Raw genomic sequence first — 55,360 nt, forward strand, 5'->3', positions numbered from 1 at the left:
AAGTGATGAGTCGCATCGATACGTCGAAAGGCCTCAAACTGGCACAGCGACAGAACTCTCATACCGGCATGAGGCATACCTGAACGCCCACTGAGAACCCGTACGAAGTCGAAGGGGCCCGGACATCCCGTCCGGGCCCCTTCGCGTTGCCACCACCGCGCTCGATAACGGATGGGATTCGGCCAGTGGCCGAAACCTTGACGCCCGCATACCCGGAGGTAACTATTCCGCTTACCGGTTCGGCATTGCCGAACGCCGGTCGATCATTGCCGAGCAGGAAAGGGACGTCATGCGCGCCAGACGTACACGACGGACAGTCCGCCTCCTCACCGTCACCGCGGTGGCCGCCCTCTGCGCCCTCGGCCTCACGGCCCCCGCGGGCGCCGCCGGCACTCCGCCGCCCGGCGCCGACAACTGGTCGTGCAAGCCGGACTCGGCCCATCCGCAGCCCGTGGTCCTGGTCAACGGCACCTTCAAGACCTCGTACGAGAACTGGCTGACCCTCTCGCCCGCGCTGGTGAACGCCGGGTACTGCGTCTTCTCCTTCGACTACGGCGGCTTGGAGACCGCTCCGGTCCCGGACTCCGCGGCCGAACTGCGCGACTTCGTGAACGCTGTGCTCGGCGCGACCGGCGCCAAGAAGGTGGACGTCGTCGGCCACAGCCAGGGCGGCATGATGCCCCGCTACTACGTGAAGTTCCTCGGTGGCGCGACCAAGGTCGACGACCTCGTCGGCATCGTCCCCTCCAACCACGGCACGAGCAACCCGCTCGCCCTCGCGGCCGGCGCCACCGTGTGCCCCTCCTGCGTCGACCAGACCGCCGGCTCGGACTTCCTCCTGAAGCTCAACGCCGACCCGGAGACACCGGTCGGGCCCGACTACACGGCGATCGCCACCCAGCACGACGAGGTCGTGCTGCCGTACACCAGCGCCTTCCTCAACGGCCCCGCCTCCCACGTGACCAACGTGCTGCTCCAGGACCGCTGCCCGCTCGACACCACCGAGCACGACCAGGCGCCCAAGTCCCCGCTGGTCGAGCAGTGGGTGCTCAACGCCCTGGGGCGGAACGGACCGGCCGATCCCGCCTTCGAGCCGCGCTGCGTCAGCGCGGGCTGAACCCCGGGGAGCTGGGTAGATTGGTGCGCGACACCCGCCCTCAGCCGATCGTGCAGGGAGCCGCCATGCCGTTCAGCCGCCTGGCCGCCGCGACCACGCCCACCGCGCACCTCGGACTCGGTCTCGCCGCCGTCGGCCGTCCGGGCTACATCAACCTCGGCCGGGAGGAGGACCTCCCGGCCGAGCGCACCGTGGACGCCCTGCGCGAGCGTACCCACGAACTCCTCGACGCCGCCTACGCGCAGGGCGTCCGCTACCTGGACGTCGCGCGTTCCTACGGCCGCTCGGAGGAGTTCCTCGCCGACTGGCTGAACGCCCGCCCCGATGTGAACGACGTGGTCGTCGGCAGCAAGTGGGGCTACACCTACACGGCGGACTGGACGGCGGACGCCGAGACGCACGAGGTCAAGGACCACAGCCTGGCCACGTACGAGCGGCAGCGCGCCGAGACCGACGCGCTGCTCGGCGACCGGCTCGACCTCTACCAGATCCACTCGGTGACCCCGGACAGTCCGGCCCTCACCGACAAGGACCTGCACGCCCGGCTCGCCGAGGCCGCCGCCCAGGGCCTGACCGTCGGCTTCTCCACCAGCGGCCCCGCCCAGGCCGACGCCGTCCGCGCCGCCCTCGCCGTGACCGTCGACGGCGAGCCCCTCTTCCGTACCGTCCAGTCGACGTACAACGTGCTGGAGACATCGGCGGCACCCGCACTCGCCGAGGCCCACGACGCCGGGCTCACCGTGATCGTCAAGGAGGGCATGGCCAACGGCCGGCTGGCCGCGCCGCACGCACCGCAGGTGCTGAAGACCATCGCCGAGGAGGCCTCCCTCGGCTGCGACGCCGTGGCCCTCGCCTGGATCCTGCGCCAGCCCTGGGTGGGTGTCGTCCTCTCCGGCGCCGCGACCGTCACCCAGCTCGCCTCCAACCTGCACGCTCCCGCCGTCGACCTCGACGCGGACCGGCTGACGCGTCTCGCCACGCTCGCCGAGGACCCGCGCGCCTACTGGGAGCGGCGCGGAGAGCTGCCCTGGCACTGACGATCACCCGCTCTGACCAGCGGCTATGAGTCACTCATGCCTAATGTGAGACATGAATGTCTCATGTGGGCTATCCTTGTCTCATGGCCCTCGACCGTGACCAGGTGCTGCGCAGCGCCGCCGCCCTGCTGACCCGTAAATCCACCGCGACCATGGACGAGGTCGCCAAGGCCGCCGGGATCAGCCGGGCCACGCTGCACCGCCACTTCGCCGGGCGTGACGCGCTCGTCCGGGCGCTGGAGGCGCTCGGCATCGAGGAGTGCGAGGCGGCCCTGGACGCGGCCCGACTGGACGAAGGCCCGTCGGGGGAAGCCGTCCACCGGCTGATCCGCGCCATCGAGCCGTCGGCCGGCCTGCTGGCCTTCCTCTACACCGAGAACCAGCTCTTCGAGGGCGAGGAACAGAACCAGGGCTGGGCCCGCATCGACGAACGCCTCACGGCCCTGTTCCGGCGCGGGCAGGAGAGCGGCGAGTTCCGCATCGACCTCACCCCGGCCTGGCTCACCGAGGCGCTCTACGGCCTGCTGGCCTCCGGCGCCTGGGCGGTGGCGGAGGGCCGGGTGGCCGCCAAGGACTTCACCTACATGATCGTCGAGCTGCTGCTCGGCGGCGCACGACGTACCCACGCCCAACCAAGAGAGGAATCATGACCAGCACCCTGCAGCCGGCGAAGGCGACGGAGGCGGTGAAGCGTCCGGGCCGCTGGCTCGCGCTCTCCGTCCTCGTCCTGGCCGTGCTGCTGGTGGCCGTCGACGCCACCGTCCTCGGCCTGGCAACCCCGTACATCAGCGAGGACCTCAACCCCTCCGGCACCCAGCTCCTCTGGATCGGCGACGTCTACTCCTTCGTCATCGCCGGTCTGCTCGTCTCCATGGGCAGCCTCGGCGACCGCATCGGCCGCAAGCGGATCCTGCTCGGCGGTGCCACGGCGTTCGGCGCGCTGTCCGTCCTGAACGCCTATGCGACGACTCCCGAACTCATGATCCTGGCGCGGGCCCTGCTCGGTGTCGCGGGCGCGACGCTGATGCCCGCGACCCTCGCCCTGATCCGCAACATCTTCCACGACGCGCGCGAGCGCAGCCTCGCCGTGGGCATCTGGGGCGCGACCGCCTCCGCCGGTACGGCCGTCGGCCCGATCACCGGCGGTTTCCTCCTCGAACACTTCTGGTGGGGCTCGGTCTTCCTCATCAACCTGCCCGTGATGGCGGTCCTGGTCCTGGTCGGCATCCGCACCCTGCCCGAGTCCCGGAACCCGAACCCCGGTCCCTGGGACCTGAGCAGCGTCGTCCTGTCGCTGGTCGGCATGATCGGCATCGTGTACGCCGTCAAGGAGGCCGCGACCAGCGGCTTCACCTGGCCCACGCTCGCCGCCGGCCTGCTGGGCGCCGCCGCGCTCTACGGCTTCGTGCACCGCCAGCTCACCATGCCGGCCCCGCTGCTGGACATGCGCCTGTTCCGGCGCCGCGGCTTCAGCGGGGCGGTCCTCGCCGACCTGCTGACCGTGCTCGGCATGTCCGGTCTGGTGTTCTTCCTCTCCCAGTACCTGCAACTCGTCCAGGGCAGGCGCCCGTTCGAGGCGGGTCTGGCCGAGCTGCCCGCCGCCGTCGGCGCGGTGGCGGCCGGCCTGGTCGCGGGCCGCGCCGCCCGCCGCTTCTCGGTACGGGCGGTGGTCTCGGGCGGTCTGGCGGCCGTCGGCCTGGCCCTGGCAGCGCTGACGACGCTCGGTCAGTCCACCGGATACCCGGTCCTCGGCGCCGCCCTTCTGGTCGTCGGGATCGGCGCGGGCTTCTCCTTCACGGTCACCGCGGACGTCATCCTCTCCAGCGTCCCCAAGGACCAGGCGGGCGCGGCCTCGGCGGTCTCCGAGACGGCGTACGAACTGGGCGCGGCTCTCGGCATCGCCCTGCTGGGCTCCATCGTGACGGGCGTCTACCGCGGGTTCACCGGCCCCACGGGCGCCCCTGCCGCGGCCCACGAGTCGCTGGGCGCGGCGGTGGAGGCGTCGGCGCGCATGCCGGCCCACACGGCGACGGCCTTGCTGACGGCAGCACGCGAATCCTTCGTCCACGGCCTGACCCTGGCCTCAGGCGTGGGAGCAGTGGTCCTGCTGCTGACGTCGATCGCCGCGTGGTTCATGCTGAGGAACCAGAAACTGGAAAGCGCGGGGTGAGCGCGACCCGCCAGGGGCCTGCTCACCGTCGATAACCCAGCACCGTCATCATCCCGCTCTCCGAGTGGTACTGGTTGTGACAGTGCAGCATCCACAGCCCGGGATTGTCGGCGTCGAACTCGACGACCAGCTTGCGATGCGGCAGCACGATCGAGGTGTCCTTGCGGGCACCCACCGCGTCCAGTCCCGCGAGCGCGAACGTGTGGCCGTGCAGATGCACGGGGTGCCACATGTCGGTGGCGTTGACGAGGGTGAGCCGGACCCGCTCGCCGGCCCGGACGGGATGCCGCTGCCGTACGTCGTAGGGCTTGTGGTCGAACCCCCAGTCGTACCTCTCCATGCTGCCGGTGAGCCGGATGCGCATCTCGCGGTCGGGGTGGCGGTCGGGGAGGGCGACGGAGTCGGCCGGCTTCAGCCGGCGGGCGGGGACGACCTTGCCGTCGAGCTCATCCGGGCGGACGTCCGGCGCCGGAAGGTTTTTTCCCTTGTCGGTGCGCAGGACGGCGAGCGCCTTGCCCTTCTTGCCCTCGGGGAGGGCGACGAGGGGGAAGACGCCGTCCTTGGCGGTGATCAGGACGTCGTAGCGCTCCGCCATGCCGATGAGCAGGGCATCGGTCTCCTTGTGCTCCACGGGGTAGCCGTCGGTGTGGGTGACGGTCATCCTGTGGTCGCCGAGCGCGACCCGGAAGGCGGTTTCGGAGCCCGCGTTGATGAGCCGCAGCCGGACGCGGTCGCCGGGGCGGCAGCGGAAGACCGAGGGACTGCCGCCCAGGCGCCCGTTGGCCAGGTAGAGGGGGTAGGCGACGCTGCCGCCCTCGCCGTTCAGCATGCGGCTGTGGGAATCGCGCAGCACCCGGGAGGGGCCCGTCGCGCGCTTGCGGGGCGACGACGCGTGCCCGCCCGCCGCGGACCGCCTGGACGGCGTCGCGTGCGCGCTCGCCGATGTGCGGGGACTCGGGGTGCCGTGCCCGGGGCCCATGGCCATGCCCGCCATCGCGGAATCGCTCCCGCCGGGCTTGAGCTGGGCGAGGACCTGCTCCGGCGTGGAGCCGTCCACCCCGTCCACCCAGTCGTCCAGGACGACGACCCATTCCTTGTCGTAGGCGAGGGGCTCTTTGGGATCGTCGACGATGAAGGGCGCGTACAAGGCGCGGTCGGGTTGCAGGCCGACGTGCGAGTGGAACAGATAGGTGCCCGGGTGGGCGGCGACGAAGCGGTAGGCGAAGTCGGCCCGGGAGGCGATGGCGTTCTGGGTCAGGTCCGGAGTGCCGTCCATGTCGCAGCGCAGACGCACCCCGTGGGAGTGCAGCGTGGTCGTGACGGGAAGCCGGTTGGCGAGGGTGAGGTCGAGGACGTCACCGGCGGTGACGCGCACCAGAGGGCCCGGGAGTGCCTCGTTGTACGCCCAGCTCCGGACGGACCTCCCGCCCAGGTCCAGCGTCGACTCGGCGGCAGTGAACCTGAACGTGCGGACGGGGCCGGTCCCGCGCTTGCGCTCGGCGGCGAGAACCTCCGGATCCGACGGATTGACGTACCCCTTGGGCCCCGGTGGCACGAACCGTCCCGCCCCGCTCCCGTGTCGGGGGCGCGAGGGGGGTTCGGATCCGGAACCGGAGCAGGCCGCCAGGAGTGCCGCCCCGGCGGTGGCGATCGGAGCACGGAGCAGGGTACGCCGCGAAGGTTTCTGCATGTCTGAATAAGACATGTTGTGTGCTCATATGGCGGGTAAATGCGGCGGAATGGCTGAAGTGTCGGGGCAGATTCCACCGGCAGGCGGACGGAACCGACCCACCGGCCGGTCCATCGGAAGATCTAGGCGGCCTTCGCCTTCGTGGCGTACATGTCCACGTACTCCTGCCCGGACAGCCGCATGACCTCGGCCATCACGGAGTCGGTCACGGCCCGCAGCACATAGCGGTCCCGGTCCATCCCCTCGTACCGCGAGAACTCCATGGCCTCGCCGAACCGGACGGTGACCCGGCCGGGCCGCGGGATGCCCCGGCCGCCCGGCTGCAGCTTGTCCGTGCCGATCATCGCGAAGGGGACCACCGGTGCGCCGGTCATCAGGGTCAGCCGTGCGATCCCGGTGCGCCCCCGGTACAGCCGGCCGTCGGGCGAACGTGTGCCCTCGGGGTAGATCCCGAAGATCTTCCCCTCCTCCAGGATCCGCCGCCCGGTCATCAGCGCGGCCACGCCACCGCTCGCGCCGTCCCGGTCCACCGGGATCATGCCGACACCGGTGAAGAACCAGGCCATCAGGCGGCCCTTGACGCCCTTGCCGGTGACGTACTCGTCCTTGCCGATGAAGAACACCTGCCGCTTGGTGACCACCGGCAGCACGATCGAGTCGATGAACGTGAGGTGATTGCCGGCCAGAATGACCGGGCCGTCCCCCGGAATGTGCTCCACGCCCTCCACCTGTGGGCGGAACATCAGGCGCATGATCGGTCCGAGCACTGCCTTGATGAGCGCGAAGCGGGACAACGGGTCCTCCGATGCCGAGGGGTCGATATGAGTCTGTGCAGGTGAGGACATTACTCGCGGCCCCGGGGTGGGCGCACATCGGGTGCGCCCGGTTCACCGAGGTCTTACGAAGAGTTGACGCTGGTTTACCTGCGGTGACGCCCCGGGGACGGCCCGTAACCCTCCGGTGGTGGTGTGACGGAGATCGCGCGGGAGGCCGGTTCACCCGGCGACACGGTCCCCGGCGGCCATTCGGACGGCCCGTCACCCCACGCTTGCCCGCAGGACACCCGGCAACACCCGCGTGTTCGGACCCAGGACTCCATTCGGTCATGTCCACGCCCCTACGATCGGTCCGCACTCACGAGCGGATGGCAGGAGGGCGCTGATGGGCAGCGACCAGGCGAACGAGAAGACGCAGGGCACCGGACGGCGGGCGATCCTCGGCGCGGCGGTGTTCGGCGCGAGCGGAGCGGTCCTCGGGCTGCCGGGCGTGGCCGAGGCGGCCGGGGCCCGGACGGGCGGACACGGCGGCCGGGGGCTGAAGGGACTGCCGGTGCCCACCATCATCGGCCACCGAGGTGCGAGCGGCTACCGCCCCGAGCACACCTTCGGCTCCTACGAACTGGCCCTGGACCTGGGCGCCGACGTGGTCGAGGCGGGCGACCTGGTGCCCACCAGGGACGGCCACCTCGTCTGCCGGCACGAGCCGGAGATCGGCGGCACCACGGACGTCGCCGCGCACCCCGAGTTCGCCGGCCGCAAGACCACCAAGGTCCTCGACGGCGTCTCCACCACCGGCTGGTTCACCGAGGACTTCACGCTCGCCGAGCTGAAGACCCTGCGCGCGATCGAGCGCATCCCGGCCAACCGGCCGCACAACACCCTCTACAACGGGCGCTGGGAGATACCCACGTTCGAAGAGGTCCTGAAGTGGCAGGACGAACAGACCCGCAAGCGCGGCAAGCAGGTCTTCATCTACCCCGAGACCAAGCACCCCACGTACTTCCGGGGGCTCGGCCTGGGTCTGGAGGAGCGGGTCGCCAAGCTGCTGCACAAATACGGCAAGGCCGGCCGGAACTCGCCGGTCATCCTGCAGTCCTTCGAGCCCACCAGTATCCAGAAGCTCAACCGGCTCGTCGACAACCCGCTCGTCGTGCTGCTCTCCTCGGCCGACAGCCGCCCCTACGACTTCGTCGAGTCGGGTGACCCGCGCACGGTCGCCGACCTCATCACCCCCAAGGGTCTGCGGGAGATCGCCGGCTACGCGCAGGGCATCGGCCCGACCCTGGACCTGGTCATCCCCAAGAACGCGGACGGCACCCTGGGCAAACCGACCACCCTGGTCTCCGACGCGCACAAGGTGGGCCTGATCCTCCACCCCTACACCATGCGCAACGAGAACCCCTTCCTTCCGGCCGAGTACCGCAAGGGCGGCGCGGCCGACGCCTACGGCGACTCCTTCGGTGCGTTCAAGACGTACTTCGCGACCGGCATCGACGGCGTCTTCACCGACAACGCCGACACCGGCGTGCTCGCCCGCGCGGACTTCCTGGCGGGCTGACCGCGTCAACGACCGGCCCCCCGCCCCCCGTTCGGGGTGTCTGTGCGCCGCCCCGGAAACCTGCTCCCGGGGCGGCGCGTCGTTCCGCATATGACGTACGACTTGGTGGCCGCCCTGCACCCGCTGCTCACCGCCGAGGCCTCGGCCGAGGCATATGCGGCCGGGAGTGAGCCCGGCGACCTGGAACAGGCCGTCTGGCTCCGCCTGCTGGAGCGCCTGGAGACCGACGGTCCGCCGCCGGACCCGCAGGGCTGGCTGCGCAAAGCGGTGCGCGCCGAGGCCCGCCGCAGCCGCCGTACCAACCGCCGGGAACGTCCGTACGGCACCGAGCCGGCCGACGACGCCCGCGCCGACCCCGAGCAGCACGTCATCACCGCCGCCCGGCACCGCGCCCTGCGCGACGCGGTCCGCCGTCTGCCCGGCCGCTGCCCCCGGCTCATCGAGGCCCTGCTCTCCCCCAGGGACCTGACATACCGGGAGATCGCGGGGGAGTTGGGTATCTCACAGGGCAGCCTTGGCCCGGAACGCTCCAGATGTCTTGGTTGTCTGCGCCGATTGCTCACACCGGAGGTTGCTTCCGGCGAAGTGCGGGGATAGGAGTGAGGGACGACAGATGATCAGGTGAGCGGGAGGCATGCGCACATGGGCATGAGCGTGACCATCTCGGTGGCGACCGAGCAGGACGCGGAGCAGATCTTCAGGCTCCAGTACCTGTGCTTCCAGAGCGAGGCGGCGCTGTACGGCAACTACCGCATCGACCCGCTGGTCCAGACCCTGGACTCCGTCCGCCAGGAGGTCGTCTCCGACTGCGTCTTCGTCGCCCGGCTCGGCGAGGAGGTGGTCGGCTCGGTGCGCGGCAAGGTCACCGAGGACGGCACGGCCGCCATCGGCAATCTCTGCGTCCACCCCCGCCTCCAGGGCCACGGCATAGGCGCACGTCTGCTGCGCGCGGCTGAAGCGGCGCTGGTGGAGGAGCGGGGTGCCACCAGGTTCCGCCTCTTCACCGGCCATCGCAGTGAGGGCAACCTCCGCCTGTACCGCCGCTCGGGTTACGAAACGGTGGGCCGCTCCAAGGGCGCGGACGGCGTAGAGATGATCATCCTGGAGAAGCGGGCCGGGACGTACGTTCAAACGGCGTGAGCCGAAGCGCCCCGCACCCGCGCCCGTGCTTCAGGCCTCCCTTTGGGCGGGCGCCTTCCGCAGCCAGTACATCGCGGAGAGCGGCAGCAGAACGGGAATGAAGACGTAGCCCATCCCGTACTTCGACCACACGGTCGCGTCGGGGAACGCCGAAGGGTCCACGATCGTCCACGTACCGACGATCAGCACACCGGCGAGCTCGGCGGCGCAGCACACCAACGCCGCCCGCCGAGCGGTCTCCCCGCCCCGGATCAGCGTGTACGTGATGAACCCGTACACCACGCCCGCCACCGCCGACAGCGCATAGGCGAGCGGTGCCCGATCGAACTCCGTCGAGATCTGGAACGCGGAACGCGACACCGCGCCGACCACCATCACGCCGTAGAACCAGACGAGCAGCATGCCCGGCCCGCTGATCAACCGGGCCGGCTTCTCCTCCACCGCCGTCACCTCAGCCTCCCCAGATGTCATAGAGCCGCACCTCCAGCACGGCCAGCACCACACCGCCGGCCGCCACCGTCACCGAGCCCCAACGGGTCCGCTCGGCCAGTGACATGAATCCCGCAGCCGGAACGCACGCGAACGCGCCCAGCAGATACGCCACGAAGATCGTCGTACCCTGCTCCGGCTTCTCGCCCCGCGCCAGCTGCACGATCCCGACCACCAGCTGGACCACGGCCAGCAGCGACACCACGGCCATGCCGATGAAGTGCCAGTCCTTGGTCGGCTGGTCGCGATAGGCGGCCCAGCCGCACCAGGCGGCGAGAAGCAGCGCGGCGACGCCGGTCACCAGCGTCAGGGCATTGAGCATGCGGTGACCTTATTACGGCGGAAACGGGCGCCGGCCGCCGACCCCGCCCGTAGGCCATAGGGTCTAGACCACACCGTAGGGTCTGGGCATGACGATCCACGCGCACGCCCTCCTGTTCGACAACGACGGCACCCTTGTCTCCTCCCTCGACTCCGTCGAGCGCTGCTGGACCCGCTGGGCCCGGGAGTACGGGGTCACCGCCGAGGAGTTCGGGCGTGTGGCGCTGCACGGGCGGCCCGCCGCCGAGATAGTCGCCGACCTGCTGCCCGCCCCTCGGGTACCGGAGGCGGTCGCACGGGTCGAGCAGCTGGAGGTGGACGACGTACCCGACGGAGGGGTGCGGCTCCTGCCCGGGACGCGGGACTTCCTGGACTCCCTGCCGGCCGACCGGTGGGCCGTCGTGACCTCCGCCACCCGGCGGCTCGCCGAGGCCCGCCAGGACGCCGTCGGCATCCTGCCCAAGACGCTGGTCGCCGCCGACGACATCACGCGCGGCAAGCCCGACCCCGAGCCCTACCTGCTCGCCGCCCGGCAGCTCGGCGTCGACCCGGCCCACTGCGTGGTCTTCGAGGACGCCCCGGCCGGCCTCCAGGCGGGCCGTGCCGCCGGAATGACCACCGTGGCGTTGGCCACAACCCACCGCGCCGAGGAGCTGGACGCCGATCTGGTGGTGAAGGACCTGTCGGCGTTGTCGGCACTGGTCACCGACGGGGGTGTGGAGATCTCCGTCCGTCGCTGACCCCAAGGCACCGGCTGTCCGCCGCTGTCCACTATGCGGACGGCGGCGGCCGGTCAGGACCGTACGTCTGGTTTACTGATCGCATGACCACGACGAGCTGCCGCATCCTTGCGACCGAGGCGACCATGACGCCCGGTGCTCGTTGTATGTGTCGCCTGATGTGTCGAATGTGCGCCTGCTAGAGGGCCCCCGCATCAGCTGAGCCTCGCGCCCCGAAGCGAGAGCCGCGGCATGTCCGTGCGCCGCAGTCCGTACGAGACGCACATCCACTCCCCATGCCTGAACCGCATGTACCCGTGCCCGGGCACACCCACGCCCGCGCACTCGACAGTGACGGAAATCCTGTGATCACCACCTCGGGCCTCACCAAGGTCTACCGCTCCCGCGGCCGAGAGGTCACCGCCCTCGACGGCGTCGATCTGCACGTCCGCGAAGGCGAGGTCTACGGCGTCATCGGCCAGTCCGGCGCCGGCAAGTCCTCCCTCATCCGCTGCGTCAACCTGCTGGAGCGCCCCACCTCCGGCACCGTGACCGTCGCCGGGCAGGACCTGACCGCCCTCGCCGGACGCGGCCCGCGCGCCGGCAAGGAGCTGCGCCGGGCGCGCAGCCGCATCGGCATGGTCTTCCAGCACTTCAACCTGCTCTCCTCGCGGACCGTGCAGGACAACGTCGAGCTGCCGCTGGAGATCCTCGGCAGGTCCGGGAAGGAACGGTCCCGCAAGGCGCTGGAGCTGCTCGACCTGGTCGGCCTCGCCGACAAGGCCAAGGCCTACCCGGCCCAGCTCTCCGGCGGCCAGAAGCAGCGCGTGGGCATCGCCCGCGCCCTCGCCGGCGACCCCAAGGTGCTGCTCTCCGACGAGGCCACCAGCGCCCTGGACCCCGAGACCACCCGGTCCATCCTCCAGCTGCTGCGCGACCTGAACCGGCAGCTGGGCCTGACCGTCCTGCTCATCACCCACGAGATGGACGTCGTGAAGGCGGTCTGCGACTCCGCCGCCCTCATGGAGAGGGGCCGGATCGTGGAATCCGGCACGGTCAGCGAACTGCTGGCCACCCCCGGCTCCGAGCTGGCCGCCGCGCTGTTCCCGGTGAGCGGGGAGCGCACGGACGCCGACCGGACCGTCATCGACGTCACCTTCCACGGCGAGGCCGCCACCCAGCCGGTCATCTCCCAGCTCGCGCGCACCTACAACATCGACATCTCGATCCTCGGCGCCGCCATCGACACCGTCGGCGGCCTCCAGATCGGACGGATGCGCATCGAACTGCCCGGCCGCTACGAGGACAACGTGGTGCCGGTCGGGTTCCTGCGCGAACAGGGCCTGCAGATCGACGTGGTGGGCCAGGAGGCCCTGCTGGTGAAGGAGGGGGCCAAGTGACCTGGTCCGAGATGCAGCCGCTGCTGTCGCAGGCGTGTACCGAGACGTTCCAGATGGTGCTGTGGTCCACCCTGATCGCCGTCGCCGCCGGTCTCCCGCTCGGCCTCCTCCTCGTCCTCACGGACCGGGGCGGCCTGCTGCAGAACGTCCTCGCCAACAAGGTGATCGGCCAGATCGTGAACGTCGGCCGGTCCATGCCGTTCATCATCCTGATGGTCGCCCTGATGAGCTTCACGCGCTGGGTCACCGGGACGACCATCGGTACCACCGCCGCGATCGTGCCGCTCGCCATCGGCGGCATCCCGTTCTTCGCCCGGCTCGTCGAGACGGCCGTCCGCGAAGTGGACAACGGTCTCGTCGAGGCCGTGCAGTCCATGGGCGGCAACACCTGGACGATCGTCCGCAAGGCCCTCGTCCCCGAGGCCCTGCCCTCGCTGATCGCCTCCACCACCACCACGGTCATCGCCCTCATCGGCTACTCCGCCATGGCCGGCACGGTCGGCGGCGGCGGCCTCGGCGACCTCGCCGTCCGCTACGGCTACCAGCGCTTCGAGACCCAGCTGATGTGGATCACCGTCGCGATCCTCGCCGTGGTCATCTCCCTCATCCAGTTCGCCGGCGACTTCGCGGCCCGCTCCCTGCACAGCCGCGGCGGCCGATCCGGCCCGGCGCCGAAGCTCCGCCTGCTGAAGGCGAAGGAGCCGGCGGCGGCCGACGTCGGCAAGGTCGCCTGAAGCACCTCCCTCTGATCTCCCCGTTCACCCACACACGGGGTCGCACCACCCATCAGGAAAGGCACTTTTCGTGCGTAACACCGCCAAGTTCACCACCGCCGTCCTCGCCGCCGGAGCCCTCACCTCCGGGCTGACCGCCTGCGGCTCCGGCAGCTCCACCGGCTCCCACGACTACAGCGGCCCGCTGGTCGTCGCCGCGAGCCCGACCCCGCACGCCGAGATCCTCGACTTCGTCAAGAAGAACCTGGCGAAGAAGGCGGGCCTCGACCTGGAGGTCAAGGAGTTCACGGACTACATCGCGCCGAACACGGCGACCGAGGACGGCTCGGTGGACGCCAACTACTTCCAGAACCAGCCGTACCTGGACGACTTCAACAACAAGCGCGGCACCCACATCGTGCCCGTCGTCACGGTGCACCTGGAACCGCTCGGCCTGTACTCCCACAAGGTCAAGAAGGCCGACGCGCTGAAGAGCGGTGCGACCATCGCCGTCCCGAACGACGCCGTCAACGAGGCCCGCGCCCTTAAGCTGCTCGCCGCCAACGGGCTCATCACCCTCAAGGACGGCGCCGGCAACGAGGCCACCCCGCGGGACATCGCCAAGAACCCCAAGAACCTCAAGTTCAAGGAGGTCGAGGCGGCCCAGACCCCGCGCTCCCTGGACGACGTGGACGCCGCCGTCGTGAACGGCAACTACGCCATCTCCGCCGGCCTGAAGCCCGCCAAGCAGGCGCTCGTCCTGGAGTCCGCGAAGAACAACCCGTACGCCAACTTCCTCGCCGTGAAGAAGGGCAACGAGAAGGACCCGCGGGTCAAGAAGCTCGCCAAGCTGCTCGTCTCGCCCGAGGTCAAGAAGTTCATCGAGGACAAGTACCAGGGCTCGGTCGTCCCGTCCTTCTGAGCCGACGGCGCCACCGTCGTACCGGCCGGCGAGGTGCTCACCTATGTCAGGGGCCACCTCGCGGACGAGTACAAGGGGTCCGTCCTGCCGGTCACCCAGAGCTGACGGCACGTAAACGGCGTTTCGCCACGCACGGGGTCCACTCCCTCACCGGGTGTGGACCCCGTTGTGCGGTTCAGTGGTTTCATGCTGCATGCTGGGCAGTTCAGCAGGCCCTGACGGTATTTCCGAAGTTACGGAGCGGCGCATGACTGGCACCTTTCCCAACGTCTCCATCAGCACGGAGCGGTTGGTCCTGCGCCCCTTCGAGGACTCCGACATCGAGGCCTTCGCCGACATGATGAACGACGAACTGGTCACCGCCTGGACCTCCGTCCCCCAGCCCTACACCGAGGCCGACGCCCGGGACTGGATCACCGCGGCCGCCCCCGCCGAACGCGCCGACGGCCGGGGCATCGTGTTCGCCGTCGACGAGTTCCTCACCCAGCGCCTGGTCGGCACCGTCCATCTGCGCAACACCGACTGGCGGGTGCGTTCGACGGAGATCGCCTACGTCATCGCCCCGTGGGCCCGCGGTGAGGGCTATGCCTCCGAGGCCGCCCTGGCCACCGCGCAGTGGCTGTTCCGCGACCAGAAGTTCGAACGCCTGGAGCTGCGCACCACCGCCGACAACACCGCCTCCCAGCAGGTCGCCCAGAAGATCGGCTGCATCAGCGAGGGTGTCCTGCGGAACGCCTGGATAGCGCGCAGCAGGTCCGGCGACGGCACATGGGCGGACGTCCGCACCGATGTCATCGTCTGGAGCCTGCTGCCCGAAGACCTGGCCGGGGCCGGCGAGCAGCTCGCCGACTCGGGCGGTTTCACGTCGTACTCGGACTGGAACTGAGCCCTCCGCGCCTCACCAGGTACCCTCACGGAGTCCCCCACGGGCCCCATCCCCCCTGAAGACCTGCGAAGACCTGGAGAGAGACGACGATGGCCGACCGGGTCACGGTGATCGGCTGGGACGGCTCGCCGCTGACCGACGCGGCACGCGCCGCGCTCGGCGCCGCCACGCTCGTGGCGGGCGCGGCCCACCACCTGGCGCTGCCCGAGGTCCCGCCCGCCGCCGAACGCGTCCGCCTGGGCAGCGTCGCGCTCGCCGCCCGCCGGATCGCCGCCCACCGCGGCACCGCGGTCGTGCTCGCCGACGGCGACCCCGGCTTCTTCGGCGTCGTACGCACCCTGCGCGCACCGGAGTTCGGCCTGGAGGTCGAGGTCGTCCCCGCCGTCTCCTCCGTGGCCGCCGCCTTCGCCCGTGCCGGCATGCCCTGGGACGACGCCCAGGTGGTCGTCGCCCACCCGCGCACCCTGCGCCGGGCCGTGAACGTGTGCCGCGCCCACACCAAGGTCGCCGTCCTCACCTCACCGGGCGCGGGACCGGCCGAACTCGGGCTCCTGCTGGAGGGCGTGCACCGGACCTTCGTCATCTGCGAGGAACTGGGCACCGAACGCGAGCAGGTCAGCGTCGTCACCTCCGACAACGCCCCCGACCACACCTGGCGCGACCCCAACGTCGTCATCGTCATCGGCGGCCCGGCCGGCGCGGCGGAGGGCGGCGGCTGGATCGCCGGGCGCGACCCGGGCACCGGACCGCGCGGCTGGGTGCAGCCCGACGAGACCTACGGCGACGGACCCGGGGGCCGCCTCGGCGAGGGCGAGACGGAGCTGCTGCGCGCCGCCCAACTCGCCCGCCTCGGCCCCCGCGCCGGCGACCTCGTGTGGGACATCGGCTGCGGCTCCGGTGCTTTCGCCGCCGAGGCCGCGCGCGCCGGGGCGGCCGTCATCGCCGTCGACCGGGATCCGCGGGCCTGCGCCCGGACCGAGGCGGCCGCGCGGCGGTTCGGCGTACAGCTCCAGGTGGTCCAGGGCACCGCCCCGCACGTCCTGGAGAACCTTCCCGAGCCGGACGTCGTGCGGGTGGGCGGCGGGGGAGCGGCCATCGTCTCCGCGGTCGCGGACCGGCGCCCGCAGCGCATCGTCACCCACGCGGCGACCCGCGACGCGGCCGAACTCGTCGGCCGTGACCTGACCGAGCACGGATACCGCGTCGAGTGCGCCCTGCTGCAGTCCGTCGAACTCGACACCCGGGCCTGGACGGAGACCGAGCGGAGCGTTGCGTTCCTGCTCAGCGGCATTCTCCCGGATCGCGCCCCGTGATCCGGTTGTCGTACCGCGCGCGGTAGGCTGGCCGATCGTTGTGCCACACCGGGCGGCCCGGAACTTCGTTCGCCAATGTCCGGAAAGCACGCCCGTTTTGGGGTGGGTGTGGTACTGCGGAACCGGAGGACGCGCAACGTGGCGCAGTCCACAGCGGACTGTCGCGGATCATGCTGTCGCGACGGCGGAACGGCCGGGACAATGCCACTGAATGGCTTTGTCGCCTTTTCCGGCGGGTCGTTCGTGCCGCTGGGCACGGACGCTCGTTCTTCACTACGGGCGGTCGGTGCGCCGTTCCGGGTGAGCTGGTCGTAGAAGCACTAACCGATGGGCGAGGGGTACGCATGACCGACACCGGCCAGGTCCCGGCCGAGGGGCAGCCGGAGAGCGCAGGCATGGTGGAGCAGCCGGGCGTCGCCGCGCACGGTGCGTACGCCTACCTCTCCGAGGCGCCCGCCGAGGACGAAGACCTTCTGCTGCCGGGTGCCCAGGGCGCGTGGGGCAACGAGGTGCCGCCACCCGCTCCGGAACCGGTCCTCGAGGCCGTCCACGAGCCGGGCCCGCACGAGACGGCCGGCCGGGACAGCGGCTCCGTCGACCTCAGCGGCGTCCGCCTGCCCGACCCGGCCCCGGTCTCCGTGCCGCCGTCGCCCCTCCTCTCGGCTCCGCAGGACCCGCAGTCCGCGGCGCAGCCGCCGCGCCGTCCGCTGCACCTCGGTCCGCCGATCCCCGACGCCTCCGCCAGCCCGGTGCGCTCCCTGGCCGACCGCGGACCGGCCGGCGCGCCGGTGCGGCAGCCCGGTCCGCCTCAGGCCGGTCCCGAGTACCTCGACGCACAGCCGCTGCACGACATGGCCCCGCAGAGCGCGGCCCCGTGGGGCGCGGCGCCCGCCGCCCCCGCCGCGGCCCAGGCCGGCACGCGGGCACCGGCTGCCGAAACCGTCGATCCGGCCGCCGTCCCCGCGGACGCCGCCGCCCAGGCCGAACCGTCCGCCGCCGCCCAGGCCGCCGTCGCCCGCCTCGCGAACCAGGCGGTCGTGCAGGCACCCGGTACCGCGCAGGTGGTGCACGGCCACGACGGCGTCCAGCCCGTGCACGGTCACGACGGCGTGTCCGCGGCTCCCACGGCTGCCGGGGTGCCTGCCGGAGCGGCTCCGGAGAGCGTCGAGCCGTTCGCCGCGGAGCAGGATCCGGGGCCGGAAGGTGCCCACCAGGTCCCTGCCGAAGGGAGCCAGGGCGGTCCGGACGCACCGGCCGCACAGCCCGTCGACGGCACGGCCGCCGTGGACAGCGGTGTTCCGGCCGACAGCGGTGACGGCGTGCCCGCGGTGCAGGTGCCGGTGCCGGATGCCGGGCCGGCCGTGACCGGGCCCAGGCCGGCCGTCGCCGAGGAGGCGGACGCGGCCACTGCTCACGCCGCCCCCGGGCAGGAGGCGCCGACGCATCCGGGCGAGCAGGGTGCCGTCGTGGGCCAGGAGCCGGAGGCCCAGGCGGCGCCGGGACAGGCACCGGAGGACGCGCAGGCCGACTCCGCCACCGAGGTGTCCGGGGCCGCTCAGCTGCCGGAGGATGCTCAGGTGGGCGGGGCCGTACAGCCGGGTGGGAGCACTCACCCGTCCGGAGCCGCTCAGCCGGGCGGGGTTGTACAGCCGTCCGTATCCGGTCAGTCGTCCGAGGGTCCGCAGCCGGGTGAGGTCGCTCAGCCGTCCGCATACGGTCAGCCAGGTGGGGGCGCTCAGCCGTCCGCAGCCGGTCAGCCGGGCGACGGCGCCCAGCAGTTTGAGGGCGTACGGCCGTCCGGGGCCGATCAGCAGGGTCAGAACCCACAGCTGTCCGAAGCTGCTCAGCCGTCTGGAGCCGCTCAGCCCGGCGAGGGCGTGGGTGTGCCGCAGGCGCAGGACGCGCCGGTCGCCGCCGATGCCGCGCAGGCTGTCACGGCCGCCGGCGGTGCCGTCGAGAGCGTGAGCACCGCCCCCGCACCGGAGGCGCCGGATGCGGCGCAGGCCGCCTTGGAGGCCGTCGCGGCCCAGGGCGAGGCCGCGGCCCCCGCGCAGGCCGGCCCGAACACCCCCGTCGCCGTGGAGCCGCAGCCCGGCGTGGTGCAGGCACCGCCCGCCGCTGCCCAGCCCGCGCCCGCCGCCGGAGCCGTACCGGCCCCCGCGCCGGTGGCCGTACCCGAGCCCGGCACCCCGGCCCCCGCGCCGCAGGCGACGGAACCCCAGGCCGTCGCTGCTGCCCCGGCCCAGGCCGCCGTACCGGCCCGGGCCGCCGCTGACGGCGCCGCCGAACCCGAGCCGCAGCCCTACCCGGCTCAGGGCCCCCAGCTGGCCGACCCCGCGGCGACCGCGGCCCCCGCGGTCGAGGTCCTGCCCGGCGCCCCGCAGGCCCCGGCCGCCGTCGTGCCGCACGCCGAGGACGCCGTCGAGCCGCCGGCCCAGCCCGTGACGGCCGCCCAGGACGCCGTCCACCAGGTCGCCGACGCGGTGGCCCCCGCCACCGGCCCGGGCGCACCCGCCGGCCCGCAGATCCAGCCCGCCGAGTCCGGCCCAGCCCCGGCCACCGCCGACGGCGAGCCGACGCCGGCCGACCCCGCCGACGGTTCCGCCGCGCACCCGCACACGCCCGGGCAGGCCGCCCCCGCCGACCGGACCGACCAGGCCGAGCCACTGTCGTCCGGCGCTGCGCAGGAGCCGCGCCCGGAGCAGCCGCTCGGGCAGTTCGTGCCGGTCGAGGGACAGGTGCCCACCACCCCGCACCTGGCGCCGACCCCGCCGCAGCCCCTGGTCCTGCCCACGGAGGACACGCAGGAGCCGGTGGTCATGGTGCCGGCGCCGCGCGACGGCGAGCCGGCCCCGGTACCGGCGGCGTCGGACGGGGAGCAGGCCCCCGGTGTCGTACAACGCGCGGAAGACCTGCAGACCACACCCGACGACCAGGAAGAAGAGACGGCCGCCATGGCCGAAGCACGACAGTCCACCGGCCCCGCCGCGCCCGGCTACGCCGACGCCGAGCGTGAGGCCGTCCTGAAGGTCATGCGCGAGCGCCGCGACATCCGCAACGGCTTCCGCAGCGACCCCATCCCGCACGAGGTGCTGCTGCGCGTCCTGGAGGCCGCCCACACGGCGCCCTCCGTGGGCCACTCGCAGCCCTGGGACTTCGTCGTCATCCGCTCCGCCGAGACCCGTCGGACGATGCACGAACTGGCGATGCGGCAGCGCGAGGCCTACGCCAAGTCGCTGCCCAAGGGCCGGGCCAAGCAGTTCAAGGAACTGAAGATCGAGGCCATCCTCGACACCCCGGTCAACATCGTCGTCACCGCCGACCCCACCCGCGGCGGCCGGCACACCCTCGGCCGTCACACCCAGCCGCAGATGGCGCCCTACTCCTCGGCGCTCGCGGTGGAGAACCTCTGGCTCGCCGCCCGCGCCGAAGGCCTCGGCGTCGGCTGGGTCAGCTTCTTCGACGAGCGGGAGATGGTCCGCGCGCTCGGCCTGCCCGAGCACCTGGAGGTCGTCGCCTACCTGTGTGTCGGGTACGTCGACGAGTTCCCGGACGAGCCGGAGCTGATGCAGGCCGGCTGGTCCAAGCGACGCCCCCTGTCCTGGGTGGTGCACGAGGAGACGTACGGCCGCCGCGCCCTGCCCGGAGAGGAACCCCACGACCTGCTTGCCGAGACCGTCGCACAGATCCGCCCGCTCGACGCCAAGGCGCTCGGTGAGGCATGGGAGCGCCAGAAGCGCATGACCAAGCCGGCCGGCGCGCTCGGCATGCTGGAGATCATCTCCGCGCAGCTGTCCGGGCTGTCCCGGCAGTGCCCGCCGCCGATCCCGGAGCCCGCGGCCGTCGCCATCTTCGCCGGCGACCACGGCGTGCACGCCCAGGGCGTCACCCCCTGGCCGCAGGAGGTCACCGCCCAGATGGTGGCCAACTTCCTCGGCGGGGGAGCGGTCTGCAACGCCTTCGCCAGCCAGGTCGGCGCGGAGGTGTGCGTCGTGGACGTCGGCGTCGCCGCCGACCTCCCGGCCACCCCGGGCCTGCTGCCCCGCAAGATCCGCGGCGGCACGTCCGACATGACGACCGGCCTCGCGATGTCCCGCGAGGAGGCCAAGCAGGCCATCGAGGTCGGCATCGAGACCGCCCGCGACCTGGTGGCGGCCGGCAACAAGGCACTGCTCACCGGCGAGATGGGCATCGCCAACACCACGGCGTCCGCCGCGCTGATCTCCGTCTTCACGGGTGCCGACCCGGCGGAGGTCACCGGCCGCGGCACGGGCATCAACGACGAGACCCTGGCCCGCAAGACCGAGGTCGTCCGTCGCGCCCTGGACCTCCACCAGCCGGACCCGGCCGACCCCGTCGGCGTCCTGGCCGCGATCGGCGGCTTCGAGCACGCGGCCATGGTCGGCCTGCTGCTCGGCGGCGCCTCGCTGCGTACGCCGGTGATCCTGGACGGCGTCAGCGCCGGCGCCGCGGCCCTGGTCGCCCGCGCGATCGCCCCCGAGGTGCTGGCGGCCTGCATCGCGGGCCACCGCAGCGCCGAGCCCGGCCACGTCGCCGCCCTCAACAAGCTGGGCCTGCGCCCCCTGGTCGACCTCGACCTCCGCCTGGGCGAGGGCACCGGCGCGCTCCTGGCCCTGCCGCTGGTCCAGAGCACGGCGCGGGCGATGCACGAGGTGGCGACCTTCGATTCGGCGGGTGTCACCGAGAAGTAGGCGTCACGGCACGGGTGGTCCGGTGTTCACTTGCCGGACCACCCGGTGCCCTCTGCCCTGCACCTAGCTAAAATCGCACGTCAGGGCCGCTCCGAAGGTGCAGCGCGCCCCCACCGCACAGCTGCACGAGGAGTCGCCCCTCATGGCCGAACACCCCGCCTACCCCGTAGGCCTCCGCCTCTCCGGCCGCCGCGTGGTCGTCCTCGGCGCCGGCACGGTGGTCCAGCGCCGCCTCCCGGCACTCATCGCGGCCGGCGCGGACATCGTCGTCGTGTCCCCCGAGGCGACCCCCTCCGTCGAGGCAATGGCGGACGCGGGAGAGATCACCTGGGAACGGCGCCCCTACACGGACGGCGACCTCGCGAACGCCTGGTACGCCCTCATCGCCACCAGCGACCCCGAGGCCAACGCGCAGGCCTCCGCCGAAGCGGAGCGCCACCGTGTCTGGTGCGTCCGCTCCGACGACGCCGACCAGGCGACCGCCTGGACCCCCGCGACCGGCCACAGCGAGGGCGTCACCGTCGCCGTCCTCACCACGGACGCGCGCGGCCGGGACCCCCGCCACACCGCCGCCATCCGCGACGCGGTCGTCGAGGGACTGCGCGACGGCACCCTGGTGGCGCCCCACCACCGCAGCCGCACCCCCGGCGTCGCCCTGGTCGGCGGCGGCCCCGGCGACCCGGATCTGATCACGGTCCGCGGGCGCCGGCTGCTCGCGGAGGCGGACGTCGTCATCGCCGACCGGCTCGGCCCGCGCGACCTGCTCGCCGAACTCCCGCCGCACGTCGAGGTGATCGACGCGGCGAAGATCCCGTACGGCCGGTTCATGGCCCAGGAGGCCATCAACAACGCGCTCATCGAGCACGCAAAGCAGGGCAAGTCGGTCGTCCGGCTCAAGGGCGGCGACCCGTACGTCTTCGGCCGCGGCATGGAGGAACTGCAGGCCCTCGCCGAGGCGGGCATCCCCTGCACGGTGGTGCCCGGCATCTCCAGCTCGATCTCGGTGCCGGGCGCGGCCGGCATCCCGGTCACCCACCGCGGGGTCGCCCACGAGTTCACCGTCGTCAGCGGGCACGTGGCCCCCGACGACGAGCGCTCCCTGGTCGACTGGCCGTCCCTCGCCAAGCTGACCGGCACCCTGGTGATCCTCATGGGCGTCGACAAGATCGGGAAGATCGCCGAGACGCTCGTCGCGCACGGCAGGTCGCCGCAGACCCCCGTCGCGCTGGTCCAGGAGGGTACGACGGCCGCGCAGCGACGCGTCGACGCCACGCTCGCCACGGTCGCCGAGACGGTACGCGCCGAGGACGTGAAGCCGCCGGCGGTCATCGTCATCGGCGAGGTCGTGCGGGTCGGCCCGCAGCCCGCCGCTTGATCACCCGCCCTCGATCATGCGTAACCCGGGGTAACACAACCCGTTCCGAGCCGTTGGCACCGCACCCAGGACAAGGCAGTATCACTCTGTGGCCGATCTCATCACCGTTGAGGATCCCGAGGACCCGCGCCTGCGCGACTACACAGGCCTGACCGATGTCGAGTTGCGCCGCAAGCGCGAGCCGGCCGAGGGTCTGTTCATCGCCGAGGGCGAGAAGGTCATCCGCAGAGCCAAGGAAGCGGGCTACGAGATGCGCTCCATGCTGCTCTCGGCCAAGTGGATCGACGTGATGCGCGACGTCATCGACGAACTCCCCGCCCCGGTCTACGCCGTTACTCCCGAACTCGCCGAGCAGGTCACCGGCTACCACGTGCACCGCGGCGCGCTCGCCTCCATGCAGCGCAAACCGCTGCCGACGGCCGCCGAGCTGCTCCGCTCGGCCCGCCGGGTCGTGGTCATGGAGTCGGTCAACGACCACACCAACATCGGTGCGATCTTCCGCTCGGCTGCCGCGCTCGGCATGGACGCGGTCCTGCTGTCGCCCGACTGCGCCGACCCGCTGTACCGGCGCAGCGTCAAGGTGTCCATGGGCGCGGTGTTCTCGGTGCCGTACGCCCGTCTGGAGACCTGGCCGAAGGGCCTGGAGTCGGTCCGTGAGGCCGGCTTCAGCCTGCTCGCGCTCACCCCGGACGACAAGGCGCGCTCCCTCGACGAGGCCGCCCCGCACACGATGGACCGGGTGGCTCTGATGCTCGGCGCCGAGGGGGACGGACTGTCCACGCAGGCGCTGGTCGCCGCCGACGAATGGGTCCGCATCCCGATGTCCCACGGCGTCGACTCACTCAACGTGGGCGCGGCCGCGGCGGTCGCCTTCTACGCGGTAGCCACCGGCCGCCCCCGCCCCTGACCCGCCGCCCGGCTCTCCCTCAGGAGGCGGGCCGCGCCTCGGCGCGCCGCTCGCTGGCCGCAGCGACGCGTGCCTCCCCTCCCGGAGGGTCGGGTGTGTGCCGGAGGGTTGGGTGTGCCCTTGGAGCCACAGCCGCGACGCGGGTCACCGCCCCCCTCGAAGTCCAAGTCGACGCGGGGTGCCGCCATCCCCCGATGGACCAGCCCCCGAGACCCCGGCTGTTGCCGAAGCGGGAGCTGCTTCCCGAAGGCCTCGTCAGTTGCCGAAGTCGCGGCTCAGGGTCGGCTGATGCTGGTCGGACATAGGCCGGTCGGCGTCCGCCGGCCGGTAGTCCGGCTGTGCGTGCCGCTGCTGCCGGCTGTCGTCGCCGAGCCCGCGTGCCGGACCCTGGCAGCCCTGTGCCACCGCGATCCCGAGCGCGACGAGCAGCGTCACCACCACGAACACGAACAGCCGCTGGCGCAGCAGCCGGGGATTGGCCGGCCGCCGTCCGCCTCCCGCCGTACGCTGCGCAGGCCGCCCGGAACCGTTGCGCGGAGCGGGACGGCTCCCGCCGCCCGAGCGCCGGCCGCCGCCGCGCGGCGGCGGGGTCGAGCGCGCCGAGCCCGGCCGCGCGGGGGCACCCGCACCGCCGCCGCGCGTGCCGCTGCCACTCCGGGACGCCGGTACCCCGCCCCGGGAGGGGGCGCCGCCGCGCGGCACCGGCGTGCCGGGAGACGTGCGCCGCTGGGTGCGCTGCTGTTCGGGGTAGGTGTCGACGAGCCGCCCGGTGGGCCGGTCCGCATCCGCGCTGCGCGGCGCGGGAGGCCGTACGTCGGACAGGCCCTGCGCCTCGCGCGCGGCGATCTCCTTGAGCCGCAGGGACAGCTGCAGCGTGCTGGGCCGCTCCTCGGGGTCCTTCGCCAGGCAGGCCCGGACCAGCGGGGCGAGCGCGTCCGGTACGCCGAGCAGGTGCGGTTCCTCGTGCACCACCCGGTACAGCATCACCTCGGAACTGCCCTGCCCGAAGGGCGAGTCCCCGGTCGAGGCGTAGGCGAGGGTCGCGCCCAGGGAGAAGACGTCCGTCGCCGGCGTGACGGCCGCTCCGCGCACCTGCTCGGGCGCGAGGAAGCCGGGGGAGCCGACCGCCGTACCGACGTGCGTGAGCGTGGAGGCGCCGGTGGCCCAGGCGATGCCGAAGTCGATGATCCGCGGCCCCTTCGGGGACAGCAGGATGTTGGAGGGCTTGAGGTCCCGGTGGACGACACCGGCCTCGTGCACGGCGACCAGCCCCTCGGACAGCGCCGCGCCGATCGCCGCGGCGTCGGCCGCGAGAAGCGGGCCCTCGTCGGCGACCTTGTCGTGCAGGGAGGGTCCGGGCACGTACTGCGTGGCGAACCAGGGCCGCTCCGCCTCCAGGTCCGCGGCGACCAGCCGGGCCGTGCAGCCGCCCCTGATCCGCCGGGCCGCCGAGACCTCACGGGCGAACCGCGACCGGAATTCCTGGTCCTCGGCGAGGTCGGGCCGGATCACCTTCAGGGCGACCCGCTGCCCCTTCTTGTCGGAGCCGAGGTAGACCACGCCCATCCCGCCCGCGCCGAGCCGTCGGTGAAGCCTGAACGAGCCGACGACGCGCGGGTCCTCGCGCCTCAGGCGCATCATCGCCATGTTCATCCCCGCTGCCCGGTCCCTGTGACGTGGCACAGCTTACGTTTCCACGGCCGCCTGCGCGCAGAGGCCGCGCCCTCCGGGGCCGACGGATTGTGCCGGTCGCCGGTACGAGGTGATGTGCGGTCAGGAGGTCCGCGGACACGGGGACATTGAGTCGACCGTTCCGCCAACCGATCTTCGAGGCAAGGGCGTTGAGAGGACGAGGGGGCAGGTGGTGTCGGTTCATGTCCCCACCGGGCGGACACCCGCCGGCGGAGCGGGGCCAGGCCACGGCGCGGAGCGCGACCCGCACACAGCCCACCGCCACCACACCTCCGGAGTGATCGAAGTCACTCCTTCCGGCCTGCTGGACGCTTCCGGAATGACCGGACACAGCGGGCACCCCCTCCGGGAAGACCCCTAGACCCGGACCCGCGTCTCCACCCAGGGGAGTACGTCCCAGGTCATAGCTCATCCTCCGGGAGGCCCGGCAATCGGTACGAGGGCATGACGCCCGGTGCCCGCCCCGCGCCTAGATTTGAGGTCAAGCGGCGGGTGCAGCACTCGTCCCCCGAGGTCAGACACCCGCCGCTGCCGACCACAGAAGACACGGTCAGGAGAGGGACCATGGCTCATACGGCACCGCGACGCCCGGCGTTCGCACCACGCCGGACGGGCCGCCGTCACCCCTTGGTGGCGACGCTCATGGCCCTTCCCCTGGCGGCCCTGCTCCTGCTCGTCTTCGACGGCTGGGAGACGGTGGCCACACAGGCGTCGTCCGTGGGTGCGATGCTGGGGCGCTGAGCGGCGACCCCAGGCCCGGAAGAGCGGTCCGGGCGGGGACATCCATCCGGGAAACCCCGTGGGGACGGGGGTGCGGCGGACGGCAGAATGCCGGCGCAGCTGGGGAGCTGCGCCGGCATTGCTTTCTCCCACCCCGGACCACAGTCCGCCGCCCACCCGGCAGAACCCCAACGCGCACACCTGCGAGCCGCCACCGCACACGAGAGTGCCGCTTACTGCGGTGGCCCAGGTGTCTGCCGCGGCTGCAGTCGCCGCTCGTCGACGTCGTCGCTCGCCTGCGGTGGCTCAGGTGTCTGCCGCAGCTACGGCCACCGACATCGCGAGACTGCCACCCACCCGGCTGCGACCCACGTGTCTGCCCCCGCTGCCGGCGGTCGTGCCGCGGGCCTGGCGCCCACTCGTCATCGGCCCTTGTACCGCCGCGGCTGCGGGCGGTCGTGCCGGGGGCCGCTGCCCACCTGGCGGCGGTCGTCAGGTCTGCGGAGCCGCGGGCGGTCGGGCCGGGGGCCGCTGCCCACCTGGCGGCGGTCGTCATGTCTGCGGAGCCGCGGGCGGTCGTGCCCGGGACCGCCGCCCACCCGGCGGCGGCCCTCATGCCGCCGCAGCTGCGGGCAGTCGTGCCGCTTGGGGCGGCACGGGTGGGCGCAGCGGCACCCCGCCGGCGCGGGCAACCGACGCCCACCCCCGGCCCGCACCGGCACCGGCGCCAGGAAACCCCGCCCAGAGCCAACCCCCGGCACCCGCGCCCCACCCCCACGCATCCAGAGAACACCGCCCCGCACATCCACGTACGCTCACCCGGACACCCCGACCACCGAGGCCCCCGTTGACCCTCCTCCCCGCTCTCACCGAACAGGCCAGAGCCGCCGCCCACCCGTCCCCCGGCGGAGCCCCCTGCACCTGCGCCGAACCAACCGCCCCCCTCGCCGACCGCACCGACGCCACCGTCGTACGGCACGCCGACACCGTCGCGAAGGCCCACGCCCCCGGTACGGACCCCGCCGAGCTGACCGTCCGCCTGGCCGTGGCCGCCCGCCTCCCGGACGTCCTCCTGTCCCCGCTCACCCCGGCCCCCACCCCCCTGCAGAACCGCCTGGTGACGTTCTGGCCGTACGGCGCCCCCGTGGACCCCGACGACCCGGACGCGGCCCCCTGGGAGGCCACCGGCACCCTCCTCGCCCGCCTGCACCGGACCACCCCGCCCGACGGCCTGCCCCCGATGCGCGGCCCCGCCAAAGCGGCCCGCGCCGTCGCCCGGCTCCTTACGGCCCTGCACGCCGAATCCACCGCCGAGCCCCGGCACCAGGCCGAGCCCCGGCACCAGGCCGAACCCCGTACCGAGGCCCATTCTCAGCCCCATTCCGAACCCTCTGCCGAACCCCATGCCAAGCCCCCCGCCGAGCTCCACCCAGCAGCCGGCCCCGTCCTCGCCGCCTGGGCCGCCCTCCCCGCCTGGGCCCGTGCCGAGGCCCCCATGCCCGGCACCCCCGCCCTCTGCCACGGCGACCTGCACCTCGGCCAGCTCGTCCGCCACCCGGCCCCCGACGGCCCCTGGCGGCTGATCGACGTCGACGACCTGGGGGCCGGCGTCGCCGCCTGGGACCTCGCCCGCCCGGCCGCCTGGTACGCCTGCGGGCTCCTCCCGCCCGACGCATGGACCCGCTTCCTCGGCGCGTACCAGCGCTCAGGCGGCCCCGCCGTACCCTCGGCCGGCGACCCCTGGCCCGCCCTCGACGTCCCGGCCCGCGCGCTGACCGTGCAGACGGCCGCCCTCGCCCTCGCCAAGGCGCTCACGGCCGGCCGTCCACTGGACGAGGTGGAACAGGCACTCGTCGACGCATGTGCCCGAATGGCCCCGATTCCGCACCAGTTGGCATCCATGGACACGGACACAGACACGAACACAGACACGGGCTAGGCTGCAACCGACCGGGGCTGGACGGAGTCTGTCCTGGGGAACCACGAAGCAGGACCGACCGGCGAGGAGTTGAGCCGACCATGCACTGTCCGAAGTGCCACGCCCCGATGAACACCTACAACCGCAGCGGCGTCCAGATCGAGCAGTGCAGCGGCTGCCGGGGCATCTTCCTGGACTACGGCGAGCTGGAGGCACTGACCCAGCTGGAGTCCCAGTGGTCCAAGCCCGCCCCGCCGGCCCCGCAGGCCTACCCGGCCCCGCCCGCGCCCGCCTGGGGCGCCCCGCAGGGCGGTCACCACGGCGGTCATCACGGCGGCCACGGGCAGTACGGCCACCATGGCCACCACGGCCACAAGAGCTGGGCCCACATGCTCTTCTCCAGCTGAGCCGCCTGGAGCACGAAGAAGCCCCCGGCCGTACGAGACGGCCGGGGGCTTCTTGCGGTGTGGACGATACTGGGATTGAACCAGTGACCTCTTCCGTGTCAGGGAAGCGCTCTCCCGCTGAGCTAATCGTCCGCGGGCCGTGACCCGGAGGTCACAGACAGTGCGCGATACTGGGATTGAACCAGTGACCTCTTCCGTGTCAGGGAAGCGCTCTCCCGCTGAGCTAATCGCGCGGGTGGGGGTCTTCGAGAAGCCCCGTGGATCCTGCGAGAAGATCCAGTGGACGATACTGGGATTGAACCAGTGACCTCTTCCGTGTCAGGGAAGCGCTCTCCCGCTGAGCTAATCGTCCTTGGAGGTGGAGACGGGATTTGAACCCGTGTAGACGGCTTTGCAGGCCGTTGCCTCGCCTCTCGGCCACTCCACCAGGAGTGTAGGGGATCGGGACGACCCCTTCTTCCTTCGAGCGGACGACGAGGCTCGAACTCGCGACCTCAACCTTGGCAAGGTTGCGCTCTACCAACTGAGCTACGTCCGCTTGTCGTTTCGGTCCGCTTCCGCGTCCCGGCGACGTGTTGAACTCTAGCGGATTCCCGGGCCAGTACAAAAACGCGTTTGCGCAGCGTGCTGCGGTGCCTCCGGCGGACGACGTGGTCAGGCCCCCTGGGGGTCATCCCCAGGCCACCTGTCGGACACCCGCCCTAGACTCGACCACGTGCTCCACCACGCTTCCCGGCTGCCCGCCCTGGCCCGCTTCGGCGACCGCCTCGCCACCGGCCTCCTCGACGTCACCAGCGACCCCGCCGCCCTGGACTCCGCGGGCTTCTGGGTCGTCTGCGCGGACTTCGAGGGCCGTCTGACCTGCGCCCGCTTCGCGGACGTACGCGAGGCGCCCGTGCCCGTGCCGGTGCCGGGCGACTGGCGGGGCCCCGCCGTGGGGGACTGGACCTCCTCCCTGGACCGGGCCGCGTACACGGCGGCCGTCCGCCGGATCCGCGAGCACATCGCGGCCGGCGAGGTCTACCAGACCAACCTCTGCCGGGTGCTCAGCGCGCCGGTCGCCCCGGACGCCGATGTGGACGCCCTGACCGCCCTGCTGGCCCGCGGCAACCCGGCGCCGTACGCAGGAACGATTCGGCTGCCGGAACACGGCGTGGAGATCGCCACGGCCTCACCCGAGCTGTTCCTGCGCAGGGACGGCCGCGTCGTGGAGTCGGGGCCCATCAAGGGCACCGGACGCACGGAGGCGGACCTCCTGGAGAAGGACTACGCCGAGAACGTGATGATCGTGGATCTGGTCCGCAACGACCTCGGGCGTGTCTGTACGACCGGGAGCGTGTCCGTCCCGGACCTGTGCGCCGTCGAGAAGCACCCCGGCCTGGTCCACCTGGTCTCCACCGTCCGCGGCGAGCTGCGGGACACGGCCGGCTGGCCGGACGTCCTCGCCGCGGCCTTCCCGCCCGGATCGGTGACCGGCGCGCCGAAATCGAGCGCCCTGCGGATCATCGAGGCCCTGGAGCCCGCCCCGCGCGGGCCGTACTGCGGGGGCATCGGCTGGGTCGACGCCGACCGCGGCACCGGCGAGCTGGCCGTGGGCATCCGCACCTTCTGGATCGACCGGCCCGACGGCGGTACGGCGGTGCTGCGCTTCGGCACCGGCGCCGGCATCACCTGGGGATCCGACCCCGAGGGGGAGTGGCGGGAGACCGAGCTGAAGGCGTCCCGGCTGCTCGCGGTAGCGTCGGGAGCGTACGCGGCAAGTGGAGGGGTGCACTCATGAGGATCTGGCTGGACGGCGCGCTGCGCGACCCCGAGTCCGCCCGCGTCTCCGCCTTCGACCACGGGCTGACCGTCGGCGACGGCGTCTTCGAGACGGTGAAGGCCGTCCACGGCAGGCCCTTCGCGCTCACCCGGCACCTGGACCGGCTGAGCCGCTCGGCCCGGGGCCTCGGCCTGCCCGAGCCCGACCGCGACGAGGTCCGGGAGGCCTGCGCGGCCGTCCTGGAGGCGAACCCGATGCCGCTCGGCCGGCTGCGGATCACCTACACCGGCGGCCACGGCCCGCTCGGCTCCGACCGCGGCGAGCAGGGCCCGACCCTCCTGGTCGCCCTCGGCGAGACCACCCGCCGCCCGGACACGACCGCCGTGATCACCGTCCCGTGGACCCGCAACGAGCGCGGTGCGCTGACCGGCCTGAAGACCACCTCGTACGCCGAGAACGTCGTCGCCCTCGCCCGCGCCCACGCACGCGGTGCCTCGGAAGCGCTGTTCGGCAACACGGTCGGACAGCTCTGCGAGGGCACCGGGTCGAACGTCTTCGTCGTCCTGGACGGCGAGATCCACACCCCGCCGGTCGCCTCCGGCTGCCTCCCGGGCATCACCCGTGCGCTGACCGTCGAGTGGACCGGCGCCAAGGAGACCGACCTGCCGCTGGACGTGCTGGAGCGCGCGGACGAGGTCTTCCTCACCTCGACCCTGCGGGACGTCCAGGCCGTGCACCGGGTCGACGACCGCGAGCTGCCCGGCGCCCCGGGCCCGGTGACCGCGAAGGCGACGCAGATCTTCGGCGAGCGGTCCGGGCAGGACCTGGACCCCTGAGCCGGGACGGTGCTGTGGGGCCTGGCCCGGACGCGCACCGGCGGTCCTGCGCCCGGAAAACGGGCTGACTTGGTGGTCGGCTGGGGGTAGAACACCTGTGATGACCACGACCCTGCGGCCGGTCGAGCCGCTCCAGCGCAACGCCGACGGCACCCGTTCCCGCCGCTACCAGGTGTGCGTGAACAGCCGCCCGGCCGGCGAGATCCACCTCGGCACCTCGCCGTCCCTCGGCGACTCGGTGGCCCGCGTCATCGATCTGTGGATCGCCGAGCCCGACCGGCGGCGCGGCCGGGGCACGGTGGCCGCGCTCGCCGCCGAGGAGGTGGCGCGCGGCTGGGGCTGCACCCGGATCGAGACCCGCGTCCCCGCCTCCGCGGACATCGCCCTGCGGCTCTTCGGCGCCCTGGGCTACACCCTGCGCAACCGCGGCATGGAGAAACGCCTCCGCACCACCCCGCCCGAGCTGCCACCCGGCAGCAGTGCGCGACCCATGACCCAGGCCGATTTCGACGCCTGGCGGCAGTACGAGGGCGAGCAGTACGCGCGCATGTGGATCGAGCGCGGTCTCCCCGAGGCCGCGGCCCACGCCAAGGCCCGCCGCGACCACGAACGACTGCTGCCGCACGGGCTCACGACCGACGGCATGCTCTTCACCGTCCTGGAGCACGCAGGGTCCCGGGTGGGCACCCTGTGGGTGGCCCTGCAGGACGGCAGGGCGTTCGTGTTCGACGTCGCGACCGACCCGGCCCACCGCGGCCAGGGTCACGGCCGCACGCTCATGCTGCTCGCCGAGCGCCAGGCGATCGAGGCCGGCCGGCCGGTCCTCGGCCTCAACGTGTTCGCGGGCAACTCCCCGGCCGAGCGGCTGTACGAGTCGCTCGGTTACGAGACCACGGAACGCTCCCTCTCCAAGCCCCTGCTGTGAGGGACGGGCCAGGGGCTCAGGCCTCCTGGCCGCCCAGCAGCCGGTCGGCGATCTCCTCGATGCGCTCGCGCAGTCCCTCCTGGCTCTTGCCGCCGTCGAGGCGTTCGCCGCCGATGACGTACGTCGGGGTGCCGGTCACACCGATCGCCTTGCCCTCGGCCTGGTCGGCGTCCACGATCAGGATGTGCCGGCCGTCGATCAGCGCGGTGTCGAACTCCTCGGCGTCCAGCCCGAGTTCACGAGCCACCCCGACCAGGAAGGGTTCTCCCTGACGGTCCAGCTCCTCGACCCGCTCCAGCACGGCCTCCACGTACGGCCAGCCCTTGCCCTGCTCCAGCGCTTCCTCGGCGGCCTGCGCGGCGGCGAAGGCGTGCTTGTGCTTCTCCAGCGGGAAGTGCCGCAGCCGCAGCTCCAGCCGGTCGCCGTAGCGGGCGCGCAGGGCGCGGACGTCGTCCAGGGCGGTACGGCAGTCGGGGCACTGCAGTTCGCACCAGACGTCGAGAACGAGGGCGTCGGCGCGTGCGGGGGAGGAGTCGCTCATGCCGACCAGTCTTCCAGGCCGGGCGCGGGTGACCCAATCGGGACGGGAGGGCGGCCGTGCCCGGGTCCCGGGGGAGTACGGCACCGGACCGGCACTCCAGTAGGAGGTGACCCGGAGATGTCCCTGATGTCCCGCTGGAGCGTGGCATCGCGAGGACCAGACGGTGCAGGATGGAGGGGAACGAGGCGGTGTGCCGGGCGGGTGTGCCGCGTCCGCGCACCGCGCGCCTTCCACCCGACCGAGCCGCCAGGAGGACCGGATGATTGCCGAGACCGTCTGTTCCGCCGTGTCCGCGGCGGGCCTGGGTATCGCGGTGGTCACGGCCTACCGCAAGCGTTTCCTCGCGGCGGCCCGCCTCGCGGCCTACTCGCTGGTGCCGGTCGGCCTGGTGATGACCGGGCTCGTCGGCTGGCTCGGCGACACCGCCTTCAGTCCCACCGCCTGGGCCGGCTTCGGGGTGCTGGGCGCGGCCTGGCTCCTGTTCGCGGGGACCCGCGCGGTCGAACGCCGGCGCGGCGGCACCCCCGCCCAGCGCAGAGCGGCCCGCGGCGACCACGCCGAGGCCGTGGCCCCCGAGGCCTCCGCACCCTCCCTGGGCGCGGGCCCCCGGCCCGCGACCGGGTCCGCCGCCGCCCCGCGCGCCACTGCCCCGCGCGCCACCGGCTCCGGGGACGACTTCAGCGACATCGAGGCCATCCTCAAGAAGCACGGCATATGACGGCAGCGTGCCGCCGCGGGGACGTCACGGCCCCGAAGGCGCCTGCGGGCTGAAACGACACAGAGCGTCGCGCGGAGGTCCGGAACCGTTCACAAGCCGAATCAAGTCGGACGAGACGGTGCGGAATGCGGTAACTCCCGCATATCGCGAGCGTGTTGATCGCGCGGGGGGTCTGTTCTGCGCCATCATCGGCCGCGAGATGCTGGACACAGAGAGCGAGGCCGCGCCGCCGAAGGACGAGCCGCGCGGGTGCCTCTTCGCCCTATCCCAGCCACCGCTGATGATCTTCCTTGCGGTGATCGGGTGTCTGCTCCTCATGGCTGCGCTGCACGACCTGCTGTTGCTGTGAGCCGTACACGTCCGTCCCGGCGCCACCCGCCGGGGCCGACGTCGCTCCGGCCCGGCCCGCGCGGCCGACGGCGGTGCACCTCCCTGGGGGCGCGGGGCTCGATCTTCACGCAGGCTCGGCCGCGCTGGGGTCCCCCGGGTTCCCCTGCGGCGCTCCCCCGGCGATCACCCCGTCGCTTCCTTCCGGCGGGCCCGGTAGGCGGCGACGTGCAGCCGGTTCCCGCAGGTGCGGCTGTCGCAGTAGCGGCGGGAGCGGTTGCGGGAGAGGTCGACGAAGGCGCGCCGGCAGTCCGGAGCCTCGCAGCGCCGCAGCCGTTCCTGCTCCCCGGCCACCACGAAGAAGGCGAGTGCCATCCCGCAGTCGGCGGCGAGATGGTCGGCCACGGAGGCGCCGGGCGCGAAGTAGTGCACATGCCAGTCGTAGCCGTCGTGGTCGGTCAGGCGGGGGGTGGTGCCCGCGGCGGCGACCAACTCGTTGATCTGCCCAGCGGCGGAGCGGGCGTCCGGCGCGGCGAAGATCGCCGCGAAGCGGCCCCGGACCCTGCGCACCGCCGAGAGGTCGAACTCCGACAGTACGCCGACATCGCTGATCTCGTGGTTTCGTACGAAATCCGCGAGAGCCGGGACGTCGGGCAGTCCGTCGGCCGCCGCGTCGTCCTCCGGCGCGGTGTTCACCAGATCGACCACGGTGTCGAGGGCGCACCGGGTGTCGTGGGTGATCAGCACGTTTCGCTCCCTGGCCTGGGGGTCGGGCGGACGCCCGCCGATGCTGGCCGATGGTAGCGACAACCCCGCCCGCCGCACCGTCCGCCGCCCGACTCGCTTGCCGGTAGAACGCCGCCGTGCCCGCGGCGGTTCCCGCGCTGGCCGGGCGCGCACAGGCCGACGCCGCCCCGTGAGCGCTCACGGTGACGGCGCCGTTCCGTGCCGTATGCGGTTGTCTTGGCCCGAGCCGTCTCCCCGAGTGGACGGCGCCGGGCTGCTTTCGGAGGCCGCGACCTAGCTCTCCGCCAGGATGTGCGAGAGCTCCTGATCCAGGTCGAAGTGGCGGTGTTCCGTGCCGGGCGGCACGGCGGCGTCGGTTCGCTTCAGGAAGGACTCCAGGGCCCGCGCCGGGGCCTCGAGCAAGGCCTCCCCCTCCGGGGAGCTGAGGGCGATGCACACGACGCCCTGACCATGGCTGCGCGACGGCCAGACACGGACGTCGCCGGTGCCGGTGGGCCGGTGGAGCCCCTCGGCGAGGAGGTCACGGGCGAACACCCACTCGACGGTCTCCTCGGCTCCGGTGTGGAAGGTGGCGTGCACGGCGTAGGGGTCGGCCGTGTCGTACCGCAGGCCTGCGGGGACAGGCAGGGAGGACTCGCTCGACACAACGAGGCGCAGGTGCAGCTCGCAGCTGACCGTGGTGTTCATAAGCGCCAGGGCCTTTCGCTCAGTGTGCGCTCGGGGATTCGCACGTCGGCGAAATCGACATGCCACCTACGATGCCGTTGTAAACCCCTCTGAGGGTTTTGCGTGTCTTTACGTAACTCTTCCGGCCGAGAACTCGTACGAGACCTACGTCCATTCCAGTGACCGGATTCACTCCGGTAGGGTTTGTCTGTATGAATACGGGGAGTGACGAGCCGGGCGAGGTTGCCGTGGCGGCGGACAAGGCGAAGGCGGACCGGAAGCAAGCCGGGCAGGAAGCCGGGCGCGAGGACGGCGGCGGGCTCGGCTCCCGGGCGCCGGAATTCATCAAGGCACGCCGGCTGCTGCATCTGAGCTGGCAGGTCGGCGTCTTCGTGGTCGGCCTCGCGGTCGTCGCCGCCGGCATCGTCATGCTGCCGCTGCCGGGACCCGGCTGGGTGGTGATCTTCGGCGGGATGGCGATCTGGGCGACCGAGTTCGTCTGGGCGCAGCTCGTGCTCCGCTGGACCAAACGCAAGGTCACCGAGGCCGCCCAGCGGGCCTTCGACCCCGAGGTGCGCCGGCGCAACATCACACTTACCGTAGTCGGGCTGGTGATCGTGGCCGCGCTGGTGGGGGTCTACGCGTTTAAGTTCGGCCTCGTCCTGCCGTGGAAGATCCAGGATCAGTGATCCGGCTCCGCCGACCGGCCGTCCGCCGCCTCGGCCCCTGGTCGGAAGCACCCCCTGACATGGGGTAATGTTCTTCCTGTGCCCGGGCGATTAGCTCAGTGGGAGAGCGCTTCGTTCACACCGAAGAGGTCACTGGTTCGAACCCAGTATCGCCCACCGGACCGACGGCCCACCTGCAGGACAGCAGGTGGGCCGTCGGCGTATGCCCGGGCGGGCTCCTGGTGTAAGAACCCGAGGCGCCGCCGACGCACCCCGACTCCCGGGGCCGGCGCCGGCCGACCCTTCGGGGCGCCGAGGTGAGCGGTCGGCGCCAGACGCCTCCGGCACACGCGTGGCCCTGTTTTGCCGAACCGGCAACAAGTCTCGTGCGCGGCGGGCGGGCGCAGGAACATCGTCACGGGGACCAGCGATCACCGAGCCGGCTACGAGCCGTACTCCGGCGGATACGCGGCCACGTCTCCGCCCGCCCCGCGACCGACACGCCGACCCGCACCCGCCCCCGCACGAGCCGGTCGGCCCCCTTGCGCAGCGCCCACCGCCCAGCCGACATCACTCCACCGAACCGCCCTCCCAGCCGCCCTCCACCCGGGCGCCGCTCACCGACCGGCACCCTCCCACACGGCCCCCACAGGCTGTTCTCGCCTTGGGCCGCCCCCAAAGACGTTCTGCGAACCGAGCAGTCCCCCAGGGCCGCGTCGAGCTCGGCGCCACCCCGCAGCCGCCCGTTCCCGGCACGCGCACGCCCGCGCGCCGCACGAGCCACGCCCCCGGCAGCCCCACGCCGTACCCCGCACGTGCCGAGCCCCGCGCATACCCACGCTTGTCCGCCCAGCCAACCCCAGGAGCCCGCCATGCCCCACCCCCTGCCCGTCCACCACCTGGTCCCCTCACCGGCCGGCCGTCTCCACCTGGTCGAGCAGGGCCGCGGCCCCCTCGTGCTGCTGGTGCACGGGTTCCCGGAGTCCTGGTACTCCTGGCGGCACCAGCTGCCGGCCCTGGCCGCCGCGGGCTACCGTGCCGTGGCCGTCGACGTCCGGGGCTACGGCCGCTCCTCCCGGCCGACGGCCGTGGACGCGTACCGGATGCTCGACCTGGTCGCGGACAACGTCGCCGTGGTGGAGGCGCTGGGGGAGGAGTCCGCGGTCGTCGTCGGCCACGACTGGGGCGCCACGATCGCCGCCACCTCCGCACTGACGAGGCCCGATGTGTTCCCGGCCGTGGGTCTGCTGGGCGTGCCGTACCGCCCGCCCGGCGGCCCGCGGCCCAGCGACGTCTTCGCGCGGATGGGCGGGGGCGAGGAAGAGTTCTACGTTGCGTACTTCCAGCAGCCGGGCCGGGCCGAGGCGGAGATCGAGCCCGATGTGCGCGGCTGGCTCGCGGGCTTCTACGCCGCCCTGTCCGCGGACACGATGCCCGCCCCGGGCGCCCCCGACCCACACTTCGTCAGGCCCGGCGGCACCCTGCGCGAACGCTTCCCCACCGGCCCGCTGCCGGCCTGGCTGGGCGAGGGTGACCTCGACTTCCTGGCCGGGGAGTTCGAACGGACCGGTATGACCGGGGCGCTGAACCGTTACCGGAACATGGACCGGGACTGGGCGGACCTGGCCGGATACCGGGGCGCCCCGATCACGCGGCCGTCGCTGTTCATCGGCGGCGGTGCGGACGCCTCGCTCGTCTGGCTGGCCGACGCGGTCGAGGCGTACCCCGAGACCCTGCCCGGCCTCCGCGGCTCGCACATCCTCGACGGCTGCGGGCACTTCGTCCCGCAGGAGCGACCGGAGGAGACGAACCGGATCCTGATCGACTGGCTCGCCGCCCTCCCCGCCCACGCCTGAGCGACCCCCTCCCCGGCCCCCCTCGAACCCCTCGCCCGGCCAAGCCCCTGCCCGGCTGCGCCTGGTCCCACCCCTCTGTGCTTGTCCGCGCCCCAGTCCTTCTGGGAGAAGTTCCAGACCCAGGCCGCCGGCGGAAATCCCCAGGATGTTTTCCAAAATGCCGTCACCTTTCTCCGGAAGTACGACAAGCGAGGAATTCTCCTCGACCTTAGCTTCCAGGTGCGGCCAGCTATCTGACCCTGGATCACTTCCAGGACGGGGTGACGAAGGTGGGCGAGGCGGACGGAAAGCAGCTCGGAATTCCCGTCGGTTCCAACACCACGGCGCTCGTCATCGACAAAAAGGTGTTGCGGAAGGCCGGCGTCGAGCCGCACCCGGGGTGGCGCGCGGCACTTCGGCGACAGCGCCAGACAGCAGCGCATCGCCAACACCACCTACCGGCGCTTCTACCGCTTCCGCTACTTCAACGCCACCAAGGCCGAACAGGAGGCACGTTGCGGCTCCGACCTCGGCACCATGCTGCTCTTCCAGGGCCACTCACGCCTGGACGCCTACGCCGCCGTGCAGACCGGTGACGCGAGCCTCGCCAAGCGCGCCTGGACCAAGTTCTACAGCTCGGAAGACCGAGAAGCTGACCGGACCGGTCACCCTGGCCGAAGGCAGCGAGGCGAGCCGGGTGTCCAGCAACGACACCGCCCTCCACGGATGCCGTAGCCGGTGAGCCGGTGATGGGGAGCGCCGTCGCACGGGCGGCGGCGCTCGCTCCCTGAGTCTGCCCGGTGCCCGGGCGCGGCACATGAGTACGCGTACTCAGATTTATGCACGGCACGGGTACGGGCAGACTCCCCCCATGGACTGGACCCACTACCGCTTCCGCAGCCTGTGGACCCTGCCCGCGCCGCCCGCCGCCGTGTACGCGGTACTGGAGCGGCCCGAGGACTATCCCCGCTGGTGGCCGCAGGTGCGGTCGGTGATCCGGCTGAACGACGCCACCGGCGTCCTCACCATCCGGTCCGTGCTGCCCTACGCCATGACCTTCACCGCACGCCGGACCCGCCACGACCCCGACGCCGGTGTGCTGGAGGTCACCCTGTCCGGTGACATCGAGGGCTGGGCGCGCTGGACGGTCACCGCCGAGGGCTCCGGGACCCTGGCCCGCTACGACCAGGAGGTCCGGGTGCGCAAGGCGCTGCTCCGGCGGCTCGCGGTACCGGGCCGCCCCGTCTTCCGCGTCAACCACCGCCTGATGATGCGGGCCGGACGGCGCGGGCTGCTGCGGCACCTGGAAGCGGTTTGAACGAAGGGCGCCGGGACCTGTATTGTTCAGTGCGTTCCCGGGCGATTAGCTCAGTGGGAGAGCGCTTCGTTCACACCGAAGAGGTCACTGGTTCGAACCCAGTATCGCCCACCGGGAAAGGCCGGTCCGCAGCAGCGGACCGGCCTTCTGCGTGCTCCGCGGGCTCATGCCGCCGCCGGCAGCTCCGGCCGCAGGGGCCAGTCCGTGTTGACGATCTCCTCCGACCCGCTGCGCGCGAACCACGCCTGCAGGCCGCGCGCCTGGGCCGCATGCCAGTTGGCCTGGAGTGTGTGCAGCTCGGCGGGGGAGAGGCGTTCGAGACGGGTGGCGAAACGGCGGCCCAGGGCCCGTACGACCTCCAGGGCGGCCAGCGCGTCCGCGCCCGCGTCGTGCGCGCCCTGCAGCGTCACGCCGTAGTGCTCGCACAGGTCCGTCAGCGTGCGGCGGCCCTTGCGGTAGCGGTCCAGGTGCTTGTCCAGGACCCGCGGGTCCAGCACCCTCAGCGGCACCGACTCGAACCAGCGGTCCAGCGCCGAGGCCCGGTGCCGGCGCAACTCCCGGTCCAGCAAGGTGAGATCGAACGGCGCGTTCATCACCACGAGCGGGCGGCCCATCGCCGCGTGTTCCGCCAGCTGCTCGGCTATCTCGTACATCACCGGCGCCGGCCAGCGGCCGTTGTGCTGCAGGTGCTCCTCCGTCAGCCCGTGCACCGCCGTCGCCTCCTCGGGCACCGGCACCCCCGGATTCACCAACCAGCGGGAAATCCGGGGCCGGGTCCCCGGCGCGTCCTGGACGACGACGGCGGCCGACACGATCCGGTCGGTCTCGACGTCCACGCCCGTCGTCTCCGTGTCGAAGGCGGCCAGCGGCCCCTCGTACCAGTACGTCATCCCAACCCAACTCCTTGTTCACCGAGGGCAGGTGACGTTCCGTCTTCTGCCCGTTTGGTGATACCCGGGCCGTTTGCGCCGTACGCCGGGAGGAGACAACAGGAGTACGGGTCTTTGCAGTTCAGCGGCCCTCAGCGGGGAAACTCTTGGCTTGGAAGGCTGTTGGTCATGGCCACTCTGCAGCCCGAGCGGGGCGGGCTGCTGCCCGATCGCACGGGCACCCTCCGCGGCACGCTCGCCACCACCGCCTGCATGGAGACACTGCAGGTCGGCTATCTGCACGCGGTCGCCGCCGCGGCCGGCTGCTCGCTGTCCCAGCCCTTCCCGGACAACGGCATCGACTGGCACGTCAGCCACAGCGCGCCCGGACACACCGTCGACGACGAGGTCACCATCAAGGTGCAGCTCAAGGCCACGTACCAGGTCGCGCCGAACCCTCCGGGCCGCTCGTTCTCCTTCACCCTCGACAACGACCACCTGCGCAAGCTCGCCCGCACACCCGTCTCGGTGCACAAGATCCTGGTCGTCATGCTCGTCCCGCGCGCTCAGGACGACTGGCTGCGTGCCAGCCACGACCGGCTCGATCTCAGGCACTGCTGCTACTGGGTCAACCTCGCCGGCCACCCCGTCACCGGCCGGCACCGGACCACCGTGCGGATACCGACCGCGCGCATCTTCGACGACCGGGCGCTCTGCGAGATCATGACGCGGGTCGGGACGGGAGGCAGGCCATGAGGAGCCGTCCGTACGAGGAGCCGCCGCGCCCGGTCCGGCCGCACCCCGACGACCTCGCCTGGCACCGGCCCCCCGACCCCGCCCAGGTCGACCCCGCCGTCCTCGGCGCCCTGCTGCACCGGCACGGCTGGCAGCGGCGCGGAGGAGCGGCGGGCCGGTACGGCCGCTGGACCCCGCCGGGGCCGGGCGGTGGCGGGACCAGCCTCCTCGTGCCGGAGAGCCGGGCCTTCCCGGACAGCGACGACCTGCTCGGCGAGGCCCTGGACGCCCTCGCCCGCAGCGACAGCCCCGCCGCGCGCGAAGTGCTGATCTCCCTCGCCGTGCCCAGCGACGAGATCCGCTGGTGGCGCGACACCCCGAGCGGACCGGTGGGCGCCGCGCCCTGGACGGCCGACGAGCAACTGCGCGCCGGAGTCCGGCAGATGCTGCTCGCCGCCGCGCTCGCCACACACGCGCGTGCCGGCTACTACGGCGCCCGCCACCGCCGCTCCGCCGCCGCGCTCCTGGAGGACGTCCTCGTCGGCCCCGCCGCCGAGGGCCGCCACCTCACCGCGTTCGTGCCCGTGCCCACCGGCCGCCCCCTCGCCGTCCGTCTCCACCAGGCCCTGTACGCCGCCCGCGAGGCCATCGACTACCAGCGGGCCACCGGCGGCATGGACGCCTTCGACGGCGCCGTCGAGGCCGGGGTCAGCCGCGAACTGACCGAGGCGCTGGCCGCGCTCGTGCGGGGCACCGAGGGCGCCAGGATCGCCGTCGCCTGGGCGCCCGGCGCCGGTGTCCCCGAGGGCTGCGCCCCCTCCGCCGAACCCGTCGAGTTCTCGCCCGGGGACCTGCCCGTCCTGCGCGAGGCCGCCGCCCGCTATCTGCGCGAGGAACCCTCCGTGCCGGTCCGGATCACCGGCGCCGTCGTCCGCATGCGCCGCTCCGGACCCGGCGGCGAGGGGACGGTACGGCTGCGCGTCCTCGCGGGCGCCGAGGTGCCGCACGTCCGCGTCACCCTGGACGAGGAGGACTACCGCATCGCAGGCCACGCCCATCTCGTCGGACTCCCGGTGCGGGTGCACGGCCGGCTGGAGCGCCGGGGTGGCTTCCGCCGGCTCACCGGTGCCTCCGGGGTCGTACCGGTGCAGGTGGACGAGGGCGAGCGGGACCGGCTGATGAAGTCCCTGCAGGAGAACCTCGACTTCTTCGAGGAGGCGTGCGGGGACAGGGACACCGGCGCGTACGGGGACGAGGAATGAGGGAGTAAGGGGGCGGGGACTGAGGGAGTAAGGGGGCGGGGACTGAGGGTGACCGTTTAGCGGTCGGTGCCGTCGGGTCGGTACGATCGCCTGTGCGCGCGCTCCTGGTATGGCGCCGCACCCCACCTTCAGTCAGGAGAGACCGGTGTCAGACGTCCGTGTGATCATCCAACGCGATTCCGAGCGGGAAGAACGCGTGGTGACGACGGGCACTACGGCCGCCGACCTCTTCGCGGGCGAGCGCTCGATCATCGCCGCGCGCGTGGGCGGCGAGCTGAAGGACCTCGCCCACGAGCTGTCCGACGGTGACGAGGTCGAGGGCGTGGAGATCTCGTCCGAGGACGGCCTGAACATCCTGCGCCACTCCACCGCGCACGTCATGGCGCAGGCCGTGCAGGAGCTGTTCCCCGAGGCCAAGCTGGGCATCGGCCCGCCCGTCAAGGACGGTTTCTACTACGACTTCGACGTCGAGAAGCCGTTCACGCCCGAGGATCTCAAGGCCATCGAGAAGAAGATGCAGGAGATCCAGAAGCGCGGGCAGAAGTTCGCCCGCCGCGTGGTCACCGACGAGGCCGCCCGTGAGGAGCTGGCCTCCGAGCCGTACAAGCTGGAGCTGATCGGTCTCAAGGGCTCGGCGTCGCACGACGACGGCGCGGACGTCGAGGTCGGCGCCGGCGAGCTGACGATCTACGACAACCTGGACGCCAAGACCGGCGACCTGTGCTGGAAGGACCTGTGCCGGGGTCCGCACCTGCCCTCGACCCGGCTCATCCCGGCGTTCAAGCTGATGCGCAACGCGGCCGCCTACTGGCGCGGCAGCGAGAAGAACCCGATGCTCCAGCGCATCTACGGCACCGCCTGGCCGTCCAAGGACGAGCTGAAGGCGTACCTGGACTTTCTCGCCGAGGCCGAGAAGCGAGACCACCGCAAGCTGGGCAGCGAGCTGGACCTCTTCTCCATCCCCGAGCAGATCGGCTCCGGCCTCGCCGTCTTCCACCCCAGGGGCGGAATCGTCCGCCGGGTCATGGAGGACTACTCGCGCCGCCGTCACGAGGAAGAGGGCTACGAGTTCGTCTACACCCCGCACGCGACGAAGGGGAAGCTCTTCGAGACGTCCGGGCACCTGGACTGGTACGCCGAGGGCATGTACCCGCCCATGCAGCTCGACGAGGGCGTGGACTACTACCTCAAGCCCATGAACTGCCCGATGCACAACCTGATCTTCGACGCGCGCGGCCGCTCCTACCGCGAACTGCCGCTGCGTCTCTTCGAGTTCGGGACCGTGTACCGGTACGAGAAGTCGGGCGTCGTGCACGGCCTCACCCGTGCCCGCGGCTTCACGCAGGACGACGCGCACATCTACTGCACCCGTGAGCAGATGTCCGAGGAACTGGACAAGACGCTCACCTTCGTCCTCGGCCTGCTGCGCGACTACGGCCTGACCGACTTCTACCTGGAGCTGTCGACCAAGGACCCCGAGAAGTTCGTCGGCTCGGACGAGGTATGGGAGGAGGCGACCGAGACGCTGCGCCAGGTCGCCGAGAAGCAGGGCCTGCCCCTCGTGCCCGACCCGGGCGGCGCCGCCTTCTACGGCCCGAAGATCTCCGTCCAGGCCAAGGACGCGATCGGCCGGACCTGGCAGATGTCGACGATCCAGCTCGACTTCAACCTGCCGGAGCGCTTCAACCTGGAGTACACCGGCCCGGACGGCTCCAAGCAGCGCCCGGTCATGATCCACCGCGCGCTGTTCGGCTCCATCGAGCGCTTCTTCGCGGTCCTCCTGGAGCACTACGCGGGCGCCTTCCCGGCCTGGCTGGCCCCGGTCCAGGCGCTCGGCATCCCGATCGGCGACGCGCACGTGGAGTACCTGGAGAAGTTCGCGGCGGCGGCCAGGAAGAAGGGCCTGCGCGTCGAGGTGGACTCCTCCTCGGACCGCATGCAGAAGAAGATCCGCAACGCCCAGAAGCAGAAGGTGCCCTTCATGGTCATCGCGGGCGACGAGGACATGTCGAACGGCTCGGTCTCCTTCCGCTACCGCGACGGCTCCCAGGAGAACGGCATCCCGTTCGACGAGGCCATCGCGAAGATCGCGAAGGTCGTGGAGGACCGGGTCCAGGTCTGACCCACCCGCCTCTGACCCACCCGTCTCGGAAAAGGCCCTCGGGGATCGTCTTCCCGGGGGCCTTTCCCGTCGTCAGCGGCTACGCCATATGCTGCACAGCATGACGAGTGAGCCGGAGCAGCAGATCGGAGTGGGGACGCAGGACGCGTTCCAGCGCCTGTGGACGCCCCACCGGATGGCGTACATCCAGGGCGAGAACAAGCCGACCGGTCCGGGGGCCGACGACGGCTGTCCCTTCTGCTCGATCCCGGCCAAGTCCGACGAGGACGGACTGATCGTCCGGCGCGGTGAGCACGTGTACGCCGTCCTCAACCTCTACCCGTACAACGGCGGCCATCTGATGACCGTGCCGTACCGGCACGTCGCCGACTACACCGAGCTGACCGGGCCGGAGACCGCCGAGCTGGCCGAGCTGACCAAGCAGGCGATGACGGCCCTGCGTACCGCGTCCGGCGCGCACGGCTTCAACATCGGCATGAACCAGGGCACGGTCGCCGGCGCCGGCATCGCCGCCCACCTCCACCAGCACATCGTCCCGCGCTGGGGCGGCGACACGAACTTCATGCCGGTCGTGGGCCACACGAAGGTACTGCCGCAGCTGCTGGGGGACACCCGGAAGATGCTGGCGGAGGCGTGGTCAGCATAAACAGCCCGCCTACGCGTCGTACAAGTCCGCCTTCCTCGGCGTCGGGTCCTGCACCAGTCCGCTGAGAATGCCCGACCGCGTGCCGAACTTCTCCGTGTTCACGCCGTTCTCCCCCAGCACCCTGATCGCCGCCGAGTGGACCACCCGCAGGACCGGCGTGGCCGCGCGCAGCGCGTCGTCGGCCATGAAGCGGTGCCGCCATGGCTGGTCGGCCCACGCGTGCCGCAGACCGAACGGCTCCGGCAGGGCCAGCGAGCCGCCGAGCCAGTTGAGCAGCGGCGGGTACCAGGTCAGCGGGGCGCGTGCGGCGAGCCGTACCACCTCGTCGGTGGTGACCAGCGGCAGCATCACCTTCCGCGTCTCCCAGGGCTTGAGGGACTTGGCGACCTCCTTGCTCGGCGGCTCCGGCTTGGAGGTGAACAGCGGGTTCACCGGTCCCAGTGCATGGCCGGTGACCTCGATGCGCAGCGTCTCGTGCAGCACCGTCACCGTGATCAGCATGGTGAGGACCAGCTGCCCGTCCCACAGCGTCCACTGCACGCCCAGATAGTGCCGGTCGCCGCTGCCGAACTGCTGCTTGTTGCAGATCTCCTGTATGGCGTGCGGCTTGACCTGGAAGGCCTCGACGTCGGTGCCCTCGGGCCGGGCCACCTCCGCGGCCTTCTCGCCGATCGGGGTGACGATCCAGTGCCGTATCGACGGCTTCGGGAAGCCGCCGGTGTTCAGCGGGCCGCGCTCCAGGAGGGCGAGCTGGTCGTGGATCGCGCGTACGACGTCCCAGCTGCGGAAGGGGTGGATCTCCCGGGTGGGGTCGGCGGGAACCAGGTCCTCGGCGAGCTGCCAGGCACCCCAGCGGGTGCCCATGCCGAGTATGCCCTTGGGGCCGGCGTAGAAGACCGAGTTCGACTGCTGCTCGGAGCTGAGCCGGGCCAGTGACTGGCGCAGTTCCTCGGCCGCCGTCTGGTTGGGTCCGCGCGGCACGGCCTCGGGGACCTTGGCGCCGACGCTGGTGCCCGAGAGCAGGCCGCCCCACCGGGCCCGCAGATCCCTGGCCGTGCGTTCGCAGATCTGCTTGGCCCAGAACCAGCCGAGTACGGGCAGCACGACGCACGCCCGGGCATACCACGCCCAGAAGCCGCTGAACGGCATCTTGATCAGGAACAGCGCGGCGAGTACGCCGACCCCGAGGAGCAACACGGTGCCGAGCGTCCCGGCCCGCCTGTCGTCACGCTTGGCGACGAACATGCGCAGCTGGAAGACGAGCAGCCAGGCGATCAGCCCGGGCAGGAAGAGCACTCCGCACAGGACCGTCACGGCGGTCAGGCGGTTGTCGCGCTCCCTGCGGATGTTGTTGGCCGCGAGGCAGTGCTCGACCACGAACTGCGGCTCGGAGCCGAAGGACTGGATGAGCGGCTTGCGGCCGGGGGTGATCATCCGGGCGACCACGGCCCGCGAGAACGCCTCACCCAGATTGGGCCTCAGCAGCTTGATCTTGCCGGCCTTGACGGTCGACTGGTGCCATTCGTTGTCGGCCTTCTTGATCTCCTCGATCGGGCTGTCCCGGTACGCCGCGGAGGCCAGTGCGGAGGTCGCCGCCTGACCCTCGTCGCCCGAGACGGGCACCTGGGGCCCGTCCCACTCCGTTCCCAACGACATTCCCGCCCCCATCGCCGCCGGCCTTGCTTCTGCGGCCTTCCCGACTTCCTCGCTCCGCACACCTGTTGAACAGGCCCTCGTTGCGATCAGCGTATCCGCCGCCACCGACAGTCCGCGGGCGGACGGCCGAAGCCGCCCGCCCGTGCGCCGGGTTGTGCGCCCGGTGACGCTCCGTCAGCTAGCCGTTGTCACCCGCCTGTTCACGGATCCGCTCGGCGATCTGAGGCGGCATCGGCTCGTGCCGGGCGTAGGAGCGGTCGAAGCGGGCCGTGCCGTGCGACAGTGAGCGCAGGTCGACGGCGTACCGGCCGATCTCGAACTCGGGCACCTCGGCCCGGATCACGGTCCGCCCGGAGCCCACCTGCTCGGTGCCGAGCACCCGGCCGCGCCGGCTGGACAGATCGCTCATCACGGCGCCCACGTAGTCGTCGCCGACCAGCACGGACACCTCGGCCACCGGCTCCAGCAGATGGATCTTCGCGTCCGCCGCGGCCTCGCGCAGCGCCAGCGCGCCCGCGGTCTGGAACGCGGCGTCGGAGGAGTCCACCGAGTGCGCCTTGCCGTCGAGCAGCGTGACCCGTACGTCCACGAGCGGATAGCCGGCGGCGACCCCCTTGGCGGCCTGGGCCCGCACGCCCTTCTCCACGGACGGGATGAACTGACGCGGTACGGCGCCGCCGACCACCTTGTCCACGAACTCGATGCCCGAGCCACCCGGCAGCGGCTCCACCTCGATCTCGCAGATGGCGTACTGCCCGTGCCCGCCGGACTGCTTCACATGCCGCCCGCGCCCGGTGGCCTTGTTCGCGAACGTCTCCCGCAGGGAGACCCTGTGCGGGACGACGTCGACCTGGACGCCGTAGCGGCTGCGCAGCCGTTCCAGGGCGACGTCCGCGTGGGCCTCGCCCAGGCACCACAGGACCACCTGGTGGGTGTCCTGGTTCTGCTCCAGCCGCATCGTCGGGTCCTCGGCCACCAGCCGGGACAGACCCTGCGAGAGCTTGTCCTCGTCGGCCTTGCTGTGCGCCTGGATGGCCAGCGGCAGCAGCGGGTCGGGCATCCGCCAGGGTTCCATCAGCAGCGGGTCGTCCTTCGCGGACAGCGTGTCCCCGGTCTCGGCACGGCCGAGCTTGGCCACGCACACCAGGTCGCCGGCGACGGCGTGCGTCACCGGGCGCTGCTGTTTGCCGAAGGGCATGGACAGCGCGCCGACCTTCTCGTCGACGTCGCGGTCCTCGTGGCCGCGGTCGGCCAGCCCGTGCCCCGAGACGTGCACCGTCTGGTCGGGGCGCAGGGTGCCGGAGAAGAGGCGCACCAGCGAGACCCGGCCGACGTAGGGGTCGGAGGAGGTCTTGACCACCTCGGCGACCAGCGGGCCGGCGGTGTCGCACGGCTTCAGCTCGCGCGGCTTGCCGTCGACGGTCGTGACGTCGGGCAGCGGGTGCTCGAACGGGGTCGGGAAGCCGCCGGTGACCAGCTCCAGCAACTCGACCGTGCCGAGGCCCTGTTTGGCGCCCTCGGCGGCGGGGGCGGCGGCCAGGACGGGGAAGAAGGAGCCGCGGGCGACGGCCCGCTCCAGGTCCTGGATCAGGGTCGTGACGTCGACCTGCTCACCGCCGAGGTAGCGGTCCATGAGGGTCTCGTCCTCGCTCTCGGCGATGATCCCCTCGATGAGCCGGTTGCGGGCCTCCTCGATGTCGGGCAGCTGGTCCTCGCCGGGTTCGGACTCCTTGCGCTCGCCGGTCGAGTAGTCGAACAGCTTCTGCGACAGCAGCCCGGTCAGCCCGGTCACGGGCGCGTGCCCGTCGGGACCCTCGGGGCCGCGCAGGGGCAGGTACAGCGGGAGTACGGCGTCGGGGTCGTCGCCGCCGAAGGCCTCCGCGCAGATCTGCGTCATCTCCTCGAAGTCCGCGCGCGCGGCCTCCAGGTGCGTGATCACGATGGCCCGCGGCATGCCGACGGCCGCGCACTCCTCCCAGACCATCCGGGTGGAACCGTCCACGCCGTCCGAGGCGGAGACGACGAAGAGGGCCGCGTCCGCTGCCCGCAGACCGGCCCTGAGCTCCCCGACGAAGTCCGCGTATCCGGGGGTGTCGAGCAGGTTGACCTTGATGCCGTCCCATTCGACCGGCACCAGGGAGAGCTGTACGGACCGCTGCTGCCGGTGCTCGATGTCGTCGTAGTCCGAGACCGTGCCGCCGTCCTCCACGCGGCCCGCCCGGTTCACCGCCCCCGCGGCCAGCGCGAGGGCCTCCACCAGGGTCGTCTTGCCCGAACCGGAGTGGCCGACCAGCACCACGTTCCGTACGGACGCGGGCCGGTCGGCCTCCAGAGCCCTGCCGGCGGCCCCGGGGTGGTGTGGCTGAGTCTTGTCGCCCATGATCCTGCCTCCCGTGCACGGTGAGGTCACTGTGGGCGCGGACACGCGGGACCCGCGTGCACTGGCGGCTCCGGCGACGCCCGCGGTTATTCGAGCTTTCCACTCCCGTCACGTTGCGTCCATACGAACGACAGCCGCGGTCGCCGATCGCGCCGCCGCACGCCCGCGCGCGGCGGCGCACGCCGGTTCGCCCCACGGGCTGCGGGTGCCCGCCCGTCACGCAGGTGCGCGCGTGGCTACGATGGGCCAGCCGGAGGCCACCAGGGCCGCGGCGACACCGACCGTCGGGAAGGCCATGCTGAACAAGTACGCGCGTGCATTCTTCACGCGTGTCCTCACACCGTTCGCCGCGTTTCTCATCCGCCGGGGCGTGAGCCCCGACACGGTCACGCTCATCGGCACGGCCGGTGTGGTCGCGGGCGCGCTGGTCTTCTACCCCCGGGGCGAGTTCTTCTGGGGCACGGTCGTGATCACCCTGTTCGTCTTCTCCGACCTGGTCGACGGCAACATGGCCCGCCAGCTGGGCCGCTCCAGCCGCTGGGGCGCCTTCCTGGACTCCACCCTCGACCGGGTCGCCGACGGCGCCATCTTCGGCGGGTTCGCGCTCTGGTACGCGGGCAACGGACACGACAACGCCCTGTGCGCCGTCTCGATCTTCTGCCTGGCCAGCGGCCAGGTGGTCTCGTACACCAAGGCGCGCGGCGAGTCCATCGGGCTGCCGGTCGCCGTCAACGGCCTCGTCGAACGCGCCGAGCGGCTGGTGATCTCGCTGGTCGCGGCCGGTTTCGCCGGCCTGCACAAGTTCGGTGTGCCGGGCATCCAGTGGCTGCTGCCGATCGCCCTGTGGATCGTCGCCGTCGGCAGCCTCGTCACACTGATCCAGCGGGTCGTCACGGTCCGCCGCGAGTCCGCCGAGGCCGAGGCGGCGGCCCAGCAGAACGCCGAGGCCGCGCAGTGAGCGCCGCCGAACGGCTCACCGACGCGCTCTACGGCGCCGGCTGGAGCACCGTCAAGAAGCTCCCGGAACCCGTCGCGGTCCGCCTCGGGCAGAGCATCGCCGACCTCGCGTGGAAGCAGCGCGGCAAGGGCGTACGGCGCCTGGAGTCGAACTACGCGCGCGTGCTGCCCGGCGCCGGCCCGGAGCGCCTGCGCGAGCTGTCCCGCGCGGGCATGCGCTCCTACCTGCGCTACTGGATGGAGTCCTTCCGGCTGCCGGCCTGGAGCCGCGAGCGCGTGAAGTCGGGCTTCGACGCCAAGGACATACATCTCCTGACCGACGGGCTGGCAGCCGGCAGTGGCGTGATCCTCGCCCTGCCGCACATGGCCAACTACGACCTGGCCGGCGCCTGGGTCACCACCAAGCTGGAGACGCCCTTCACCACGGTCGCCGAGCGGCTCAGGCCCGAGACGCTGTACGACCGTTTCGTCGCCTACCGGGAGGGCCTCGGCATGGAGGTCCTGCCGCACAGCGGCGGCTCCGCCTTCGGCACCCTGGCGCGAAGGCTGCGCGACGGCGGCCTGGTCTGCCTGGTCGCCGACCGCGACCTGTCCGCCTCCGGCGTCGAGGTCGACTTCTTCGGCGAGAAGACCCGGATGCCCGCGGGCCCGGCCCTGCTCGCCCAGCAGACCGGCGCGCTGCTGCTGCCGGTCACCCTCTGGTACGACGACTCGCCCGTCATGCAGGGCCAGGTCCACGCCCCGATCGAGGTACCCGAGTCAGGTACGCGGACCGAGAAGACGTCTGTCATGACACAGGCGCTGGCCGACGCCTTCGCCACCGGGATCGCCGACCATCCGGAGGACTGGCACATGCTCCAGCGGCTGTGGCTCGCCGACCTCGACCCCGCGAAGGGACCCTCGTGAGAATCGGGATCGTCTGCCCGTACTCCTGGGACGTGCCCGGTGGCGTCCAGTTCCACATCCGCGACCTCGCCGAGTACTTCCTCCGCCTCGGCCACGACGTCTCCGTGCTCGCCCCGGCCGACGACGACACTCCGCTGCCGCCGTACGTCGTCTCGGCCGGCCGCGCGGTCCCGGTGCCGTACAACGGCTCGGTGGCCCGCCTCAACTTCGGCTTCCTCTCCGCCGCGCGGGTGCGGCGCTGGCTGCACGACGGCGCCTTCGACGTGGTCCACATCCACGAACCGACCTCCCCCTCGCTGGGCCTTCTGACCTGCTGGGCGGCCTCCGGTCCGATCGTGGCCACCTTCCACACCTCCAACCCGCGCTCCCGGGCGATGATCGCCGCGTACGCGATCCTGCAGGCCGCCCTGGAGAAGATCAGCGCACGCATCGCGGTCAGCGAGTACGCCCGCCGCACCCTGGTCGAGCACCTCGGCGGGGACGCGGTGGTCATCCCCAACGGCGTCGACGTCGACTTCTTCGCCAAGGCCGAGCCCGAGCCCGGGTGGCAGGGCGACACGATCGGGTTCATCGGCCGTATCGACGAGCCCCGCAAGGGCCTGCCCGTGCTGATGAAGGCCCTGCCGAAGATCCTCGCCGCCCGCCCGCAGACCCGCCTGCTGGTCGCCGGGCGCGGCGACGAGGAGGCGGCCGTCGAGGACCTGCCCCCGGAGCTCCGCTCCCGCGTCGAGTTCCTCGGCATGATCAGCGACGAGGACAAAGCGCGCTTCCTGCGCAGCGTCGACCTGTACGTCGCGCCCAACACCGGCGGCGAGAGCTTCGGCATCATCCTGGTCGAGGCCATGTCGGCGGGCGCTCCCGTCCTCGCCTCCGACCTGGACGCCTTCGTCCAGGTCCTGGACCAGGGCGAGGCCGGCGAGGTCTTCGCCAACGAGGACGCCGACGCGCTCGCCGAGGCGGCCGTACGGCTGCTGGAGGACCCGGCGCGCCGCGAGGAGCTGCGCGAGCGCGGGAGCACGCATGTGCGGCGGTTCGACTGGTCGACGGTCGGCGCGGACATCCTGTCCGTCTACGAGACGGTGACGGCCGGCGCGGCGGCGGTCGGCGCGGACGAGCGGACGACGGGCTTGCGGGCGCGGTTCGGGCTGGCCCGTGACTGAGGCTGCGGCCGTCCGGACCGGCCCGTGACCGGCGCCGGGGCGCGTTCCGGCAGCCGATAGCCTTCCGCCGTGACCGCAACCCTCATCTGGATCCTCGTCGCGCTCCTCGCGATCGGCGTGTACCTGAGCTGGACCGCCGGGCGGCTGGACCGGCTGCACGTGCGGATGGACGCCGCGCGGGCCGCGCTCGACGCACAGCTGCTGCGGCGGGCCTCCGTCACGCAGGAACTCGCCACCTCGGGCGTGCTCGACCCGGCCGCCTCGATCGTGCTGTACGAGGCCGCGCACGCCGCCCGGCAGGCCGAGGAGGAGCAGCGGGAGGTCGCCGAGAGCGAGCTGAGCCAGGCGCTGCGCGCGGTCTTCGAGGACCCGGCCCAGGTGGAGGCCGTACGTGAGGCCCCGGGCGGCGAGGCGGCGGCCCGTGAGCTGGCCGAGGCCGTCCGCCGGGTCCCGATGGCCCGCCGCTTCCACAACGACGCCGTGGGCGCCGCCCGCAGGCTCCGCGAGCACCGCAAGGTCCGCTGGTTCCGGCTGGCCGGCCACGCCCCCTTCCCGCTGGCCTTCGAAATGGACGACGAGCCCCCTGCGGCCCTGGTGGAGCGGGTCTCCTGAACCCCGGGAGAACCCTCCCTGGACGAAAAGGATCCACCGGCTTGCCATTGGCCCTTGCTGTGGCCTGGTCCACTCGCGTTTCCTCGTCGGTGCAGAAACCCTCTTTCCCATCAGTGAGGTCACCCGTGTCCACCACCGAGAACCAGGCTCCCGAGATCGGCACCGCCCGCGTGAAGCGCGGCATGGCCGAGCAGCTCAAGGGCGGCGTGATCATGGACGTCGTCACGCCGGAGCAGGCGAAGATCGCCGAGGACGCGGGCGCCGTCGCCGTCATGGCCCTGGAGCGGGTCCCGGCCGACATCCGCAAGGACGGCGGCGTGGCCCGTATGTCCGACCCGGACATGATCGAGGGCATCATCGACGCCGTCTCCATCCCGGTCATGGCCAAGTCCCGCATCGGCCACTTCGTCGAGGCCCAGGTGCTGCAGTCCCTCGGCGTCGACTACATCGACGAGTCCGAGGTCCTCACCCCGGCCGACGAGGTCAACCACTCCGACAAGTGGGCCTTCACCACCCCGTTCGTCTGTGGTGCCACCAACCTGGGCGAGGCCCTGCGCCGCATCGCCGAGGGCGCCGCGATGATCCGCTCCAAGGGCGAGGCCGGTACCGGCAACGTCGTCGAGGCCGTCCGTCACCTGCGCCAGATCAAGAACGAGATCGCCAGGCTGCGCGGCTTCGACAACCACGAGCTGTACGCCGCCGCCAAGGAGCTGCGCGCACCGTACGAGCTGGTCAAGGAGGTCGCCGAGCTGGGCAAGCTCCCGGTGGTCCTCTTCTCCGCCGGTGGCGTGGCCACCCCGGCCGACGCGGCCCTGATGCGCCAGCTCGGCGCCGAGGGCGTGTTCGTCGGCTCCGGCATCTTCAAGTCCGGCGACCCGGCCAAGCGTGCCGCCGCCATCGTGAAGGCCACCACCTTCTACGACGACCCGAAGATCATCGCGGACGCGTCCCGCAACCTCGGCGAGGCCATGGTCGGCATCAACTGCGACACCCTCCCCGAGACCGAGCGCTACGCCAACCGCGGCTGGTAAGCCCACCGGTACGGACCTCACGGACCCTCAGGTACTGAACCCCATGAACACTCCTGTCATAGGCGTCCTGGCCCTCCAGGGCGACGTACGGGAGCACCTCATCGCCCTGGCCGCGGCCGACGCCGTGGCCAGGCCGGTGCGGCGCCCCGAGGAACTCGCCGAGGTGGACGGCCTCGTGCTGCCCGGCGGCGAGTCCACCACCATCTCCAAGCTGGCCGTCCTCTTCGGCGTGATGGAGCCTCTCCGCGCGCGCGTACAGGGCGGCATGCCCGTCTACGGCACCTGCGCCGGCATGATCATGCTCGCCGACAAGATCCTCGACCCGCGCTCGGGCCAGGAGACCATCGGCGGCATCGACATGATCGTGCGCCGCAACGCCTTCGGCCGCCAGAACGAGTCCTTCGAGGCCGCGCTCGACGTGAAGGGCATCCCGGGCGATCCTGTGGAGGGCGTCTTCATCCGCGCCCCGTGGGTGGAGTCCGTGGGCGCCGGTACCGAGGTGCTCGCCGAGCACGACGGCCACATCGTCGCCGTCCGTCAGGGCAACGCGCTCGCCACGTCGTTCCACCCGGAACTGACCGGCGACCACCGTGTGCACTCCCTGTTCGTCGACATGGTGCGCGCCAACGGGACGGCGGAGTCCTTGTAGGATCTCTGGCGTTCGTTCATAGACGGGTTACGCGAAGGAGACAGGCAGATGTCCGGCCACTCTAAATGGGCCACGACGAAGCACAAGAAGGCCGTGATCGATGCCAAGCGCGGCAAGCTCTTCGCGAAGCTGATCAAGAACATCGAGGTCGCGGCGCGGATGGGCGGCGTCGACCTCGACGGCAACCCGACCCTCTACGACGCCGTCCAGAAGGCCAAGAAGCAGTCCGTCCCGAACAAGAACATCGACTCCGCGATCAAGCGCGGCGGTGGTCTCGAGGCCGGCGGCGCCGACTACGAGACGATCATGTACGAGGGCTACGGTCCGAACGGTGTCGCGGTGCTCATCGAGTGCCTCACCGACAACCGCAACCGCGCCGCCTCCGACGTCCGCGTCGCCATGACCCGCAACGGCGGCAACATGGCCGACCCGGGCTCCGTGTCGTACATGTTCAGCCGCAAGGGCGTCGTCATCGTCCCGAAGGGTGAGCTGAGCGAGGACGACGTCCTGGGTGCCGTGCTGGACGCGGGCGCCGAGGAGGTCAACGACCTCGGCGAGACCTTCGAGGTCATCAGCGAGGCCACCGACCTGGTCGCGGTCCGCACCGCTCTGCAGGAGGCCGGCATCGACTACGACTCCGCCGAGTCGAGCTTCGTCCCGTCCGTCCAGGTCGAGCTGGACGAGGAGGGCGCCAAGAAGATCTTCAAGCTGATCGACGCGCTCGAGGACAGCGACGACGTGCAGAACGTGTTCGCCAACTTCGACGTGAGCGACGAGATCATGGAGAAGGTCGACGCGTAACGCCGTCGCGGGCTTCGCAGGTTCTCACGGGCCGACGGGACAACCCGTCGGCCCGTCGCCGTGCCGGGCGCCGGTGCACGGCGTTGTCAGTGGCACCCGATAGCCTGCACGAACTGGGGGTACCGCCCAGCGGTGGCTGGAGCCGGTCGAGTCGGCGGAGGGAGGGGCGCGGTGCGTGTACTGGGGGTGGACCCGGGGCTGACCAGGTGTGGTGTCGGCGTCGTCGAGGGGGTCGCGGGCCGCCCGCTCACCATGCTCGGCGTGGGGGTCGTACGGACACCCGTGGACGCCGACCTCAGCCATCGCCTCCTCGCCGTCGAGCAGGGCCTGGAGCAGTGGCTGGACGAGCACCGGCCGCAGGTCGTCGCCGTCGAGCGCGTCTTCAGCCAGCACAACGTGCGCACGGTGATGGGCACCGCCCAGGCCAGCGCCGTGGCCATGCTGTGTGCCGCCCGGCGCGGCATCCCGGTCGCCCTGCACACCCCGAGCGAGGTCAAGGCCGCCGTCACCGGCACCGGCCGTGCCGACAAGGCACAGGTCGGAGCCATGGTGACCCGGCTGCTCCGGCTGTCGGCGCCGCCGAAGCCGGCCGACGCGGCCGACGCCCTCGCGCTCGCCATCTGCCACATCTGGCGCGCCCCCGCGCAGAACCGGCTCCAGCAGGCGGTCGCCCGCCACACCGTCAACGCAACGAAAGGCCGTACGGCATGATCGCCTTCGTCAGCGGCACAGTCGCCGCGCTCGCCCCCGACGCCGCGGTCGTCGAGGTCGGCGGCGTCGGCATGGCCGTCCAGTGCACGCCGAACACGCTGTCCACGCTCCGCCTGGGCCAGCCCGCCAAACTGCACACCTCCCTGGTCGTGCGCGAGGACTCCCTCACCCTGTACGGCTTCGCCGACGACGACGAGCGCCAGGTCTTCGAGCTGCTCCAGACCGCGAGCGGCGTCGGCCCGCGCCTGGCCCAGGCGATGCTCGCCGTGCACACCCCGGACGCGCTGCGCCGCGCGGTCGCCACCGCTGACGAGAAGGCCCTCACCGCCGTGCCCGGCATCGGCAAGAAGGGCGCCCAGAAGCTGCTCCTCGAACTGAAGGACCGGCTCGGCGAACCCGTCGGCGCCCCCGCGGTCGGGGCCCCGGTCGGCCAGGGCTGGCGCGACCAGCTGCACGCCGCCCTCATCGGCCTCGGCTACGCCACCCGGGAGGCCGACGAGGCCGTCGCCGCGGTGACGCCGCAGGCCGCGGCCGC

General features: G+C 72.0%; 50 protein-coding genes, 7 tRNA genes and 2 pseudogenes (1 of these 59 cut by a window edge). 43 read left to right on the forward strand and 16 right to left on the reverse strand.

Annotation, left to right across the window (positions count from 1 at the left end):
* Window positions 1–289: 289 nt before the first annotated feature.
* From ACZ7GZ_RS34065 to ACZ7GZ_RS34080, 4 genes are all read left to right on the forward strand, one after another.
* Window positions 290–1,117 (forward strand): alpha/beta fold hydrolase, encoded by an 828-nt coding sequence (locus ACZ7GZ_RS34065; protein ID WP_471030229.1) that lies wholly within the window; start codon window positions 290–292, stop codon window positions 1,115–1,117.
* Between the two features lie 65 nt (window positions 1,118–1,182).
* Window positions 1,183–2,154, forward strand: coding sequence for an aldo/keto reductase (locus tag ACZ7GZ_RS34070; protein ID WP_471030231.1), 972 nt, complete (start codon window positions 1,183–1,185; stop codon window positions 2,152–2,154).
* Between the two features lie 83 nt (window positions 2,155–2,237).
* On the forward strand, window positions 2,238–2,804 hold the full coding sequence (locus tag ACZ7GZ_RS34075; RefSeq protein WP_471030234.1) for a TetR/AcrR family transcriptional regulator: 567 nt from the start codon (window positions 2,238–2,240) through the stop codon (window positions 2,802–2,804).
* Entirely contained in the window at window positions 2,801–4,324 is a 1,524-nt protein-coding gene (locus ACZ7GZ_RS34080) for an MFS transporter (protein WP_471030236.1), read from the forward strand. The genes ACZ7GZ_RS34075 and ACZ7GZ_RS34080 overlap by 4 nt, the downstream gene beginning before the upstream one ends.
* A 22-nt stretch (window positions 4,325–4,346) precedes the next feature.
* On the opposite strand, the gene ACZ7GZ_RS34085 is transcribed toward ACZ7GZ_RS34080, so the two are convergent.
* Window positions 4,347–6,014 carry a multicopper oxidase family protein gene (locus ACZ7GZ_RS34085; protein ID WP_471030237.1) on the reverse strand — a complete coding sequence of 556 codons (1,668 nt, stop codon included), beginning with the start codon at window positions 6,012–6,014 and terminating at the stop codon, window positions 4,347–4,349.
* Between the two features lie 122 nt (window positions 6,015–6,136).
* Window positions 6,137–6,808 (reverse strand): lysophospholipid acyltransferase family protein, encoded by a 672-nt coding sequence (locus tag ACZ7GZ_RS34090; protein ID WP_470995465.1) that lies wholly within the window; start codon window positions 6,806–6,808, stop codon window positions 6,137–6,139.
* Between the two features lie 367 nt (window positions 6,809–7,175).
* Here ACZ7GZ_RS34090 and ACZ7GZ_RS34095 point away from each other — a divergent pair, with 367 nt between their 5' ends.
* The 3 genes from ACZ7GZ_RS34095 (at window position 7,176) to ACZ7GZ_RS34105 (ending at window position 9,491) form a co-directional block, all read left to right on the forward strand.
* A complete protein-coding gene (locus ACZ7GZ_RS34095) occupies window positions 7,176–8,351 on the forward strand; it encodes a glycerophosphodiester phosphodiesterase (protein WP_471030239.1) in 1,176 nt (391 codons plus the stop codon).
* Between the two features lie 90 nt (window positions 8,352–8,441).
* On the forward strand, window positions 8,442–8,948 hold the full coding sequence (locus tag ACZ7GZ_RS34100) for an RNA polymerase sigma factor (RefSeq protein ID WP_471030241.1): 507 nt from the start codon (window positions 8,442–8,444) through the stop codon (window positions 8,946–8,948).
* 45 nt (window positions 8,949–8,993) lie between these two features.
* Window positions 8,994–9,491, forward strand: coding sequence for a GNAT family N-acetyltransferase (locus tag ACZ7GZ_RS34105; protein WP_471030243.1), 498 nt, complete (start codon window positions 8,994–8,996; stop codon window positions 9,489–9,491).
* Window positions 9,492–9,521: 30 nt separating this feature from the next.
* On the opposite strand, the gene ACZ7GZ_RS34110 is transcribed toward ACZ7GZ_RS34105, so the two are convergent.
* Both ACZ7GZ_RS34110 and ACZ7GZ_RS34115 read right to left on the reverse strand, forming a co-directional pair.
* Complete coding sequence (locus ACZ7GZ_RS34110; protein ID WP_471030246.1) at window positions 9,522–9,962, reverse strand: hypothetical protein; 441 nt, start codon at window positions 9,960–9,962, stop codon at window positions 9,522–9,524.
* Window positions 9,943–10,302 carry a hypothetical protein gene (locus ACZ7GZ_RS34115; RefSeq protein WP_363215939.1) on the reverse strand — a complete coding sequence of 120 codons (360 nt, stop codon included), beginning with the start codon at window positions 10,300–10,302 and terminating at the stop codon, window positions 9,943–9,945. The genes ACZ7GZ_RS34110 and ACZ7GZ_RS34115 overlap by 20 nt, the downstream gene beginning before the upstream one ends.
* Before the next feature lie 88 nt (window positions 10,303–10,390).
* Between ACZ7GZ_RS34115 and ACZ7GZ_RS34120 the strand changes: the two genes are divergently transcribed.
* The 9 genes from ACZ7GZ_RS34120 to ACZ7GZ_RS34160 all read left to right on the forward strand — a co-directional run bounded on the left by ACZ7GZ_RS34120 (window position 10,391) and on the right by ACZ7GZ_RS34160 (window position 23,248).
* Window positions 10,391–11,041 (forward strand): HAD family hydrolase, encoded by a 651-nt coding sequence (locus ACZ7GZ_RS34120; RefSeq protein ID WP_471030248.1) that lies wholly within the window; start codon window positions 10,391–10,393, stop codon window positions 11,039–11,041.
* Window positions 11,042–11,385: 344 nt separating this feature from the next.
* Window positions 11,386–12,420 carry a methionine ABC transporter ATP-binding protein gene (locus ACZ7GZ_RS34125; protein ID WP_471030317.1) on the forward strand — a complete coding sequence of 345 codons (1,035 nt, stop codon included), beginning with the start codon at window positions 11,386–11,388 and terminating at the stop codon, window positions 12,418–12,420.
* Entirely contained in the window at window positions 12,417–13,154 is a 738-nt protein-coding gene (locus tag ACZ7GZ_RS34130) for a methionine ABC transporter permease (RefSeq protein ID WP_471030250.1), read from the forward strand. The genes ACZ7GZ_RS34125 and ACZ7GZ_RS34130 overlap by 4 nt, the downstream gene beginning before the upstream one ends.
* Window positions 13,155–13,224: 70 nt before the next feature.
* Entirely contained in the window at window positions 13,225–14,055 is an 831-nt protein-coding gene (locus ACZ7GZ_RS34135; protein WP_471030252.1) for a MetQ/NlpA family ABC transporter substrate-binding protein, read from the forward strand.
* Between the two features lie 247 nt (window positions 14,056–14,302).
* Window positions 14,303–14,941, forward strand: coding sequence for a GNAT family N-acetyltransferase (locus ACZ7GZ_RS34140; RefSeq protein ID WP_471030255.1), 639 nt, complete (start codon window positions 14,303–14,305; stop codon window positions 14,939–14,941).
* Between the two features lie 89 nt (window positions 14,942–15,030).
* Window positions 15,031–16,254 (forward strand): precorrin-6y C5,15-methyltransferase (decarboxylating) subunit CbiE, encoded by a 1,224-nt coding sequence (cbiE, locus tag ACZ7GZ_RS34145; protein WP_471030256.1) that lies wholly within the window; start codon window positions 15,031–15,033, stop codon window positions 16,252–16,254.
* A 344-nt stretch (window positions 16,255–16,598) separates the two neighbouring features.
* Window positions 16,599–20,966 (forward strand): nicotinate-nucleotide--dimethylbenzimidazole phosphoribosyltransferase, encoded by a 4,368-nt coding sequence (gene cobT / locus ACZ7GZ_RS34150; protein WP_471030258.1) that lies wholly within the window; start codon window positions 16,599–16,601, stop codon window positions 20,964–20,966.
* A 142-nt stretch (window positions 20,967–21,108) separates the two neighbouring features.
* The gene (cobA, locus tag ACZ7GZ_RS34155; RefSeq protein ID WP_471030261.1) at window positions 21,109–22,341 is read left to right on the forward strand and encodes a uroporphyrinogen-III C-methyltransferase; all 1,233 of its coding nucleotides are present in this window, start codon (window positions 21,109–21,111) and stop codon (window positions 22,339–22,341) included.
* A gap of 88 nt (window positions 22,342–22,429) precedes the next feature.
* Entirely contained in the window at window positions 22,430–23,248 is an 819-nt protein-coding gene (locus ACZ7GZ_RS34160; protein WP_471030264.1) for a TrmH family RNA methyltransferase, read from the forward strand.
* 255 nt (window positions 23,249–23,503) lie between these two features.
* Here the strand turns inward: ACZ7GZ_RS34160 and ACZ7GZ_RS34165 are convergent, their stop codons facing one another.
* A complete protein-coding gene (locus ACZ7GZ_RS34165) occupies window positions 23,504–24,901 on the reverse strand; it encodes a serine/threonine-protein kinase (protein ID WP_471030266.1) in 1,398 nt (465 codons plus the stop codon).
* 1,606 nt (window positions 24,902–26,507) lie between these two features.
* Here ACZ7GZ_RS34165 and ACZ7GZ_RS34170 point away from each other — a divergent pair.
* The gene (locus ACZ7GZ_RS34170) at window positions 26,508–27,599 is read left to right on the forward strand and encodes a phosphotransferase (protein ID WP_471030268.1); all 1,092 of its coding nucleotides are present in this window, start codon (window positions 26,508–26,510) and stop codon (window positions 27,597–27,599) included.
* Window positions 27,600–27,679: 80 nt separating this feature from the next.
* Window positions 27,680–27,985: a TFIIB-type zinc ribbon-containing protein gene (locus tag ACZ7GZ_RS34175; RefSeq protein WP_471030270.1), complete on the forward strand. Its 306-nt coding sequence runs from the start codon at window positions 27,680–27,682 to the stop codon at window positions 27,983–27,985.
* A gap of 60 nt (window positions 27,986–28,045) precedes the next feature.
* Here the strand turns inward: ACZ7GZ_RS34175 and ACZ7GZ_RS34180 are convergent.
* From ACZ7GZ_RS34180 to ACZ7GZ_RS34200, 5 genes are all read right to left on the reverse strand, one after another.
* Window positions 28,046–28,117 (reverse strand) — tRNA-Val (locus ACZ7GZ_RS34180).
* Window positions 28,118–28,146: 29 nt separating this feature from the next.
* Window positions 28,147–28,218: transfer RNA gene (locus ACZ7GZ_RS34185), tRNA-Val, on the reverse strand.
* Window positions 28,219–28,265: 47 nt separating this feature from the next.
* A tRNA-Val gene (locus ACZ7GZ_RS34190) sits at window positions 28,266–28,337 on the reverse strand.
* Window position 28,338: 1 nt separating this feature from the next.
* Window positions 28,339–28,412: transfer RNA gene (locus ACZ7GZ_RS34195), tRNA-Cys, on the reverse strand.
* A 38-nt stretch (window positions 28,413–28,450) separates the two neighbouring features.
* Window positions 28,451–28,523 (reverse strand) — tRNA-Gly (locus tag ACZ7GZ_RS34200).
* 177 nt (window positions 28,524–28,700) lie between these two features.
* Between ACZ7GZ_RS34200 and ACZ7GZ_RS34205 the strand changes: the two genes are divergently transcribed.
* The 3 genes from ACZ7GZ_RS34205 to ACZ7GZ_RS34215 all read left to right on the forward strand — a co-directional run bounded on the left by ACZ7GZ_RS34205 (window position 28,701) and on the right by ACZ7GZ_RS34215 (window position 31,508).
* Complete coding sequence (locus ACZ7GZ_RS34205; protein ID WP_471030271.1) at window positions 28,701–29,765, forward strand: chorismate-binding protein; 1,065 nt, start codon at window positions 28,701–28,703, stop codon at window positions 29,763–29,765.
* Window positions 29,762–30,583 carry an aminotransferase class IV gene (locus tag ACZ7GZ_RS34210; RefSeq protein WP_471030273.1) on the forward strand — a complete coding sequence of 274 codons (822 nt, stop codon included), beginning with the start codon at window positions 29,762–29,764 and terminating at the stop codon, window positions 30,581–30,583. The genes ACZ7GZ_RS34205 and ACZ7GZ_RS34210 overlap by 4 nt, the downstream gene beginning before the upstream one ends.
* Before the next feature lie 100 nt (window positions 30,584–30,683).
* Window positions 30,684–31,508, forward strand: coding sequence for a GNAT family N-acetyltransferase (locus tag ACZ7GZ_RS34215; protein WP_471030275.1), 825 nt, complete (start codon window positions 30,684–30,686; stop codon window positions 31,506–31,508).
* A 16-nt stretch (window positions 31,509–31,524) separates the two neighbouring features.
* On the opposite strand, the gene ACZ7GZ_RS34220 is transcribed toward ACZ7GZ_RS34215, so the two are convergent.
* Window positions 31,525–32,049: a DsbA family protein gene (locus ACZ7GZ_RS34220; protein WP_471030277.1), complete on the reverse strand. Its 525-nt coding sequence runs from the start codon at window positions 32,047–32,049 to the stop codon at window positions 31,525–31,527.
* A gap of 259 nt (window positions 32,050–32,308) precedes the next feature.
* On the opposite strand from ACZ7GZ_RS34220, the gene ACZ7GZ_RS34225 reads away from it, so the two are divergent.
* The gene (locus ACZ7GZ_RS34225; RefSeq protein ID WP_471030278.1) at window positions 32,309–32,767 is read left to right on the forward strand and encodes a hypothetical protein; all 459 of its coding nucleotides are present in this window, start codon (window positions 32,309–32,311) and stop codon (window positions 32,765–32,767) included.
* Between the two features lie 199 nt (window positions 32,768–32,966).
* The gene (locus ACZ7GZ_RS34230; protein ID WP_023552049.1) at window positions 32,967–33,116 is read left to right on the forward strand and encodes a hypothetical protein; all 150 of its coding nucleotides are present in this window, start codon (window positions 32,967–32,969) and stop codon (window positions 33,114–33,116) included.
* Window positions 33,117–33,280: 164 nt separating this feature from the next.
* On the opposite strand, the gene ACZ7GZ_RS34235 is transcribed toward ACZ7GZ_RS34230, so the two are convergent.
* On the reverse strand, window positions 33,281–33,841 hold the full coding sequence (locus ACZ7GZ_RS34235) for a CGNR zinc finger domain-containing protein (protein WP_471030280.1): 561 nt from the start codon (window positions 33,839–33,841) through the stop codon (window positions 33,281–33,283).
* 273 nt (window positions 33,842–34,114) lie between these two features.
* Window positions 34,115–34,528, reverse strand: coding sequence for an SsgA family sporulation/cell division regulator (locus ACZ7GZ_RS34240; protein WP_004002642.1), 414 nt, complete (start codon window positions 34,526–34,528; stop codon window positions 34,115–34,117).
* Window positions 34,529–34,719: 191 nt separating this feature from the next.
* Here ACZ7GZ_RS34240 and ACZ7GZ_RS34245 point away from each other — a divergent pair, with 191 nt between their 5' ends.
* From ACZ7GZ_RS34245 to ACZ7GZ_RS34275, 7 genes and pseudogenes are all read left to right on the forward strand, one after another.
* On the forward strand, window positions 34,720–35,196 hold the full coding sequence (locus ACZ7GZ_RS34245; protein ID WP_471030318.1) for a TIGR02611 family protein: 477 nt from the start codon (window positions 34,720–34,722) through the stop codon (window positions 35,194–35,196).
* An 84-nt stretch (window positions 35,197–35,280) separates the two neighbouring features.
* Window positions 35,281–35,352: transfer RNA gene (locus ACZ7GZ_RS34250), tRNA-Val, on the forward strand.
* A gap of 695 nt (window positions 35,353–36,047) precedes the next feature.
* Window positions 36,048–37,031 carry an alpha/beta fold hydrolase gene (locus ACZ7GZ_RS34255; protein ID WP_471030282.1) on the forward strand — a complete coding sequence of 328 codons (984 nt, stop codon included), beginning with the start codon at window positions 36,048–36,050 and terminating at the stop codon, window positions 37,029–37,031.
* Window positions 37,032–37,127: 96 nt separating this feature from the next.
* Window positions 37,128–37,414, forward strand: a pseudogene (locus ACZ7GZ_RS34260) (extracellular solute-binding protein); the annotation flags it as partial.
* Between the two features lie 73 nt (window positions 37,415–37,487).
* A pseudogene (locus tag ACZ7GZ_RS34265) lies at window positions 37,488–37,752 on the forward strand (exo-rhamnogalacturonan lyase family protein); the annotation flags it as partial.
* Window positions 37,753–37,881: 129 nt separating this feature from the next.
* Complete coding sequence (locus ACZ7GZ_RS34270) at window positions 37,882–38,328, forward strand: SRPBCC family protein (RefSeq protein WP_471030283.1); 447 nt, start codon at window positions 37,882–37,884, stop codon at window positions 38,326–38,328.
* Window positions 38,329–38,367: 39 nt separating this feature from the next.
* Window positions 38,368–38,439, forward strand: a tRNA-Val gene (locus tag ACZ7GZ_RS34275).
* A 53-nt stretch (window positions 38,440–38,492) separates the two neighbouring features.
* On the opposite strand, the gene ACZ7GZ_RS34280 is transcribed toward ACZ7GZ_RS34275, so the two are convergent.
* The gene (locus ACZ7GZ_RS34280; RefSeq protein WP_471030284.1) at window positions 38,493–39,218 is read right to left on the reverse strand and encodes an exonuclease domain-containing protein; all 726 of its coding nucleotides are present in this window, start codon (window positions 39,216–39,218) and stop codon (window positions 38,493–38,495) included.
* A gap of 168 nt (window positions 39,219–39,386) precedes the next feature.
* On the opposite strand from ACZ7GZ_RS34280, the gene ACZ7GZ_RS34285 reads away from it, so the two are divergent.
* From ACZ7GZ_RS34285 to ACZ7GZ_RS34300, 4 genes are all read left to right on the forward strand, one after another.
* Window positions 39,387–39,953: a DUF4365 domain-containing protein gene (locus tag ACZ7GZ_RS34285; protein WP_471030287.1), complete on the forward strand. Its 567-nt coding sequence runs from the start codon at window positions 39,387–39,389 to the stop codon at window positions 39,951–39,953.
* Window positions 39,950–41,194, forward strand: coding sequence for a hypothetical protein (locus ACZ7GZ_RS34290; protein ID WP_471030288.1), 1,245 nt, complete (start codon window positions 39,950–39,952; stop codon window positions 41,192–41,194). The genes ACZ7GZ_RS34285 and ACZ7GZ_RS34290 overlap by 4 nt, the downstream gene beginning before the upstream one ends.
* Window positions 41,195–41,339: 145 nt before the next feature.
* Window positions 41,340–43,316 (forward strand): threonine--tRNA ligase, encoded by a 1,977-nt coding sequence (thrS, locus tag ACZ7GZ_RS34295; RefSeq protein ID WP_471030290.1) that lies wholly within the window; start codon window positions 41,340–41,342, stop codon window positions 43,314–43,316.
* A gap of 88 nt (window positions 43,317–43,404) precedes the next feature.
* On the forward strand, window positions 43,405–43,962 hold the full coding sequence (locus ACZ7GZ_RS34300) for an HIT family protein (RefSeq protein ID WP_471030291.1): 558 nt from the start codon (window positions 43,405–43,407) through the stop codon (window positions 43,960–43,962).
* A gap of 9 nt (window positions 43,963–43,971) precedes the next feature.
* Here ACZ7GZ_RS34300 and ACZ7GZ_RS34305 read toward each other — a convergent pair whose 3' ends face one another.
* Window positions 43,972–45,618, reverse strand: a complete 1,647-nt coding sequence (locus ACZ7GZ_RS34305; protein WP_471030293.1) for a hypothetical protein — start codon at window positions 45,616–45,618, stop codon at window positions 43,972–43,974.
* 178 nt (window positions 45,619–45,796) lie between these two features.
* Window positions 45,797–47,998: an elongation factor G-like protein EF-G2 gene (locus tag ACZ7GZ_RS34310; protein WP_471030295.1), complete on the reverse strand. Its 2,202-nt coding sequence runs from the start codon at window positions 47,996–47,998 to the stop codon at window positions 45,797–45,799.
* A gap of 241 nt (window positions 47,999–48,239) precedes the next feature.
* On the opposite strand from ACZ7GZ_RS34310, the gene pgsA reads away from it, so the two are divergent.
* From pgsA to ruvA, 9 genes are all read left to right on the forward strand, one after another.
* On the forward strand, window positions 48,240–48,956 hold the full coding sequence (gene pgsA / locus ACZ7GZ_RS34315) for a phosphatidylinositol phosphate synthase (RefSeq protein WP_471030321.1): 717 nt from the start codon (window positions 48,240–48,242) through the stop codon (window positions 48,954–48,956).
* Window positions 48,953–49,861, forward strand: a complete 909-nt coding sequence (locus ACZ7GZ_RS34320; RefSeq protein WP_471030296.1) for a phosphatidylinositol mannoside acyltransferase — start codon at window positions 48,953–48,955, stop codon at window positions 49,859–49,861. The genes pgsA and ACZ7GZ_RS34320 overlap by 4 nt, the downstream gene beginning before the upstream one ends.
* Window positions 49,858–51,021 (forward strand): glycosyltransferase family 4 protein, encoded by a 1,164-nt coding sequence (locus ACZ7GZ_RS34325; protein WP_471030299.1) that lies wholly within the window; start codon window positions 49,858–49,860, stop codon window positions 51,019–51,021. Before ACZ7GZ_RS34320 ends, ACZ7GZ_RS34325 begins: the two co-directional genes overlap by 4 nt.
* A gap of 69 nt (window positions 51,022–51,090) precedes the next feature.
* The gene (locus tag ACZ7GZ_RS34330) at window positions 51,091–51,633 is read left to right on the forward strand and encodes a LemA family protein (RefSeq protein WP_471030301.1); all 543 of its coding nucleotides are present in this window, start codon (window positions 51,091–51,093) and stop codon (window positions 51,631–51,633) included.
* A 125-nt stretch (window positions 51,634–51,758) separates the two neighbouring features.
* Entirely contained in the window at window positions 51,759–52,664 is a 906-nt protein-coding gene (gene pdxS, locus ACZ7GZ_RS34335) for a pyridoxal 5'-phosphate synthase lyase subunit PdxS (RefSeq protein WP_471030303.1), read from the forward strand.
* A gap of 43 nt (window positions 52,665–52,707) precedes the next feature.
* Window positions 52,708–53,313 carry a pyridoxal 5'-phosphate synthase glutaminase subunit PdxT gene (gene pdxT, locus ACZ7GZ_RS34340; protein WP_471030305.1) on the forward strand — a complete coding sequence of 202 codons (606 nt, stop codon included), beginning with the start codon at window positions 52,708–52,710 and terminating at the stop codon, window positions 53,311–53,313.
* Between the two features lie 48 nt (window positions 53,314–53,361).
* On the forward strand, window positions 53,362–54,114 hold the full coding sequence (locus tag ACZ7GZ_RS34345) for a YebC/PmpR family DNA-binding transcriptional regulator (protein ID WP_361692804.1): 753 nt from the start codon (window positions 53,362–53,364) through the stop codon (window positions 54,112–54,114).
* Between the two features lie 171 nt (window positions 54,115–54,285).
* Entirely contained in the window at window positions 54,286–54,825 is a 540-nt protein-coding gene (ruvC, locus tag ACZ7GZ_RS34350; protein WP_471030307.1) for a crossover junction endodeoxyribonuclease RuvC, read from the forward strand.
* Window positions 54,822–55,360, forward strand: the 5' portion of a protein-coding gene (ruvA, locus tag ACZ7GZ_RS34355) for a Holliday junction branch migration protein RuvA (protein WP_471030309.1). The gene runs 67 nt beyond the window's last position; only the first 539 of its 606 coding nucleotides appear in the window; the start codon lies at window positions 54,822–54,824; its stop codon lies off the right edge, out of view. Before ruvC ends, ruvA begins: the two co-directional genes overlap by 4 nt.

The organism is Streptomyces sp. NPDC037288 (assembly GCF_055603265.1).

Excerpts from the sequence above, each read along its gene's own strand:
- ACZ7GZ_RS34310 (WP_471030295.1), bottom strand. The coding sequence starts at position 47,998 with ATGGGCGACAAGACTCAGCCACACCACCCCGGGGCCGCCGGCAGGGCT.
- ACZ7GZ_RS34075 (WP_471030234.1), top strand. The coding sequence starts at position 2,238 with ATGGCCCTCGACCGTGACCAGGTGCTGCGCAGCGCCGCCGCCCTGCTG.
- ACZ7GZ_RS34095 (WP_471030239.1), top strand. The coding sequence starts at position 7,176 with ATGGGCAGCGACCAGGCGAACGAGAAGACGCAGGGCACCGGACGGCGG.
- ACZ7GZ_RS34065 (WP_471030229.1), top strand. The coding sequence starts at position 290 with ATGCGCGCCAGACGTACACGACGGACAGTCCGCCTCCTCACCGTCACC.
- ACZ7GZ_RS34210 (WP_471030273.1), top strand. The coding sequence starts at position 29,762 with ATGAGGATCTGGCTGGACGGCGCGCTGCGCGACCCCGAGTCCGCCCGC.
- ACZ7GZ_RS34280 (WP_471030284.1), bottom strand. The coding sequence starts at position 39,218 with ATGACGTACTGGTACGAGGGGCCGCTGGCCGCCTTCGACACGGAGACG.
- ACZ7GZ_RS34240 (WP_004002642.1), bottom strand. The coding sequence starts at position 34,528 with ATGAACACCACGGTCAGCTGCGAGCTGCACCTGCGCCTCGTTGTGTCG.
- ACZ7GZ_RS34270 (WP_471030283.1), top strand. The coding sequence starts at position 37,882 with ATGGACTGGACCCACTACCGCTTCCGCAGCCTGTGGACCCTGCCCGCG.
- ACZ7GZ_RS34290 (WP_471030288.1), top strand. The coding sequence starts at position 39,950 with ATGAGGAGCCGTCCGTACGAGGAGCCGCCGCGCCCGGTCCGGCCGCAC.
- ACZ7GZ_RS34230 (WP_023552049.1), top strand. The coding sequence starts at position 32,967 with ATGCTGGACACAGAGAGCGAGGCCGCGCCGCCGAAGGACGAGCCGCGC.
- ACZ7GZ_RS34115 (WP_363215939.1), bottom strand. The coding sequence starts at position 10,302 with ATGCTCAATGCCCTGACGCTGGTGACCGGCGTCGCCGCGCTGCTTCTC.
- ACZ7GZ_RS34305 (WP_471030293.1), bottom strand. The coding sequence starts at position 45,618 with ATGTCGTTGGGAACGGAGTGGGACGGGCCCCAGGTGCCCGTCTCGGGC.
- cobA (WP_471030261.1), top strand. The coding sequence starts at position 21,109 with ATGGCCGAACACCCCGCCTACCCCGTAGGCCTCCGCCTCTCCGGCCGC.
- ACZ7GZ_RS34245 (WP_471030318.1), top strand. The coding sequence starts at position 34,720 with ATGAATACGGGGAGTGACGAGCCGGGCGAGGTTGCCGTGGCGGCGGAC.
- ACZ7GZ_RS34175 (WP_471030270.1), top strand. The coding sequence starts at position 27,680 with ATGCACTGTCCGAAGTGCCACGCCCCGATGAACACCTACAACCGCAGC.
- ACZ7GZ_RS34300 (WP_471030291.1), top strand. The coding sequence starts at position 43,405 with ATGCTGCACAGCATGACGAGTGAGCCGGAGCAGCAGATCGGAGTGGGG.
- ACZ7GZ_RS34100 (WP_471030241.1), top strand. The coding sequence starts at position 8,442 with ATGACGTACGACTTGGTGGCCGCCCTGCACCCGCTGCTCACCGCCGAG.
- ACZ7GZ_RS34220 (WP_471030277.1), bottom strand. The coding sequence starts at position 32,049 with ATGAGCGACTCCTCCCCCGCACGCGCCGACGCCCTCGTTCTCGACGTC.
- ACZ7GZ_RS34285 (WP_471030287.1), top strand. The coding sequence starts at position 39,387 with ATGGCCACTCTGCAGCCCGAGCGGGGCGGGCTGCTGCCCGATCGCACG.
- ACZ7GZ_RS34165 (WP_471030266.1), bottom strand. The coding sequence starts at position 24,901 with ATGAACATGGCGATGATGCGCCTGAGGCGCGAGGACCCGCGCGTCGTC.
- ACZ7GZ_RS34215 (WP_471030275.1), top strand. The coding sequence starts at position 30,684 with ATGACCACGACCCTGCGGCCGGTCGAGCCGCTCCAGCGCAACGCCGAC.
- cbiE (WP_471030256.1), top strand. The coding sequence starts at position 15,031 with ATGGCCGACCGGGTCACGGTGATCGGCTGGGACGGCTCGCCGCTGACC.
- ACZ7GZ_RS34120 (WP_471030248.1), top strand. The coding sequence starts at position 10,391 with ATGACGATCCACGCGCACGCCCTCCTGTTCGACAACGACGGCACCCTT.
- ACZ7GZ_RS34225 (WP_471030278.1), top strand. The coding sequence starts at position 32,309 with ATGATTGCCGAGACCGTCTGTTCCGCCGTGTCCGCGGCGGGCCTGGGT.
- ACZ7GZ_RS34085 (WP_471030237.1), bottom strand. The coding sequence starts at position 6,014 with ATGCAGAAACCTTCGCGGCGTACCCTGCTCCGTGCTCCGATCGCCACC.
- ACZ7GZ_RS34070 (WP_471030231.1), top strand. The coding sequence starts at position 1,183 with ATGCCGTTCAGCCGCCTGGCCGCCGCGACCACGCCCACCGCGCACCTC.
- pgsA (WP_471030321.1), top strand. The coding sequence starts at position 48,240 with ATGGGCCAGCCGGAGGCCACCAGGGCCGCGGCGACACCGACCGTCGGG.
- cobT (WP_471030258.1), top strand. The coding sequence starts at position 16,599 with ATGACCGACACCGGCCAGGTCCCGGCCGAGGGGCAGCCGGAGAGCGCA.
- ACZ7GZ_RS34105 (WP_471030243.1), top strand. The coding sequence starts at position 8,994 with ATGGGCATGAGCGTGACCATCTCGGTGGCGACCGAGCAGGACGCGGAG.
- ACZ7GZ_RS34110 (WP_471030246.1), bottom strand. The coding sequence starts at position 9,962 with ATGACATCTGGGGAGGCTGAGGTGACGGCGGTGGAGGAGAAGCCGGCC.
- ACZ7GZ_RS34255 (WP_471030282.1), top strand. The coding sequence starts at position 36,048 with ATGCCCCACCCCCTGCCCGTCCACCACCTGGTCCCCTCACCGGCCGGC.
- ACZ7GZ_RS34140 (WP_471030255.1), top strand. The coding sequence starts at position 14,303 with ATGACTGGCACCTTTCCCAACGTCTCCATCAGCACGGAGCGGTTGGTC.
- ACZ7GZ_RS34345 (WP_361692804.1), top strand. The coding sequence starts at position 53,362 with ATGTCCGGCCACTCTAAATGGGCCACGACGAAGCACAAGAAGGCCGTG.
- ACZ7GZ_RS34080 (WP_471030236.1), top strand. The coding sequence starts at position 2,801 with ATGACCAGCACCCTGCAGCCGGCGAAGGCGACGGAGGCGGTGAAGCGT.
- pdxT (WP_471030305.1), top strand. The coding sequence starts at position 52,708 with ATGAACACTCCTGTCATAGGCGTCCTGGCCCTCCAGGGCGACGTACGG.